This window comes from Chryseobacterium sp. NG-CE01 (assembly GCF_055695505.1).
In genome coordinates, this window is record NZ_CM146369.1 from 3,279,519 (window position 1) to 3,337,189 (window position 57,671).

General features: G+C 37.5%; 49 protein-coding genes (1 of these 49 only partly in view). 21 read left to right on the forward strand and 28 right to left on the reverse strand.

Translation table 11 applies throughout. The features are described 5' to 3' along the window. Positions 1-5: 5 nt before the first annotated feature. The 3 genes from ACYT6F_RS15300 to ACYT6F_RS15310 form a co-directional block, all read right to left on the reverse strand. Complete coding sequence (locus tag ACYT6F_RS15300; RefSeq protein WP_472598495.1) at positions 6-905, reverse strand: leucine-rich repeat domain-containing protein; 900 nt, start codon at positions 903-905, stop codon at positions 6-8. 60 nt (positions 906-965) lie between these two features. Beyond that, the gene (locus tag ACYT6F_RS15305) at positions 966-3,110 is read right to left on the reverse strand and encodes an alkaline phosphatase PhoX (RefSeq protein ID WP_472598496.1); all 2,145 of its coding nucleotides are present in this window, start codon (positions 3,108-3,110) and stop codon (positions 966-968) included. A gap of 1,228 nt (positions 3,111-4,338) precedes the next feature. Next, entirely contained in the window at positions 4,339-6,174 is a 1,836-nt protein-coding gene (locus ACYT6F_RS15310; RefSeq protein ID WP_472598497.1) for a cytochrome-c peroxidase, read from the reverse strand. Between the two features lie 227 nt (positions 6,175-6,401). Here ACYT6F_RS15310 and ACYT6F_RS15315 point away from each other — a divergent pair, with 227 nt between their 5' ends. Further along, positions 6,402-7,256 carry a nucleoside phosphorylase gene (locus ACYT6F_RS15315; RefSeq protein WP_472598498.1) on the forward strand — a complete coding sequence of 285 codons (855 nt, stop codon included), beginning with the start codon at positions 6,402-6,404 and terminating at the stop codon, positions 7,254-7,256. Positions 7,257-7,344: 88 nt separating this feature from the next. On the opposite strand, the gene ACYT6F_RS15320 is transcribed toward ACYT6F_RS15315, so the two are convergent. Beyond that, the gene (locus tag ACYT6F_RS15320) at positions 7,345-8,499 is read right to left on the reverse strand and encodes a hypothetical protein (protein WP_472598499.1); all 1,155 of its coding nucleotides are present in this window, start codon (positions 8,497-8,499) and stop codon (positions 7,345-7,347) included. Between the two features lie 169 nt (positions 8,500-8,668). Here ACYT6F_RS15320 and ACYT6F_RS15325 point away from each other — a divergent pair, with 169 nt between their 5' ends. Together ACYT6F_RS15325 and ACYT6F_RS15330 are read left to right on the forward strand one after the other, a co-directional pair. Beyond that, positions 8,669-8,968 carry a hypothetical protein gene (locus ACYT6F_RS15325; RefSeq protein ID WP_472598500.1) on the forward strand — a complete coding sequence of 100 codons (300 nt, stop codon included), beginning with the start codon at positions 8,669-8,671 and terminating at the stop codon, positions 8,966-8,968. Between the two features lie 116 nt (positions 8,969-9,084). Then, positions 9,085-9,900 carry an enoyl-ACP reductase FabI gene (locus ACYT6F_RS15330; protein WP_472598501.1) on the forward strand — a complete coding sequence of 272 codons (816 nt, stop codon included), beginning with the start codon at positions 9,085-9,087 and terminating at the stop codon, positions 9,898-9,900. A gap of 124 nt (positions 9,901-10,024) precedes the next feature. Here the strand turns inward: ACYT6F_RS15330 and ACYT6F_RS15335 are convergent, their stop codons facing one another. The 7 genes from ACYT6F_RS15335 to ACYT6F_RS15365 form a co-directional block, all read right to left on the reverse strand. Then, a complete protein-coding gene (locus tag ACYT6F_RS15335) occupies positions 10,025-11,464 on the reverse strand; it encodes a glycoside hydrolase family 30 protein (protein ID WP_472598502.1) in 1,440 nt (479 codons plus the stop codon). A gap of 47 nt (positions 11,465-11,511) precedes the next feature. Then, entirely contained in the window at positions 11,512-12,318 is an 807-nt protein-coding gene (locus tag ACYT6F_RS15340) for a glycoside hydrolase family 16 protein (protein WP_472598503.1), read from the reverse strand. An 82-nt stretch (positions 12,319-12,400) separates the two neighbouring features. Further along, entirely contained in the window at positions 12,401-14,623 is a 2,223-nt protein-coding gene (gene bglX / locus ACYT6F_RS15345) for a beta-glucosidase BglX (RefSeq protein ID WP_472598504.1), read from the reverse strand. Between the two features lie 148 nt (positions 14,624-14,771). Further along, entirely contained in the window at positions 14,772-16,244 is a 1,473-nt protein-coding gene (locus ACYT6F_RS15350; protein ID WP_472598505.1) for a glycoside hydrolase family 30 protein, read from the reverse strand. Between the two features lie 18 nt (positions 16,245-16,262). Beyond that, positions 16,263-17,123, reverse strand: a complete 861-nt coding sequence (locus tag ACYT6F_RS15355) for a hypothetical protein (protein WP_472598506.1) — start codon at positions 17,121-17,123, stop codon at positions 16,263-16,265. A 10-nt stretch (positions 17,124-17,133) separates the two neighbouring features. Next, a complete protein-coding gene (locus ACYT6F_RS15360) occupies positions 17,134-18,675 on the reverse strand; it encodes a RagB/SusD family nutrient uptake outer membrane protein (protein ID WP_472598507.1) in 1,542 nt (513 codons plus the stop codon). A gap of 10 nt (positions 18,676-18,685) precedes the next feature. Next, the gene (locus ACYT6F_RS15365) at positions 18,686-21,595 is read right to left on the reverse strand and encodes a SusC/RagA family TonB-linked outer membrane protein (protein ID WP_472598508.1); all 2,910 of its coding nucleotides are present in this window, start codon (positions 21,593-21,595) and stop codon (positions 18,686-18,688) included. Between the two features lie 177 nt (positions 21,596-21,772). Between ACYT6F_RS15365 and ACYT6F_RS15370 the strand changes: the two genes are divergently transcribed. The 3 genes from ACYT6F_RS15370 (at position 21,773) to ACYT6F_RS15380 (ending at position 25,073) form a co-directional block, all read left to right on the forward strand. After that, positions 21,773-22,960 (forward strand): MFS transporter, encoded by a 1,188-nt coding sequence (locus ACYT6F_RS15370; RefSeq protein ID WP_472598509.1) that lies wholly within the window; start codon positions 21,773-21,775, stop codon positions 22,958-22,960. Between the two features lie 23 nt (positions 22,961-22,983). Next, positions 22,984-23,775 carry an NUDIX hydrolase gene (locus ACYT6F_RS15375; protein WP_472598510.1) on the forward strand — a complete coding sequence of 264 codons (792 nt, stop codon included), beginning with the start codon at positions 22,984-22,986 and terminating at the stop codon, positions 23,773-23,775. A gap of 119 nt (positions 23,776-23,894) precedes the next feature. After that, positions 23,895-25,073, forward strand: coding sequence for an acyl-CoA dehydrogenase family protein (locus ACYT6F_RS15380; protein ID WP_472598511.1), 1,179 nt, complete (start codon positions 23,895-23,897; stop codon positions 25,071-25,073). Positions 25,074-25,226: 153 nt separating this feature from the next. On the opposite strand, the gene ACYT6F_RS15385 is transcribed toward ACYT6F_RS15380, so the two are convergent. The 5 genes from ACYT6F_RS15385 to ACYT6F_RS15405 form a co-directional block, all read right to left on the reverse strand. Beyond that, complete coding sequence (locus ACYT6F_RS15385; RefSeq protein WP_472598512.1) at positions 25,227-27,920, reverse strand: PD-(D/E)XK nuclease family protein; 2,694 nt, start codon at positions 27,918-27,920, stop codon at positions 25,227-25,229. Further along, positions 27,917-28,453 carry a DUF922 domain-containing protein gene (locus tag ACYT6F_RS15390; RefSeq protein WP_472598513.1) on the reverse strand — a complete coding sequence of 179 codons (537 nt, stop codon included), beginning with the start codon at positions 28,451-28,453 and terminating at the stop codon, positions 27,917-27,919. The genes ACYT6F_RS15385 and ACYT6F_RS15390 overlap by 4 nt, the downstream gene beginning before the upstream one ends. 4 nt (positions 28,454-28,457) lie before the next feature. Continuing rightward, positions 28,458-28,856, reverse strand: coding sequence for a hypothetical protein (locus ACYT6F_RS15395; protein WP_472598514.1), 399 nt, complete (start codon positions 28,854-28,856; stop codon positions 28,458-28,460). A gap of 63 nt (positions 28,857-28,919) precedes the next feature. Further along, on the reverse strand, positions 28,920-29,555 hold the full coding sequence (gene rsmG, locus ACYT6F_RS15400; protein ID WP_472598515.1) for a 16S rRNA (guanine(527)-N(7))-methyltransferase RsmG: 636 nt from the start codon (positions 29,553-29,555) through the stop codon (positions 28,920-28,922). Between the two features lie 91 nt (positions 29,556-29,646). Further along, the gene (locus tag ACYT6F_RS15405; RefSeq protein ID WP_472598516.1) at positions 29,647-30,468 is read right to left on the reverse strand and encodes a GLPGLI family protein; all 822 of its coding nucleotides are present in this window, start codon (positions 30,466-30,468) and stop codon (positions 29,647-29,649) included. Positions 30,469-30,607: 139 nt separating this feature from the next. Between ACYT6F_RS15405 and ACYT6F_RS15410 the strand changes: the two genes are divergently transcribed. From ACYT6F_RS15410 to ACYT6F_RS15435, 6 genes are all read left to right on the forward strand, one after another. Beyond that, entirely contained in the window at positions 30,608-31,795 is a 1,188-nt protein-coding gene (locus ACYT6F_RS15410; protein ID WP_472598517.1) for a pyridoxal phosphate-dependent aminotransferase, read from the forward strand. A 58-nt stretch (positions 31,796-31,853) separates the two neighbouring features. Continuing rightward, positions 31,854-32,054, forward strand: coding sequence for a hypothetical protein (locus tag ACYT6F_RS15415; RefSeq protein WP_472598518.1), 201 nt, complete (start codon positions 31,854-31,856; stop codon positions 32,052-32,054). A 174-nt stretch (positions 32,055-32,228) separates the two neighbouring features. Beyond that, positions 32,229-34,682: a M16 family metallopeptidase gene (locus ACYT6F_RS15420; RefSeq protein WP_472598519.1), complete on the forward strand. Its 2,454-nt coding sequence runs from the start codon at positions 32,229-32,231 to the stop codon at positions 34,680-34,682. Between the two features lie 159 nt (positions 34,683-34,841). Beyond that, positions 34,842-35,474 carry a peroxiredoxin gene (locus tag ACYT6F_RS15425; protein WP_072883073.1) on the forward strand — a complete coding sequence of 211 codons (633 nt, stop codon included), beginning with the start codon at positions 34,842-34,844 and terminating at the stop codon, positions 35,472-35,474. A 122-nt stretch (positions 35,475-35,596) separates the two neighbouring features. Then, the gene (locus ACYT6F_RS15430) at positions 35,597-35,902 is read left to right on the forward strand and encodes a thioredoxin family protein (RefSeq protein WP_472598520.1); all 306 of its coding nucleotides are present in this window, start codon (positions 35,597-35,599) and stop codon (positions 35,900-35,902) included. Next, the gene (locus ACYT6F_RS15435) at positions 35,902-36,150 is read left to right on the forward strand and encodes a DUF6952 family protein (RefSeq protein ID WP_169230416.1); all 249 of its coding nucleotides are present in this window, start codon (positions 35,902-35,904) and stop codon (positions 36,148-36,150) included. The genes ACYT6F_RS15430 and ACYT6F_RS15435 overlap by 1 nt, the downstream gene beginning before the upstream one ends. 214 nt (positions 36,151-36,364) lie before the next feature. Here the strand turns inward: ACYT6F_RS15435 and ACYT6F_RS15440 are convergent, their stop codons facing one another. Genes ACYT6F_RS15440 through ACYT6F_RS15450 form a run of 3 tightly spaced genes read right to left on the reverse strand, consistent with a single transcriptional unit; the run spans position 36,365 to position 38,611 of the window. Further along, entirely contained in the window at positions 36,365-37,051 is a 687-nt protein-coding gene (locus ACYT6F_RS15440) for a Bax inhibitor-1/YccA family protein (protein WP_472598521.1), read from the reverse strand. A gap of 41 nt (positions 37,052-37,092) precedes the next feature. Further along, complete coding sequence (locus ACYT6F_RS15445) at positions 37,093-37,539, reverse strand: peptidylprolyl isomerase (protein ID WP_472598522.1); 447 nt, start codon at positions 37,537-37,539, stop codon at positions 37,093-37,095. A gap of 37 nt (positions 37,540-37,576) precedes the next feature. Then, positions 37,577-38,611 carry an aldehyde dehydrogenase family protein gene (locus ACYT6F_RS15450; RefSeq protein ID WP_472598523.1) on the reverse strand — a complete coding sequence of 345 codons (1,035 nt, stop codon included), beginning with the start codon at positions 38,609-38,611 and terminating at the stop codon, positions 37,577-37,579. Between the two features lie 59 nt (positions 38,612-38,670). Here ACYT6F_RS15450 and ACYT6F_RS15455 point away from each other — a divergent pair, with 59 nt between their 5' ends. The 8 genes from ACYT6F_RS15455 (at position 38,671) to ACYT6F_RS15490 (ending at position 46,569) form a co-directional block, all read left to right on the forward strand. Continuing rightward, entirely contained in the window at positions 38,671-39,021 is a 351-nt protein-coding gene (locus ACYT6F_RS15455) for a 4Fe-4S binding protein (RefSeq protein ID WP_169230412.1), read from the forward strand. Between the two features lie 112 nt (positions 39,022-39,133). Next, positions 39,134-40,198 carry a 3-phosphoserine/phosphohydroxythreonine transaminase gene (gene serC, locus ACYT6F_RS15460; protein WP_472598524.1) on the forward strand — a complete coding sequence of 355 codons (1,065 nt, stop codon included), beginning with the start codon at positions 39,134-39,136 and terminating at the stop codon, positions 40,196-40,198. A 122-nt stretch (positions 40,199-40,320) separates the two neighbouring features. Beyond that, on the forward strand, positions 40,321-41,283 hold the full coding sequence (locus tag ACYT6F_RS15465; RefSeq protein WP_472598525.1) for a D-2-hydroxyacid dehydrogenase: 963 nt from the start codon (positions 40,321-40,323) through the stop codon (positions 41,281-41,283). Positions 41,284-41,286: 3 nt separating this feature from the next. After that, positions 41,287-42,531, forward strand: a complete 1,245-nt coding sequence (locus tag ACYT6F_RS15470; protein ID WP_169230409.1) for a DUF1015 domain-containing protein — start codon at positions 41,287-41,289, stop codon at positions 42,529-42,531. A 53-nt stretch (positions 42,532-42,584) separates the two neighbouring features. Next, the gene (locus ACYT6F_RS15475; protein ID WP_472598526.1) at positions 42,585-43,991 is read left to right on the forward strand and encodes a M28 family peptidase; all 1,407 of its coding nucleotides are present in this window, start codon (positions 42,585-42,587) and stop codon (positions 43,989-43,991) included. A 130-nt stretch (positions 43,992-44,121) separates the two neighbouring features. Next, on the forward strand, positions 44,122-44,586 hold the full coding sequence (locus tag ACYT6F_RS15480; protein ID WP_472598527.1) for a hypothetical protein: 465 nt from the start codon (positions 44,122-44,124) through the stop codon (positions 44,584-44,586). A 336-nt stretch (positions 44,587-44,922) separates the two neighbouring features. Then, positions 44,923-46,278 carry a M20/M25/M40 family metallo-hydrolase gene (locus tag ACYT6F_RS15485; protein ID WP_472598528.1) on the forward strand — a complete coding sequence of 452 codons (1,356 nt, stop codon included), beginning with the start codon at positions 44,923-44,925 and terminating at the stop codon, positions 46,276-46,278. Positions 46,279-46,314: 36 nt separating this feature from the next. Further along, entirely contained in the window at positions 46,315-46,569 is a 255-nt protein-coding gene (locus ACYT6F_RS15490) for a hypothetical protein (RefSeq protein WP_472598529.1), read from the forward strand. 835 nt (positions 46,570-47,404) lie between these two features. Here ACYT6F_RS15490 and ACYT6F_RS15495 read toward each other — a convergent pair. The 6 genes from ACYT6F_RS15495 to ACYT6F_RS15520 all read right to left on the reverse strand — a co-directional run bounded on the left by ACYT6F_RS15495 (position 47,405) and on the right by ACYT6F_RS15520 (position 54,837). Then, on the reverse strand, positions 47,405-48,568 hold the full coding sequence (locus ACYT6F_RS15495; RefSeq protein WP_472598530.1) for an aspartyl protease family protein: 1,164 nt from the start codon (positions 48,566-48,568) through the stop codon (positions 47,405-47,407). A 72-nt stretch (positions 48,569-48,640) separates the two neighbouring features. After that, positions 48,641-50,647: an AAA family ATPase gene (locus ACYT6F_RS15500; RefSeq protein ID WP_472598531.1), complete on the reverse strand. Its 2,007-nt coding sequence runs from the start codon at positions 50,645-50,647 to the stop codon at positions 48,641-48,643. Positions 50,648-50,774: 127 nt separating this feature from the next. Next, complete coding sequence (locus ACYT6F_RS15505) at positions 50,775-51,350, reverse strand: hypothetical protein (protein ID WP_472598532.1); 576 nt, start codon at positions 51,348-51,350, stop codon at positions 50,775-50,777. Positions 51,351-51,707: 357 nt separating this feature from the next. Further along, on the reverse strand, positions 51,708-52,745 hold the full coding sequence (locus ACYT6F_RS15510; protein WP_472598533.1) for a peptidylprolyl isomerase: 1,038 nt from the start codon (positions 52,743-52,745) through the stop codon (positions 51,708-51,710). 81 nt (positions 52,746-52,826) lie between these two features. Continuing rightward, complete coding sequence (locus ACYT6F_RS15515) at positions 52,827-53,336, reverse strand: FKBP-type peptidyl-prolyl cis-trans isomerase (protein WP_472598534.1); 510 nt, start codon at positions 53,334-53,336, stop codon at positions 52,827-52,829. Positions 53,337-53,766: 430 nt separating this feature from the next. Further along, entirely contained in the window at positions 53,767-54,837 is a 1,071-nt protein-coding gene (locus tag ACYT6F_RS15520; protein ID WP_472598535.1) for a branched-chain amino acid aminotransferase, read from the reverse strand. Positions 54,838-54,921: 84 nt separating this feature from the next. On the opposite strand from ACYT6F_RS15520, the gene mnmC2 reads away from it, so the two are divergent. Continuing rightward, positions 54,922-55,596: a tRNA (5-methylaminomethyl-2-thiouridine)(34)-methyltransferase MnmC2 gene (mnmC2, locus tag ACYT6F_RS15525; RefSeq protein WP_472598536.1), complete on the forward strand. Its 675-nt coding sequence runs from the start codon at positions 54,922-54,924 to the stop codon at positions 55,594-55,596. 100 nt (positions 55,597-55,696) lie between these two features. On the opposite strand, the gene ACYT6F_RS15530 is transcribed toward mnmC2, so the two are convergent. The 3 genes in view from ACYT6F_RS15530 to egtD are tightly spaced (at most 11 nt apart) and all read right to left on the reverse strand, a layout consistent with a single transcriptional unit that may run on beyond the window. Next, positions 55,697-56,182, reverse strand: coding sequence for a DUF4385 domain-containing protein (locus ACYT6F_RS15530; RefSeq protein ID WP_472598537.1), 486 nt, complete (start codon positions 56,180-56,182; stop codon positions 55,697-55,699). Positions 56,183-56,186: 4 nt separating this feature from the next. Continuing rightward, the gene (gene egtB / locus ACYT6F_RS15535) at positions 56,187-57,359 is read right to left on the reverse strand and encodes an ergothioneine biosynthesis protein EgtB (RefSeq protein WP_472598538.1); all 1,173 of its coding nucleotides are present in this window, start codon (positions 57,357-57,359) and stop codon (positions 56,187-56,189) included. Positions 57,360-57,370: 11 nt separating this feature from the next. Beyond that, positions 57,371-57,671, reverse strand: the end of a protein-coding gene (egtD, locus tag ACYT6F_RS15540) for an L-histidine N(alpha)-methyltransferase (RefSeq protein ID WP_472598539.1). 692 nt of this gene lie beyond the right edge of the window; only the last 301 of its 993 coding nucleotides appear in the window; its start codon lies beyond the right edge, outside the window — the gene reads right to left on this strand; the stop codon is at positions 57,371-57,373.

Here is a 57,671-nt window from a genome sequence, read left to right on the forward strand (position 1 = left end):
ACATGTTAAAAATAGATCTGCGTTTCCGGCATTATTTTCTTCAGATTTTCAATAGTTGATTTATCCATGGGGTTTCCGGTTAATATTAATGTTTTTAGGTTTTTTAGCTTTGAAAATTCAGCGGGGAGATCTTTCAGATTATTATTGGCCAGATTCATGCTAACTACATTCTTCAGTCCTTTTACTTTGGGTGAAATTTCCTGGATATTGTTCTGACTTACATTCAAAAACTCGAGATTTTTTGATCTGAATAAACCGTTAGGAAGTTTCCTGATGGAATTTTGCTGTAACTCAAGGTATTTAATTTGCTTCGGAAATTTCAGTTTGCCCAAATCGTTGAGCTGATTGGCAGCAAGATTTAATGATCTTAAATTTTTAATTTTATCTAAATCTTTAGCGATAAAGCTGATCTGGTTTCCCTGCAGGTTAATTTCTTCCAGTCCCGGAATTTCCAGTAATGCTTCCGGAAAGACGTTCAGATTATTGGCATCGAGATGAATACTTTTTAATTTTTTAAGCTTTCCTAAATTTGGATTAATACTGGTCAGATTATTTAAATTGATGGAAAAACTTTCCAGTTTCTGAAGCTCTGCAATTTCATCGGGAATATATTTGATGCTGTTTTCATTGAGATTCAGAATTGTGAGTTCTTTCAGTTTAAAAATAGATTCATCCATTTTCTCAAACTTATTTTCCATCAGATTCAGAAAGAATATGGAATTCAGCTTTTGAATTTCAGCCGGAAGATTAAACATGGTTTTTCCCCGGAAACTCATGCTGTACACTGTTTTTCCACTTTTCAGCGCATCATCAACATTGGTATAAGTAGGATATTTCACAGGGTCGATCTGTGCCTGTGCCTGTAAACAAACCAAGAATAAAACAGAAAAAAATATTTTTTTCATAAACTAAAAAAACTACCGGCAACCCATGGATTACCGGCAGTTATGTAAAATATTAATAATTTATTTTTTCAGCAATTTTACGGTCTGCTGGAATCCTCCTTCTGCTTCGATGTTCAGGATTAAAACTCTTGAAATATTAAGCTGGTTGGTGAAGTCCAAATCTAAGACCTTATTCAATCCTGAATATTTCTGGGTAAATACGATTTTACCATCAATGCTGTAAGCGGTTACTGTGATATTCTTCAATCCTTTTGCAGAATTGATTTTTACGATACCTGAAGTAGGATTCGGAGCAACGGTTACTGTATTTTCAGGCTGCGTTTCTATTGTTCCTAAAGATCCCGCTGTTCCCAGGTTGTTTTTAAGAGCAACCACTACTGTTGCCGATTTTCCTCTGTAATCGATGGTGTTTCCTGTAGCATCAATATCGGTAGAGATCGTAGAATCCGGATGCTGAACCGAGAAGAACCCGAATTTATGATCCGGCGTAAAGGTAAGTCCGGTAGGCTCTGAACCGGCAGGCATAGAGGCAAACAGTTTTACTTTAGGATTCGCCTGAGTATGATCCGGAGCTACTACCCAAATGTAGTTTTTACCGCCATCCTGCAGCACCCAAAGGTTTCCAAGCTCATCAAAAGTAAGGTTGTCATTTCCGTCTCCCCAGGCTTCAGTTTTTGTTCCCTGTGCCGTGTCGAAAGAATAGTTAGTCGTAAGACCTCCCACGAAAGTTTCCACCTGAGAAGCCGTTGTTCCGTCGTCTTTTAATCGGTATACTTTGTTCAATCCTTTTGCAGTAAAATAAATTTTGCCATCCAGCGGACTGATATCCACATCTTCAATTCCGTTGAAAGAAGTTCCTCCCAAAGACTGAGCCAAAGAAGCCGTATTATTCTGATCTGCTTTTGTCTTGTTAGGCACCTGAACCCATGTTGCTGTTGTTGCAACAGGATCTCCGCCGCTCAATCCCTGGTCTAATTTTAATACATAAAGATTTCCTGAGGAAAGGTTATTTGGAGTATCCATTACATATTTGTACACCATATGTGTTCCTCCATCTTCACCATAATAAGCAACAGTTCCCGCATTGTTGATCACTACGTTTTCGTGATTCATAATTCCCATCTGCCAAAGCTTTCCTTTGGAACCATCTGCATTTTGAGAAATTACCTGAGCCGTTACCGGATCAATTTCTACCAGCCATCCGTAATCTTTCATTCCGTCTGCATTGACGTCATTGGAAGTAGTCTGTTCTTCCGCTGTGACGATGGTACCCCAAGGTGTTACTCCTCCCGAACAGTTTCTGATCGTCTGAACCAGGCTTGGTGCCGAGAAGCTTACGGCTCTTGATCTTGTAAGCTGCCACAGCTTGGTGGTCGGGTTATAGTTGATTTCCGCCATTGTAACACCTCCCGGATTTGTTTCGTGGTTTACGGAAAGATAACCGTTCGTGCTGCTTGAGTTTTTAGCTACATAACCAGTGAAGTCATTTTGGCCTCCTACTAAACCTCCTCCTTCTGTATAGCTGTCTCCTTCTTTCAGGATCAGTTGATATTTATGTTCAGCCGGAATAATTAATTTATTAGTCTGAGCTGTCGGAACGATGGATGTAAAGCAGCTGATATGATTGGCATTACAAGGTACGGGAGTTACTGTCGTTATTGTTTTCAGGTAAGCATCAATTCTTAAATCTGAACTGGATGCTCCCCTGTTATGCAATTCGATGGAAATTCTGTTGTTTCCGTTGACAAATTTAGTTTTCGGAATAGAAAATACATTATATACGCTTTCTGCAGCTCCATCTATGGTTGTTGATGACAAAGTAGTGAAATCGATTGTTCCTGAAGGCATATTGTCTCTTACGACTTCTTCTCCGTTAAGATATACTACAATTCCGTCGTCCCTCATTACCCCCAGCTCCATCGTTGTGGAAAGGTCATTTAAATTAACCGTGAAATCTTTTGCAAAATAGGCTGTGATTAATCCTGTGTTGGTTTGCGTGGTTACAGGATCTCCGTACCCTAACGGACCATTTCCCTGCGGCCATGCCGTAACATCATAGTTTGCACTTTTCCACTGGTCTGCCAACGCGGTGTTGGTGTCATTATACTTCCATGAAGAATTTTTGTTGAAGATAAAAGTCTGGGCATTCAACAAGGTACCCGAGACCATTGCAAGAGCTGCAACTGTCAGTAGTTTTCTTTTCATTTTAAATTTCGATTTATTAGACAATGCAAATCTATTTTATTGCGGTGAAGGGCCTATTAATAGGAGTTTAAATAATCATTTAGTAATATTAACTTATGGAAAATTTAATGTTAATGAGATTAAGAATATGTTACATTAAATTAATAACATCGTGTATTTTTTAACCGCAAAAGAAACAAAAGATTTATTTTAAAGCTAAGCACAGAGACAAAAGCCAGCAAAAGTTTCTAATAATAGATTTTAGATGATTCGAAATAATCAGAAGAATTTACTATTCCAAATAAATATCTGCGAAATCAGTGAAATCAGCGGGAGAAATTTCAACCGCAAAAGAAGTAAAAGATTTATTTTTAAAGCTAAGCGTGGAGAAAAAAGCCAGCAAAAGTTTCTAATAATAGATTTTAGATGCTTCGAAATAATCAGAAGAATTTTACTATTCCAAATAAATATCTGCGAAATCAGTGAAATCAACGGGAGAAATTTTAACCGTAAAAGAAGCAAAAAAGATTTATTTTTAAAGCTAAGCGTGGAGACAAAAGCCAGCAAAAGTTATCAAATAATAGATTTTATTGACAACTTTTGTAGAGCTTCTTTGACTACGTCGATCCTAAAGGTTTCAGAATGACAAATTTGCTCCATAAGACGGTCAGGACAATCACTATTTTAGTGATAGATCTGCGAAATCCGTGAAATCTGTGGGAGAAATTTTAACCGCAAAAGAAACAAAAGATTTATTTTAAAGCTAAGCACAGAGACAAAAGCCAGCAAAAGTTATCAAATAATAGATTTTATTTGACACCTTTTGTAGAGCTTCTTTGACTATGTCGAAACTAAGGTTTCAGAATGACAATAGGATGTTTTGAAATGATCAGAAGAATTTTAATATTCCAAAATAAAAATCTGCGAAATCAGTGAAATCTGCGGGAGAAATTTTAACCGTAAAAGAAGCAAAAAAGATTTATTTTAAAGCTAAGCATAGAGACAAAAGCCAGCAAAAGTTTCTAATAATAGATTTTAGATGCTTCGAAATAATCAGAAGAATTTACTATTCCAAATAAATATCTGCGAAATCCGTGAAATCTGCGGGAGAAGTTTTTAACCGCAAAAGAAGCAAAGATTTATTTTTAAAGCTAAGCGTGGAGACAAAAGCCAGCAAAAGTTATGAAATAATAGATTTTATTTGAATTAAATTATGTTGAGATTCTTACAGAATAACAATATGAATGCTTTATTTAAGCTTTGTTTTGCTGATGTCTGTTAAAGAATTAAGAAATGCAATAATCTGTTTGATTTCGGTTTGCGTGAGATTTAATTTATCCGGAGCAAGCGTCTGGTTTTTCATTTTTAATCCCAAACCTTCGCCGCCTCCTTCATTATAGAATTCCAGGACTTCTTCCAGAGTGTTGAAAGCGCCGTTATGAAAGTACGGTTTTGTAAGGGCAATATTTCTCACCGTTACGGTTTTAAAAGAGTTTTCGTAAATCCATGAATTTTCTTTTTTCACCGGACTGTTGATCCTTCCTTTGTCGGCATCAAGCTCAACAGGTTTTTGATCGATAGGTTTTGCGGTTACTCCCAATACTTCGGATTCATTTTCATTAAAGAACGGCGGAACCAGTCCTGAAAAGTTCGGGGCAAAATGACAGGTGGCACAATTTGCTTTTCCGATAAACAAATTAAACCCTTTTTTTGCATCGGAAGAAATTTCCTTTTCATTTCTCATAAATTTATCGAAGTCACTTTCGTAAGAATACAGGGAAGCAACATAAGAACTCAATGCTTTGGAAAAATTTTCACGGTCGATATTTCCTTTTTTGAAAGCTATTTTAAAAGCTTTTCTGTATTCCGGATTTGAATTTAATTTTTTAATGATATTGTCATAGCTCGTATTGAATTCATCTTTGTTATAAATAACGTGTTCTGCCTGCTGCTCAAGATAGAAAGCCCTGAGATCATAGAAAAATCTTTTGGCAAAAACGGCATTATAGAGCGTCGGAGAATTTCTCAACACTGTTTTTCCGTCAACGTTACTTTGAGATTTAGCCTTCAGATCGGTGAATGCATTTTCAGGAAGATGACATGTAGCACAGCTCATTTTGCCGTTACCGCTTACATTCTGGTCGTAGAAAATCTGTTTTCCCAACTTTCTTAGTGCTTCGTTATCTTCCTCTTTTTTTAATAAAGTATAGAAATAAGGATCAAGAAAATCGCTGCTGAAAAAATTCCTGCTTGCCGGGTTCCAGCCTGAGAACTCTTTCAGGTCATCTGTTGTTCCGTCCCAGGTTCCCAGTTCTTCGTATAAAGGTTGAATATACTTTTTATAAAATTCGATCCTGTCAAACGTTTCAAAGTCTTTATTTTCTGAAAGATAAGAAATGCCGGCAGAAAATAACCGGTCTGCTTTTTCCGTATTGTAATTCTTAAAATAAGGATCGTCCTGAATGTATTTCTTCATTCCGGTAAAAGCATGCAGCGTTTCTTCTGAAATATTTAAAGAGCCTGGTGTATCAAAGCCGGTTACGCCCAGGCTGTATATTCTGATCAGTTCAATCCGTAAAGGCAATGTTTTATTGTTTCCTGTGCTTAAGCCGTTTTTTATGGAACTTAAATAGAAACTTGCATAGCTATTAAACAGAAAATCGGTGATTGTTTTGATTTCTTCCTTCTTCTCTTGGACTTCATCAGAAAATACCATCTCATCCAGAACCTGGAGTCCTTCGGGAGGAAGTGTGTAAGATGAAGTTCCGGCCGCTTCAATATGAAATAACGGAGCAGCATTAAGATGGGTTTTGGTAAATTCGGGGTAATGATATGCCACGTAAAATTCTATTTCTTTAAAAGAATTTCTTGTTTCCTTTAATGTCTTACGTAAATCTTCAACCGTTATTTTGTCTTCGGAAAAAGCATAAGCATCGGATTTCAATTGACTGAGTCTGGTTTTAAAATCCGTCAGTCCTTCAAAAACTGCAGAATTTTCATTTTTAAAACCTTTATGGGACGGATTGAAGGACATTACAGCAAAGCCTAAGAATACAAAAATAACAGCCAAAGGATAAAACTTCATTAATTCTTTTTTCCGCAAAACTACCGATAGGTAAAGCTTTGCAGGTTACCGCAACTTTAAATTTGAATTAAATAATGTTTACATAATATATAATAGAATTTTTATTAATTTTAAATCCCGAAATCACATTCAGAACTAAACCGTCGGTTTCTATACTGATATTTAACAATGAAGAGGATATTTGGGAAGATTGATACAGAACTTTAATTCAAATAAAAAAACATAGTATGCTCAATAAACTTGCTGCTTCAGAACTTGTTCTGAACGAAGACGGAAGCGTCTACCACCTTAATCTTTTACCTGAAGATATTGCTGAAAAAATTATTCTTGTGGGTGATCCCGACCGCGTTGCCAAGGTTTCAAAATATTTTGACACGGTTGAAATCCGTAAAAATAAGAGAGAGTTTTACACCCATACCGGAACGCTGCGCGGTGAAAGAATAACGGTACTGTCAACAGGAATAGGAACGGAAAACATTGATATCGTGATGAATGAGCTTGATGCTTTGGTTAATATCGATCTTAAACAGAAAGAGTTTAAAACCGAACATACTTCGCTGAAGCTTTTCAGAATGGGGACCTGCGGAAGTGTAAACCCGGATGTTCAGGTAGATAATATGCTGGTAACACAAAATGTGGTGGGATTAGATGGATTAATGCATTTCTACCAGGATTACCATTTTGAAAATGAATTTTCCAGAAATTTTTATGAAAAATTCCCATACGAAAAGGTAAAACCCATGCTTTACTTTTCCGAATGGTCGGAAGAACTGGGCGAATTGTATAAAGATGCCAAATATCACGGAAATACGGCCACTTTTCCGGGATTTTATGCTCCGCAGGGAAGACAGCTTCGTCTAAAAGCTCTGGACGATCTATTCCTTGAAACTTTGAATGATCTGGGCATCACCAATTTTGAAATGGAAACTTCCGCAATCTATGCGTTCTCAAAATTATTAGGACACAAAGCCATCACAGTAAATAATGTTATTGCCAACAGAAGACGCGGTGAATTTTCAGCAGATCATAATACTTCTGAGAAAAACCTTATTGAATGGGTTCTGGAAAGGATTATTAAATAAAACGACCGCTAAATATATATTAATAGAAAGGATTTCAGCATTTGAAATCTTTTTCTATTAATAAAACATGCATTGTGAGACAGGTTTTCTAAAATTCATTAATTGTAACATAAAAGTGTGCTGAATTTAAACTTTCAGCATTACCTGCTATGTTGGTAAGATTTATTGTAATATTTGAAGTTGAGGTCAATCTGGGATTTGATATCGAGAAAGTAGAGTTTCCTGCAAAATCATTTGCCGGAGTAACAACAATAGTTGCTCTTGTGGAAGACAGCACCAAAAGAGGAGGAATGGTGATATCCATCGTCGCTGATTTCCCTGGAGGAAGATTATTGATTGAAACAGGAGGCCATACTTCAAAACTGACCTGATTTTTTTGTACTGTTCCTTTATTTCCGAGCTTATATTGGCCATTAACATCAAGTTTTGCCGCAGTATTGGGGGTGCCTGTTCCAATTCCCACGTTCGCGTTACTGTCACCCAAAACAATTGCATTATATTGAGACGTTGAAGCATTGTACCCTATTGCAGTGGAGTTTTGTCCTGTTGCAGATGCTCCGGAACCTAAAGCCATAGAATTTTGTCCTGCCGTAAATGAATTATAGCCTACTGCCGTTTCATTATTACTACTGGTTTGTGCTGCGAAGCCTAAAGACAGAGATCTGTAGCCTCCGGAAAAAGTATTTTTACCGAGTGCAGCAGATTCGTTACCATCAGCAACCGCATTATATCCGATAGCTGTTGCCTGATATTTTGAACTGGCGGAATTTCCCAGGCTTATTGACCCATCTACCCCTAATTTACCTGCATTTGAAGAATTTACTTTAAAAACGAGATCATCATAAGTTGATGTTCCAAACGAAAGATTGGTAGCAACACCACCATAATTTCCTGCATTGTTACCTGCTGTACTCCAATTTCCGGAACTGGGCAGAACTGTAGAAACGGTAGCGATCTGGTTCCACTTTGAATTGCTCCAGAAATAAAATCCCACAGGAGAAACACCGCCAAGACCATTGTTCCATATTAATAAACCTTCTGCGGGGGAAGCTATTGTCGTAACGTCTGCTGTAGACAATAATGTAATTCTGGGTATAAGAAGCCCTTTGTTAGTTGAGGTAATATCGAGTACAGAACAGCTGGCAGGAGTTGTCGTTCCTATTCCAACTTGTGCATAATTAGAATTGAATTTAACTAAAAATATACAAAAAGATACTACTCTGAAATATTTGTTTTTTCTCATCTTTTGTGTTTTGTATGTACACAAATATAAATATTCTTCATAAATTATGAATCACTAACTGAAAATATTTCAGACAATTTCGATATTTTTTTTAGGAAAACTTTAACAGTGTACCACGATTTTAGGAATGGTTATTGTTTAATCTTTAGTATCACTAAAATATTTTATTATGAACAATTCAGAATACAACAAAGCCGAAAATGCAGTCGATAACACTGAAAATTCTTTAAAAAATGCAGCCGACAACACAAAATGGAAAGTGGAAGAGCTTGCTGACAGAGCAAAAGATTATATCAATGAAAAAAGAGCAAATGATGAAGAGGCAAGACATGAAGACTGGCTGGACAGAGCGAAAAATAATGTTTCCGATGCGTGGGAAAATGTAAAAGATAAAGCTGATGATGCCTGGGAGAAAACCAAAGATGCTGCAGAAGATGTAAAAGCAGAATGGAATAAAAAAACAAATTAATTTCAGTCATATAAATATTTTCAAGAAAAACGGAGTCTTTTTACAGGAGGCTCCGTTTTTTATTATGTAATAAACACAAATATTGCTACATTTGTAAACTAATAAACATTAAAAATATGTCATACGGTTTACTTAAAGGCAAAAAGGGGATTATTTTCGGAGCCCTTAATGAACAATCGATCGCTTGGAAAGTTGCAGAAAGGTGTCATGAAGAAGGTGCTGAATTTATCCTGTCTAATGCTCCTATCGCCATGAGAATGGGAGAACTTAATGCTTTGGCTGAAAAAACAGGATCTGAGGTAATAGGTGCGGATGCTACTTCCATTGAAGATTTGGAGAAACTTTTTGATGCCGCTGTTGCAAAATTTGGTAAAATCGATTTTATCCTTCACTCCATCGGCATGTCCGTAAACGTGAGAAAAGGAAAACATTATACGGAAATGAATTATGACTGGTTGGAAAAAGGCTGGGATGTATCCGCAGTTTCTTTCCATAAAGTAATGCGCGTGGCTTGGGAAAAAGACTGTATGAACGAATGGGGAAGCATTCTTGCGCTTTCTTATATTGCGGCTCAGCGTACCTTCCCGGATTACAACGATATGTCTGACAACAAAGCGTATCTTGAAAGTATCGCCAGAACTTTCGGAAATTATTGGGGCGAAAGAAAAGTTCGTGTAAATACTGTTTCCCAGTCTCCTACTCCAACTACGGCAGGAAGCGGCGTGAAAGGTTTCGGAGGATTCCTTGGATATGCAGAAGACATGTCTCCTCTTGGAAATGCAACGGCTCTTGATTGTGCCAACTACTGTGTTACTTTATTCTCTGATCTTACGAAAAAAGTAACCATGCAGAATCTCTTCCATGACGGTGGTTTCAGCAGTTCAGGGGTAACGCAGAAAGTTATTAATAAATATGATGACGAAAACAAGTAATTGTTGTTTACAATAATTTTAAAAATCCGGAACAATGTTCCGGATTTTTGTTGTTTCAAAAAACAGTTTCGGCGGCACCAAAGGTGCCGCCGAAACTTTAAAAATAATGTTAATATGAAGAGTTTTACAAAATTACGGTCTGTATAGAGTGTGCCGGAGCAGAAAGCTTCGCCGCCATTCCTTCGATCCAGAGATTAGTGTCAATATCAGTATCGGAGTCGTTCATGATTACCGTTACCAGCTGTCCGTTTTCATTCATAAATGTTGTGGAAGTAAGTGCCGCACGGTTCGATGAAGTTCCGATGCGCTGCGCATTTGGCTTTATGAATTTAGAAACATGGCCAATATAATAATATTCGTAGGTATAATGAACTTCTCCGGTTTTGGTATCTGCAATGATGGGGGCAAAGCAGAAATTACCGACGTGATTCGGACCGCCTGTTTCATCCAGGAGAACATTCCAGTCTGTCCATAAAGCGGTTCCTTTGTTGAAGTCGTTCAGCATATTTCTTCCGTAGAGCTCGCCCAGCTTTACATCATTGATTTTGGACATGTCAAACTGTTCCTTACATCCTTCCGTAAAGGCCAGAAACTTATCCGGGAAAGCCCTTTGCGTTTCAGAAAGATTATCAAAAAGCTGCGTTTTATTATTCCAGGTTTCATACCAGTGGTATCCGATTCCTGAAGCGTATTTTGAAGTTTCAGGATCGCTCAGCGTTGTAGTTGCTCTTTGGTAGATCAGGTCACGGTTATGATCCCAGATCATTACTTTTTTATCTTTATAGCCGTTTTTCCAGAGTGTTGGTCCCAGATTATTTTTAAGGAATTCTCCTTCCTCTTCAGCAGTATAAATGCAGGATTCCCAGGTCTGCGTGGCCATCGGCTCATTCTGCACCGTTAATCCCCAAACATTGATGCCTCTCTTTTCGTATTCTTTGATGAATTTAATATAATAATCTGCCCAGCTCTGGTAAAAAGCATTTTCAAGCCTTCCTCCTTTCAGCATACTTTTGTTGGATTTCATCCACGCCGGCGGACTCCAGGGTGAAAAGTAAAAAGTAAAATCATTACCGATCATTTTCTGAGCTTCCTTAATCATCGGAATTTTAAATTTCTCATCATGTGCCACGGTAAAAGTTTTCAACGTATTGTCGTTATTCTGCACATACGTGTAAGAATCGCTTGAGAAGTCGCATGAATTCATATTGGTGCGAACTACGGTATAGCCAAGTCCGTTTTTTCCATAATACGCTTCCAGAATTTCTTTCTGCTTATTCTTTGGAAGCTTGTACAGCGTCTCAGCGGATGCATCCGTGATGGCTCCTCCGATTCCTATTAATTTCTGATATCTGAAATCCGGATCAACGAAAATACAGGCATCCGTTTCTTTAGGCTGAGGCATTTTTTCAAACTTTACGGTTCCCTTATCCACCATTTTTTCATTGGTTTTAGAGTTGGTAAAAACAACTTTTGCTGATTTCCCCGCATTCTTTTTCCAGTAATTTTGTGCATTTGCATTACAAGCAACTCCTATCACAAAACAACTTACAATTAGCTTTTTCATTTATTCTTCTTCTTTTTTCTATTTTAAAACTTTACAGTTTTGAAAACTTATTTATCCTGATACACCCTTACGTAATCAATCTCAAATTTCTGCGGAAAAACAGTATCATCAATTCCTTTTAATCCGCCCCAAAATCCTCCTACCGCAACATTCAGAATCAGAAAATAAGGCTGGTCGAAAGGCCATGCGCCGTATGTTTTTTCTTTGTTTTCGTAGGTGAAAAACTTTTTGTCATCTACATACACTTCAATTTTTTCCGGGGTCCAGTTTGCTTTATAAACATGAAATTTTTCACTGGCGTCTTTTACGAATATCGTATCAGTTTTCTGAGTATTGATCTTATGATTGTAATTTTTGGTGTGTGCCGATGCATGGATAAATCCCTGATTATATCCTACATGCTCCATAATATCCAGCTCACCGTCGTCAGGCCAGGTTTTCATTTTTTCGCTCATCATCCAGATCGCAGGCCAAGTGCCGCGGCCTTTCGGAAGCTTTGCCCTTACTTCAACGGTTCCGTATTCAAATGAGAACTTTCCTTTTGTAAGAAGTCTTGCAGAGGTATATTTGCTTTCTTCCCAATTTTCTTTTTTAGCTTCAATGATGAGATTTCCTTTTTCTACCCTTGCATTTTCCAGCCTGTTTTTGGTATAAAACTGGGATTCTTCGTTTCCGAAACCGTGTCCTCCAACATCATAATTCCATTTGGTGGAATCCGGCAAACCTTTATAATTAAATTCATCCGACCAAACCAACTTTTTACCGGGATATTTGTTGGCCGTACAATTAATCACAGAAACAGCAAGCGTTCCCCCGATAATGAAATTAAATATATATTGAAATGTGATTTTCATAGTATAAGGTTTTGCTAAAATATTGTAGCCTTTTACCACTAAAAGCGGGTTTCATCCCGCTCTTAGTAAAAGTAAACTATTATTATTTTAACCAACTAATTGTTTTTGTCTGAACATCCCGTGAATTTGTTCCCACCATGATGTCAAATTCACCGCCTTCCCAGTCAAAATTTAATTCATCATCATAGAATTTAAGATCTTCCGGAGTCAAAGTAAAGCTGACGGTTTTGGTCTCTCCTTTTTTAATAAAGACTTTTTGGAAGCCTTTCAGTTCTTTCACCGGCCGTACCACTTTTCCGAATAAATCTCTGATGTAAAGCTGTACAACCTCTTCCCCATCATAATTTCCGCTGTTGGTAATGTTGATACTGATTTTTAAAGTCTGATTTCCTTTAAGGTTTGCAGAACTTAAATTCATATCAGCATATTTAAACTGAGTATAACTCAAACCATAACCAAATGGAAATTTCGGATCATTATCAAGATCAATGTACGCCGAAACATAATTTCTGTCGGTATTGTTTTTTGCAGGTCTTCCGGTGTTATAATGATTATAATACACAGGAATCTGTCCTTCTGTTCTTGGGAAAGTCATCGGAAGTTTTCCTCCGGGATTTACCGTTCCGAAAAGCACGTCTGCAATAGAATTGCCGGCTTCCGTTCCCAACCACCAGGTGTACATGATTGCCGGAATATTGTCTGCTGCCCAGTCGAAGACCAAAGGCCTTCCTGCGTTGATCATCAAAACAATCGGTTTTCCCGTTTTTGCAACTTCTTTTAAAAGTTCCTCCTGCACGCCTGAAAAATGAAGGTTACTGCGGCTTTTAGCTTCACCGCTCATCGCATGCCCTTCACCCAATGTCATAATCACAACATCTGCTTTCTTTGCCGTTTCCACTGCTTCTGCAAACATCGATCTGTCCTGACCATCAGCATTGGCTCCTTTTGCATATAATAAGGTTGAATTTTTATCCAGCTGGTTTTTAATCCCATCAAACTGTGTTATAATTCTTTGGCTGTCATCCTTAAACGCAACCGACCAGAATCCGTGGTTGGCGGAAGTTTCTTTTCCGAAAGGTCCGATTAAAGCAATGGTTTTTGTTGATCTCGATAATGGAAGAATATTTTTATCATTTTTCAGTAAGACAATACTTTTCGAACCAAATTCTCTTCCGAACTTTCTGTTTTCCTGATTATTCGTCTGCTCCTTTTGTCTTTTTTCGTTGCTGAAACGATAAGGATCATCAAATAATCCCATCTCGAATTTTTTAACCAAAATCCTTCTCGCGGCATCATCAATAAACTTCGGATCTACCTTCCCTTCCTGAACTAGTTTTGGAAGTTCCGCCATGTAAGCACGGCTTTCCATATCCATATCGCTTCCTGCAAGAATAGCTTTTTCCGCAGCTTCTTTATTGTCTTTGGCATAACCATGAGGAACCATCTCGCCGATGCTTCCCCAATCCGAAACGACAAAGCCTTTGAAGTTCCATTTTCCTTTCAGCAAATCTCTCAGAATATATTTGTTAGCCGTAGCCGGAATTCCGTTAATATCATTGAAAGAGTTCATAAATGTGGCAACCCCGGCTTCTGCTGCAGCCTTGAAAGGAGGTAAATACGTTTCGTTCAGCTGTCTCAAGCTCATATCTACCGAATTATAATCTCTTCCGCCCACTGCCGCTCCGTACGCCGCAAAATGTTTTGCACAGGCCATGATCGCATTCAGATTCCCAAGTCCTTTTCCCTGAAAACCACGGATTCTTGCAAGTCCGATCTGAGTTCCCAGATAAGTATCTTCACCGGAGCCTTCCATTACCCTTCCCCATCTCGGATCTCTGGCAACGTCTACCATCGGTGCGAACGTCCAGTGGATTCCGTAAGCGGAGGCTTCGGTAGCTGCAATTCTTTCTGATTTTTCGATTAATCCCAGATCCCAGCTTGCTGCCTGACCTAAATTCACCGGAAATGTTGTTCTATATCCGTGGATCACATCCTGTCCGAATAATAAAGGAATTCTTAATCTTGACTGTAAAGCCAATTCCTGGAATTTCCTGGTTTCTCCGGCTCCCGCTACATTGAGCATAGAACCAACCTTTCCTTGTTTTATTTCGTTTAAAACACTTGCAGAATTGGAACTCTGAGGGCCTGTTGCATATTCAAAACCACTGTATTGAACCAGCTGCCCTACTTTTTCTTCCAACGTCATTTTAGACAACAGTTCAGAAACTTTCTGATCAATGGTCTTTTGCCCGAATGCATTGATTCCAAAGGCTGTAATTGCCAATAAGAAATAAACTCTTTTCATTTATAATTTATTTTTGATTATCTATTGTTTGCTGTTTTTGTTTAAACTAAGAATTTTTCAATCAATTTTTTAAAGTTCGTAAAAGCATCCAACTTAACAAAGAATATGTTTTTTTATCCTTCACCAATTTCAGATAATCATATAAAACTTAAAAAATATACGTTGCCGTTGAACTTCCCGAAATGGTAACGGGAGCCGTTTTTTGATTATATTTAATATTAAACGCTTTATCCGTTGAATTGCCATTCTGAACGATGAGAACAGTTTTTCCTGCCGGAGTTTTGAAAGCTACGGTTGAAAGGTTATCAGCTTGTGTTGATTCAATTCTCTGAGAGTTTACCGGAACGAATTTCGATGCATGCGCAATAATATAATACGCAACATTTTTATCATATCCTGCAGATCCGGTAATGGTAACCGCACCTTTACATTGGGTACAACCACCCGGTGTATGAGGACCAAATGACGCATCATTGGCTACATTCCATTCTAAGGCTGTTTTACTCCAGTTTCTCATAGAACCGATAATAATATTTTTCGTGTGCCAATCCAGATCTCCGCCAAAATTCCCTGTAGAGCTTGTCCACTGCTCGGTAAAATAGACGTTTTTGTTAGGGAATAAGTTATGCACGGTTCCAAGAGCAGAAATATCTCCTGCATAGAGGTGGAATGCGGATCCGTCAACATAAGGATTTGCGGCAGTATCATTCAATATTGCCAAAGGATACGCCGGATTGTCACAGTTGTGATCGTACGCGATGATCTTTGTTGTAATATTTGCAGCCTGAAAAGCCGGTCCCAAATTATTTTTAATGAATGTTGCCTGATTTCCGGCTGTCATATACATGCTCGGGTTATTACCGGGGTGTAACGGTTCGTTCTGAGGCGTTATGGAATCGATCCTGATTCCCTGAGCCTGCATTGCCTGAATGTATTTTACGAAATATTGTGCATAAACACCATAGAATTCAGGTTTTAGGCTTCCTCCGATACTGCTTCCGTTGTCCTTCATCCAAACCGGTGGCGACCACGGGGTAGCCAATATTTTAATATTCGGATTAATGTTCAGAATATCTTTTAACATTTGAATTAATGCCTGATCTTTCGTAAGGCTAAATTGTGCCAATGTAGGATCTGTCTGTCCTGCCGGCATATCATCGTAGGAGAAAACTTCACTGTTAAGGTCGGAAGCTCCAATGCTGATTCTTAAATAGCTTACTCCGATCCCTGAACTGCTGAATAAATCGTTCAGGAGCTCCTGTTTTTTAGCAGCATTCAACTGATTGATGACCTGCACACTACCGCCTGTCAAGGTATATCCGAAGCCGTCAACCGTCTGAAATACCTGTGAAGCATCAACGGCAATGGTGGTTCCTGACGCCTGATTCCCTGAGAAATACGCGGTATTCTGCTGTTGTAATTTTACTGACTGGTCTCCTTTTGTAAGCCAAACCTGTACAGGGTCACCTGAGGCTCCGCCTCCATTATTTCCTGAATTGTCATTATTGTTTGCCAGATCTGACGAGGTGCTGCTGCAGTTTAAAAAAGAAAGAAGCGCTACACCGCAAAGTGCAGCACTTCTAAAGAAACTATATGAATATTGTGAGTATTGTAATTTCATTAATTTGATTTAAGCTGATTAAGTAGTTTTTCTTATTTCAACTTTATCAACACTCAGACTGTTGACTGTTTTCCCGCCACATTTAATTACTAAATAGACGGTTCCGGTAGCTGTTGCCGTATAAATGCCACTGTTTTTACCAGCATTACAACCTATTGCGGAAACTTTCCCTCCAAATGCTGTTTTACCACAACCGTCCCATGTATTAATATTTCTGTAAACAGTACCACTTAGATCATTTCCCGGTGCCGGTAAGCTATTTAACATATAAACTTCAAACCAGGTATCCGCTAGGCCTGTTGCAGATGATGCCACCATATCTATAGCATACTTTTGTCCGGCTACAACATTTACAGCCTGATAAAAAGCCTGCTGATTACCATTGGACGCAACAATTGTAGCTTTACCGTTTGCAAAGACCCATTGTGCACCCGTGGAACTTATCGGAAAAATAGTCCATTTGGCGACTTCATCAGGAGTATCAAACCTTCCTCCCTGAATGATATTTCCTGCAACAGGATCTGAAGTAGGAACAACAATAGTTTGACTTGTCATACCGCCTGACTGCCCTCCAATACCGACAGCACTATGCTGAATTACATAAGTTCCGGCATCAGGAAGGAAAATATCCATTTCGTTTTTACCGTTTGTGAATCCATCACCATCAATATTCCATTGAGAATTGATAAAACCAACATTATTGTCATTCACTCTTTTTAAATGATAGTGATTTTCACTGGTTTTAGTAATTGTAAACTGAGCGTCGACTGGAGGCTGTACCAATCCATTTCCTTCGTCCACCGAATCAGGAGTACAATTCACCATGAGAAGAGCAGCAGAAGCTACGAGAAAGCTTTTATTGATATATTTAGTTATCATATTTAGATTTTTAGTATCCAGGGTTTTGTTTTAGCTGTGTATTTGTAAGTTCGTTGAAAGGAATCGGCAAAATTTCGTTCTTACCTGCTGTAAATCCTCGTGATCCTAATACTGCAGGAGCGTCACCCCATCGCACCAAGTCAAACCATCTGTGACCTTCGCCTGCTAATTCTCTTCTTCTTTCATTTTTAATGGCCTGCATAGATACAGGAACAGAAGTAAGCCCTACTCTTGCTCTTACTGCGTCTAATAAAGCCTGTGCTCTTGCTCCTGTTCCTCCTAATGCTTCGGCTTCCATTAAATAAGTATCTGCCAAACGTATTGCTATATAATTTTGACGGAAATTCAATTCTGAAGCTCCCGGAAGGGTGGAAACATCTGTAGTGCGTGGTAAAAATTTATTTAAAAAGTAACCCGTATCTTTATAAGCAGCAGAGTAAGTAATTTTACCCTCTTGCACCAATTGCTTAGCATTAAATATAGTAGCGTTCATGCGAGGGTCATTTTGCATAAAAGCAAATAAACTTTCTGTAATAGGATTGAACGACCAGCCGGAGTAAATTTTTGGGGCGTCATTTACAGCAGGAGGATCAAGCGGCTTCAAACTGTATGACCTGATTGCGGTCATTACACATATAGAGTTTCCTTCATCTTTTCCTGTTCCCCAAAAACCCCAGTCTGAATTTCCTTTGTTCGTACTCATTACTTCCAGGATTGACTCTGAAGTAAATTTATTATCAATTTCCCAAAGCTTACTATACAGTGAAACCAATGAATAACCATATTGACTTGCTGCGCCGCCGGGAGTTTCACCATTAACGAACCTAAATTGCGCCGCCGCATCGCTATATTTTTTATCATATAAGTAAATTTTACCTAATATCGCACGGGCTGTACCTTGTGAAATCCGGCCTTTTTGAGATTGTACAGCAGGAAGGTCATTAATTGCGGCCAATAAGTCTGTCTCAATCTGAGTGTATACTTCCGTTTTTGTAGCTTGCGGAATGTTATAATAGTCATCATTATATTTTACGGGTTTTAAAATCAACGGAACATTTCCGAACATTCTTACCAACTCAAAATAATATAGTGCTCTTAAAGTTTTAGCTTCTGCAATGAACATTTTTCTTGTATTATCATTCATGCTTGCGTTAGGGATTCTTTCCAATAAAAGATTAGCCCGAGCAATTCCCTGATAATAATCTCTCCAATAACTTGCAGGCATAGTGATCGGGTTTATACTATAATTAGCAAATCCTTGGATACCGGTGCCGTCAGTAGAACTTCCTCCACCTGAATAACAATCGTCGGAAGCAGCATTGAAGAATGTTACCATATTTTCAAATCCTCCGGAATATTTTCTTAAAAGGTCATATGTAGCAACTAATCCTGCATACGATTGTTCTTCATTTTTAAAGAAATTTTCAGTATCGAAAGTTCCTGTGTTTTGCACATCCTCTAAGTTGCTATTATTACAAGAAACAGATCCAAAGCTGATTCCTGCTAATAATAAAACAGCAACATTTTTATATATAAATCTTTTATTTTTCATTTTTTTTTAATTAAAATTGAACATTAGCACCAAAAAGGAAAGTTCTCGCCTGCGGATAATATGCTCGGTCAATACCAAATGTATCGCCTCCTGCAATTTCAGGATCAAAACCAGTATATTTTGTAAATGTTACCAAGTTTTCTCCTGTTATATAAAACCTTACTTTATTTGCTCCAAATGCTTTAGTAATATCTTTAGGCAATGTATATCCTAATGAAACAAGTTTTAAACGCAGATAACTTCCGTCCTGTAAATAATAATCGGACATTCTTGTAAAGTTTTGGTTAGGATCTGCCACAGTAACTCGTGGTGTAGAGTCAGATGTTCCCTCACCTACCCATCGGTCAAGTATAGCCGTCTGATAATTTGCATTCGCAATATCAAGCCTTCTAAGCCCCTGGAAAATTTTGTTTCCTGCCTGACCTTGAGCAAATACCATTACATCAAAATTCTTATAATTTAAGTTTAAGGTAAATCCGAAGGTATATTTTGGAACAGAGTTGCCCAAATATACGTAGTCGTTTTCGTCAATTTTTCCATCTCCGTTTGCATCAAGTCTTTTAAAATCACCTGGTTTAGCATTGGGTTGTATCAACGCTCCGTTTGAATTTCTGTAAGCGTCAATTTCTGTTTGATTTTGGAAAATTCCTAAATTTTGAAATCCAAAAAAAGATCCGTAAGGGCTGCCGACCTGAAGTCTTGATACATTACCCATTGACTGAAATGATGCAAAGTTTTCATAGACTTTGTTATCTTCAAGTCTAGTAATTTCATTTTTTAAATATCCGAAGTTTCCATTAGCAGAAATTCCAAAATCACCAAAGTTTTTCTTGTATCCTAAGCTAACTTCAATTCCATCATTATTCATATCTCCGATATTTCTCCATGGATTATTTATTAATCCAAGATATCCAGGAATATTGATTCTTCTTAAAATATCAGATGTTTTCTTTCTATAAACATCTACGGTCAAATCAAAGTTTTTGAATAGTTTAAGGTCTGCTGCAATATTTAGCTGAGATGTTCTTTCCCATTTCAGGTCAGGGTTTTCCAGAGTACTTGGAGCATATCCGATTCTAATGATATTATCACCAAATGAATAATTACTTCCCGGAACTAAGAAGTTAGCAAATTGAAAATCATCAATTGCATCATTTCCTAAAACTCCATAACCTCCTCTCAGTTTTAAACTGTTTACAATATTGTTTTGTGGCCAAAAGTTTTCATTAGAGATATTCCAACCTAAAGAGAAAGCCGGGAAATTACCCCAATGGTGAGCTTTAGCAAATTTTGAAGATCCGTCTCTACGCATTGTTCCGGTGAAAAGATATTTGTTTTCATAATCGTAAACTACTCTTGCAAAGTAAGAAGTCTTGTGTGTTTCTTTACCATCCCAAGCGGCTGTACTTCTGTCACTCTGCGGAATGTCAAAGTTAAATGAGGCATCTTGCCAATTATTTACAGGCAGATTGGTATATGTAACATTTTGTCCGGAAGAAATATTGTACTCATAATATCCTTGTCCCAATAATACACTCAGATTGTGGCCTCCGAATTTATTTTGATAAGTCAACGTATTTTCCGTACTCCATTCAAATTTCTTTTCATTCTGTCTGAATAAGCTGTTGAAAGTATCGTTTTTATAAGAAGGGCTTAAATAAAATAGTGGTGTAAAACCTTGTTGTCCCCAATAAGATAGTTTTCCATTGGCCGTTGTTTTAAAGTTAAAATGATCTAAAAACTTCAAATCAGCAAAAACATTACCAACAAAATCATCTCCCCAGTTATACCTGCCCAGTTGCGTTTGTTGAAAAGCCAATGGGTTTGACATTTCCTGATTTACATAGTGCGAAATTCCGAAAGGCAGTCCTGTATTAGGATCTCTAACGATATACTGGTTTGTATAATCTCCGGGGAAAGGCTGCTGCGATATGCTATTTACAAGAATGGGAGTTACAGGATCCAGATTAATTGCAGAACTCAAAGGCCCACCAAATTCACCGTTTTCATTGATTCCTGATGATTTTTTATGTGTATACGCAAATGTTTGACCGATTGTAAGGAAATCAAAAACTTTATGAGTTGAATTAAATCTTGCATTAATTCTTTTATAATTTGAGATATCTCTTAATACAATACCTTCCTGATCATAATACCCAAATGATGTGAAGAATGTAGATTTATCACTGCCTCCGCTAATACTGAATTCGTGAGATTGTCTTTGAGCACTATTAAAAATCGACTTTTGCCAATCTGTTCCTGTACCTAAACCCGAAACATTTGAGAAAAGCGGTGAACCTCCATCGTTTACATATGCCTCGTTAATAATAGTTGCATATTGCGTTGCATTCAGAAGATCTAGTTTCCTAGCAGCAGACGCAGCACCAAAAAAACCATTATAGTTAAGATTTAATTTTCCTTTAGAACCCTTTTTTGTTGTAATCAAAATTACACCTTTGGCGGCGGATACACCATAAATAGCAGCAGAAGCGCCATCTTTTAGAATTTCCATATTTTCGATGTCAGCCTGGTTCAGCCATTCGATATTGTCCACAACAATTCCGTCTACCACCCAAAGAGGATCATTACTACCGGCTCCAAAACTCGTAATACCACGAACCCTCACTGTTGCTTTTGATCCAGGCTGTCCGGAATTCGAGATTACTGAAACTCCTGCTGCTCTACCTTGCAGAACCTGCTCAGGTCTTCCCGCAGGAATATCTTCCAAATCGGAAGCTTTAATACTTGAAATAGCACCGGTGACATTACTCTTCTTCTGAGTACCATAACCAATCATTACCACCTCCTCGATTTTTTGCTCTTTCGGGAGGGTGTCATTCTGTGTGTTCTGGGCATTGAAGTTGGCAGTGAAATAGAGCACTGCAACCATTCCCAAACTTCTAGATATTCTTACATTCATATACAGTTAGTTTTTTAATTCTCAAATTGAGACAATAAAAATATATTTTTTTTCTTTTATTTAACATTTTATTAATAATTATTTTAATTTTTCGTTTATTTTTGGGGGTTTAAAGGCATAATTTTTATCTTTAAAACCGCTAATTTCTCTTAAATTTTAATGATAAGATTCCCCAAAATGACGACCAAACTTTCAAAAATTTCACTTCCGCTGCGACTTACATTTCTTATTTTTTCAATGGTGCTGAATTGTATGGGGATCGTTATCCTTCAGCTTTCCGAGGCAAAAGTCACTTACGAGAAGCTGGGTTTTCTGGAGTCGTTCAAAGATCTTCCGATTGCATTTATTTCACTTTTTGCAGTGAATTTTATCAGCAGATTCGGAACAAAAAAATCATTGGTTCTGGCTTTAACAATTGTTGGGATCTGCTCACTTATATTACCCTTTGTAGAAGTATTCTGGTTTTACCGTTTATGGTTTGCCATTATCGGGACGTGTTTTGCGATAGGCAAAATATGTGTATTTGGGATTATCCGGAACAATATATCTGACGAAAAAGGCCTTGCAAAGACCATGAACAGTGTAGAAGCATCTTTTATGATAGGAATTTTCGTGGTGAATACCGGATTCGGATGGCTGATCTCCAGCCAGTATTCACAGTTCTGGAAATTCGGGTTTATATCGGTTTCCGTATTGTGTGCCATTACCATCTTTTTATTTCTAAAACTTCCTGTCTCAGAACCGAAAAAAACAGAGAAGGAAAATATCATAAAAGATCTTTCAACGCTATTTAATCCCCTATTAATCCTTTTTTTAGCAGTTATCTTCTCTATTGTATTTCTTGAACAGAGTTTTAATTCGTGGCTCCCTTCTTTTTACAAGAAACATTTGAAAGTTAACTCATTTTTTGCCCTTCAGGCATCTTCGTTTCTGGCATTGTTTTCATACATTGGCAGAACGATTACAGCGAATATCATCCACCGGTTTTCATTATCAAAATATTATATTCTGTGTGTCTCGCTGATTGTTATGGTGCTGATAATCATCATCGGAATACAGTTTTTTGATACCGAAGATTCCAGGACTTTACTGTTTTTATTTCCCGTGATAGGTTTATTTCTCTCGCCGCTCTACCCTGTTATCAATTCAAAGATGATCGCCCGGATAGATACGGCAAAAGCAAACCTTTTCACCTCGCTTATTGTTATTTTTTCGTCATTAGGAAGTTCCGTAAGTTCCATCATCATGGCTGTTTTATTTGGAAATGAGATGCTTACTTACTATCCGTTGTATATCTTATCTGCTGTAATTGTGATATTTACAATTAGTTTTATTTATTTTAGATTTGCAGATGAAAAAATTTAGAAAATAATTTTATTTTTACTGCCATGAAAATTAATACCGAAAAAAATAAGGAGACACTCCAGGAACTTATTGATACAAAAGATTTTGTAGCACACGTATCTGTTGACTGCACCATATTCGGTTTTCATAATAACATCCTGAAAGTTTTACTTTTAAAGTATCATGATCTGGATTTGTGGTCACTTCCGGGAGGTTTCGTATTCAATGATGAAGATCTTCGCGAAGCTGCAGAACGCGTTTTATACGAGAGAACCCACCTCAAGGACATTTTCCTCAAACAATTTCATACATTTGGAAGAATCGACAGGACGGAGAATAATGTTCATCAGATCCTACTGCAAAACAAGGGTATCGAAGTGCCGAAAGACCACTGGATCTTCCAGAGATTTATCACCGTAGGCTATTGCAGTCTCATTGATTTTTCCATTGCCAATACTTTTCCCGATGCTTTCAATGAAACCTGTGAGTGGTTTGAAGTCAGCAAGTTACCTAAAATGGCCTTTGATCATGACAGAATCATTGAAACCGGACTGGAATATCTGAGAATGAATATCAATACTGAAGTCGCAGCAAGTAATCTTCTTCCCGAAAAATTTACCATGAAAGATCTTCAGTGTCTTTACGAGACTATTTTAGGACAGAAATTCAGAAGAAATAATTTCCAGCGCAAAATATTAAGCTTAAATATTTTAGACAGGCTTGAAAAACTGTATGACGGATCTGCCAATAAAGCGCCGTATTTATACAAATTTAAAAACAGAATTTACAATCCTACCAATCACTACCCTATTTCCAACGAAGAAGAGGAAAACTGATTTATTGCTTTCGGTCTGTAATAACACCATAAGCGGTTAAAAATCAACACATAAAAAGACATTCAAAAAAATTTCTCTGAAATAGTTAAAAGTCTTATTTTTAGGAAAATTAAAATATAATGTCATATTATTCCCTTACAAGCATTCCCGATTATTACGGGATTGATTCCTTACTTACCGAAGAACACAAACTTATCCGCCAGTCTGTAAGAGATTGGGTAGAAAGTTTTGTCATGCCACAGATTGATCATGCTGCTCAAAACCACACCGATATCCCAAACCTGATGAAAGAATTGGGACAGATCGGAGCTTTAGGACCTTATATTCCTGTTGAATATGGCGGTTCCGGGCTGGATCAGATTTCTTACGGCCTGATTATGCAGGAGCTAGAAAGAGGTGATTCTGCCGTGCGTTCTGCAGCTTCCGTACAAAGTTCTCTGGTAATGTTCCCTATCAATGAATTCGGTTCTGAAGAGCAAAAGAAAAAATATTTACCTAAGCTGGCTGCCGGAGAAATGATCGGCTCCTTCGGTCTTACCGAGCCTAACCACGGCTCTGATCCAGGTTCTATGGAAACCAACTTCAAAGATATGGGTGACCACTATCTTTTGAACGGTGCCAAAATGTGGATCACCAATTCGCCGCTTTGCGATATTGCTGTAGTTTGGGCTAAAAATGAAGAAGACAAAGTACAGGGATTAATTGTTGAAAGAGGAATGGAAGGCTTTACAACACCGGAAACCCACAACAAATGGAGCTTAAGAGCTTCAAAAACCGGAGAGCTGGTTTTCAATAATGTGAAGGTTCCTAAAGAAAATCTGCTTCCGGGAGTTACCGGTTTAAAAGGACCTTTATCATGTTTAAATTCCGCCAGATATGGTATTTCGTGGGGTGTTATCGGAGCAGCAATCGACTGCTACTGTACTGCAGTTCAATATTCTAAAGAAAGAAAGCAGTTCGGAAAACCGATCGGTTCTTATCAGCTTCAACAGAAAAAATTAGCCGAATTTTTAACGGAAATCACTAAAGCTCAGTTGCTTTGCCTTCAGTTGGGAAATCTTAAAAATGAACATAAGGCTACACCTGCACAGATTTCAATGGCTAAAAGAAACAATGTGAAAATGGCTATTGATATTGCGAGAGAATCCCGTCAGATTCTGGGCGGAATGGGAATCATGGGAGAATTCCCAATGATGAGACACGCTGCTAACCTGGAATCTGTAATAACCTATGAAGGAACTCATGATGTACACCTTCTCATTACAGGTCTTGATATTACCGGAATCAACGCATTTTAATTAATAATGGTGGCTTCGAGTCCCTCAGCCACCAATCATAATACATTGTGTAAACAAGAAAAGGTGGCTAAGTATTATTTCTTAAGCCACCTTTATATTTAAATTAAATGATAAATCTGCGTAATCTGTAAGATCTGCGGGATATAAAAAAATTTAGTTTGAGTATGTCTTAATTTCTTCAATAAAATTAATATCCGGATTCAGGATTTCTTCAATCAGGCTTTTTACGGATTTCATAGCATCCTCAATATTTCCTTTCTCAAACTGAAGAGAAACGACTCCTTTTTTAGCTTCGGCAAAACTCCAGATTCCTGTTTCTACAGGCATTCCCCAAAACTCAGGGAGATTTTCAACCACATACTGATAAATGCAAAGCTGCAAAGCCTGCTTCCGGTCACTATTATGGAAATATTCATCAATTTTATCTTCATCAATTTTTACAACTAGATTTTTGATTTTAGCTGTTTTATAATCTATAATTCTAAGCGTTCCATTGAGCCTGTCGATTCGGTCTATAAAACCGAAAAAAGATATTTTATCGTTTTCATTTAAATAAAAATCTACTCCTTCAAAACGTTTTTCAATGTCAATAATTTCTAAGGTATTTCCGCTTTTTACCAGTTCAAGATCGTACGTCAGAATTGTTTCAATAACTTTTTTAGCGATAGCGCGATGAATGAAATTCATTCCTTTTTCATAAAATTCAGGCTGATGTTTTAGCTTGTCAATTGCGATTTCTATATAGTGATCTATAGCTTTAATTGAATTCTTTAAGTCGTTTTCTTTTAATATTTTACCTTTTAAAGCTTCATATACTTCTTGAAGTGAATAGTGAACAAGATTTCCATAATTTTTCACAGAAAGCTCTTCTTCAATTTCATCTGTTTCCGAAGTGTTCAGAATTTTTGAAAGATAAAAATCAATAGGATTATACAGATAACTGGTAAGGTGGGATGCAGAAACTTTTGCCTTCCATTTTTCCAGTCTTTCCAGAACGATGTCCGTTTTCTTAATTTCAATAGGCTGTGTAATGATAGGCTCCGAAGAATTCTCAATAATCAGATGTTCAATTTCATGAGAGCTTTCCATTTCAATCTGTGTAATGAACCTGCTTTTTTCTCCGGTATTTACACCCGAACTTAAAGCGTTAAACAAAAGATGAACATTCTTTGAATCCTGAATGAGGCGGTAAAAATGATAGGCGTAGATACTGTCGTTTTCCAGGAAAGTATGAAGATCGAAAAACTTTCTTACATCAAAAGGAATGTAGGTATTCTGCGAATTTCCCAACGGAAGCTTACCCTCGTTCACCGAAAGTAAAATAACATTTTCAAAGTTGAGAAGACGCGTTTCCAGAAGTCCCATGATCTGAAGTCCTCGTAAAGGCTCACCCTGAAAATCAATACTTTCTGAATTAATATGCTGGTTGATCAAAATTTCCAGCGTCTCCATTTTGATTTCAAACTGGTACGGCGAAAGCTGGTTTTTAATAATCCTGAAGGCATTTTCAAAATGAGACACGTTTTCGTACTGAATATCATCAATATCAAGCCATTTGATTTCCCTACAGAATGCGATTAACGAATCCAGGTAATTGCTTGCGGAATCTGCTTTCTGAAGCAAGTTAAAGTAAGAAAGATCATTTAAAAGCTCATTCAAAAGTTTTTTAGAAATATAGACGATATTTCTTTCTTCGATTTTAGCTTTAAAATTATTGATAACCAATTCATCTTCAGCAGATTTCGGCAATTCTTCAAGAATAGGGAAAATATCCCGGTAATAGTAAGAAGATTTATTTTTTTCAAGTTGCTTCTGAAGATAAAAGAGCTGTTTGACCGCATTTGAAAAAGAAAGATTTTTCAACGGAAAACCCATCGTAATGTTCAGATTCTGAATCCCGTACATTACATCAAGGCTTGCAGGCAGGAGATTTTCATCCAGCAAGACTACAGCTGTATTCGAATAGGTTTTATTGTCAATTTCTTTAAAAATTTCCGGTAAAATTTTGGTTTGGGTAATATTTCCGGAAACTTCGTAAACCTTTATATTTTTTGGTTGGTTAAAATCGTCCTCAATCCATTTAAAAACACGGCTGTCATTGAATTCTTTCCATGTTTTATGATCTCTGAGAAACTTTCCGGCTTCCTGTCTTTCATCATCGAAATAGTACCGGTCTGCCTGAAAGAAGCATTGTCCTTTGTTCCATTGTAGAAGGCTTCTGACCAGCTTTTCCTCTACCGGAGTAAATGCATTAAAGCCGCAAAACACAAATTCTTCTTTTGTGTTTTTTGAGTATTCCTCGATGTGCTTTTTTGCCATCTCATGAATCATTCCTGAGGTTGCCCAGTTTTTTTCCTGTAATCTTTTCTTTAGCACCGGAAGAAAAACATTCATATTTCTCCAGAAATTCAGGAATTTTTTTCTCGGAACATCTTCATCATCACCAAGATTTTGCGCCCAGTCTTTTATTCTTTCTTCATCAAACATGTAGTGCAGCACCGCCTGGTCGCTGTCTGAAAATTTCATCATGTCGTCCCAGTCCTTCTGCAAAGTAGGGAACCATTTCAGAAATTCTGAAAAATCATCATTGGGAATAAGATTAAGGCTTTTATAGACATCAAAAGCAAAAAGCCAGAGTGAAATTCCTTGGATTTCCTGTGTATCAGCGATGCGGTGAATCAGTTCTTCAATTGTAAAAAAATTGGGCAAAAACCCGGAGTAATTTCTCTCTTTTAAAATCTCTCTTATAAACACAATCGGCCGTTTTCCGGGCAGGATTACATTAAACCCGGAAAGATCCGTGTTTTGTTCAAGAAGTTCATCGATGATTTTGTTCAGAAATTTCAAGACGATTTATAGCTTTTATAATTTTCCAATCCTTCAGCAATAATACGATTATATTCCGATTGTTTATCTTCAAGAATACCGTTTTTTGTTTCCCCGTCATATTGTCTCTGGAAATCCTGATACTCTTTTAGAATTGTGTTGTAAATGGTTTTAAATTTTTTGTCGAAATCTGCAGAAGTTTTTATATTTTCCGCAATTTCCTTGCGAAGCTTCCTTGCATAAACTTCGGCTACGTCAAAGTGCTTTTGTTCATGAAGAAGCACATAATCGTTGATTCGTTTGACATCTTTCCAGGATTTATCTTCATTGAAAACGGTACTCACCTCTATTTTTACGGGAGCTTTGGGATTGGAAGATTTTACATAAGAATAAATCCATCCGCAATTCGTGTAGGCTACCACATTGGCTCCTCTCTGGTTATTGGATTTGCTTTTAAAGTTCCCCCAGTTTAGTTTTACATTTTCTGCCCAATAGATCTTCTGACCGAATAATACATTGGAAATCAGAAAACATGCTAAAAAAGTACATTTCATTTATTTACTCAACTACAATTGTTTTGGTGATCCAGGTATTGCCGCCGTTCCAGAATTTAAAAGTATATCTCCCTGTTTTTCGCGGACTGAAATTAATCTGGTTGGCAGAAGTATACGTGGCTTGGGTGCAGGGTCCGCTGGTGATGTATTTGTAAGCGGTAACCGTTCTGATGAGATTATCGTTATGAACGTAATCGTATCCGTAAAATCCTTCGCAATGAGACGGATAGGTAGAATACGTTTTGATGCTCTGAATACTGAACACATCCATCGTGTCATTCACTATTTTTACGCTGTCTATTTTAATTTTATCGATTGATTCGATGGTCTGATAGTCATCGTCATCATCACATGAAGTAATGGACAATCCTATAATCAGCATAGAAAACAGAAGCTTTTTCATAACAACAAAATTTTGATTATCAGTATATTTTTAGCAAAAATTATTCCTAAAATATGTTAAAATTTAAGAATTAAAATTGCCTTTCGACACGTACACTACTTTTTTCGTGTCAAAAAATTCTTCATCAAAATAGTTTTTAAGATTGAAAATTTCACATTTGAGTCCGGCAAGCTCTTCCGCGAGATCACCGCCTTTTAAATATAAAATTCCGTTATGTCTGGTATTAAACTGTTCTTTTTCAAATTTGCCTTTCAGCCATTTCAGAAATTCCGGCATCTGGGTCACTGCCCGGCTTACTACAAAGTGAAATTTCTCCTTCAGCTTTTCTGCCCTTCCATGAATGGCATTCACATTCTGCAGCCCTACTCCTTCTGCAACCGCCTTTACCACAGTTATTTTCTTTCCGATAGAATCAATTAAAGTAAATTCTGTCTCCGGAAACAAAATCGCCAGAGGAATTCCCGGAAAGCCGCCGCCTGTTCCGATATCAAGAACCTTAGTTCCGGGAGCAAACTCCATTACTTTCGCAATTCCCAGAGAATGGAGAATGTGTTTCTCGTAGAGAGATTCCATATCTTTCCTGGAGATTACATTAATTTTTTCGTTCCATTCATGATAAAGATCTTCCAGTTTACCGAACTGTTCAAGCTGCTTTTCTGTAAGATCGGGAAAGTATTTTAGTAGTAACGTTATAGACATGTAAAATATTATAAAAAGCAAAAATAAGTTTTTTATAAGCTTTATTCAAATATCAGGAAGTAAAGATTGCTCTCTTCTTCATTTTTTACGGTTATTCTTTTTCAATATAATTATTGGTTCTTCTTAATCGTTTGGTCATTTCTTCATCCATCTTCCGCATTTTTTTCATGTCTTCTGTTCCGATCTTTGCAATATATCCGTCTTTAAGCTGAAGATCAATCCTGTTTTCTTGTTTGTTAACGCTCATGCTTTCAATATCTTCGTTGGTAAAGGTAAAGCTGCTCATCGTTTTTTTATACTCAGCAAAACTCATTTGCCTGGCAGACTTTGGCAACAGTGAAAAAATTTCGTTGATTTTCTTAATTTGAATTAAATTAAAAACATGATCGTTTTCAGAATCTTTAATGCTGACAACAATTCCGGGTAGGCCCGAAAACTTGTACGGACCGTCATTAATGGGATATTCTTTACTGAACCATGCCTCCCAAATTCTTCCCTTATACTTTGCGTTCGCTTTCTGACAGCTGATTCCGTTGATCTTCGTAAATTCCTGTTCGATATTCCATTTCGGAATTTCAGTCTCGGAAATCACAAGATGTACGGTTTTAAAGGTATCATGAAAGTTCATTGTTTTTTTTGAATAATCTTTTTCAATAATATAGCTTAAATTCTGATCGTAAGACTTGGCCTGAAGAAGATCTTTATAACTTTTTGTAACAGCGTACGCCGAATCTCTCTCAAACTTTGCAGCATTATAAAAATAAGATTTCCGGCCATCCGTATCAAGATTCATATAATCGGTAATTGCAGAATCTTTCTTACCGGCATCAGGTTTCATGCTGTAGGAATAGGTAAACCGATAATTTTGGGCAGAAACAAGAGAAACGAGAAGAAGAAAGAATAATTTATACATTATGAATATATTAATATTTTAAAAATTTGGTTGAATAACTACAAACCTAGTGATAAACTTTAACCTGAACAAACCTGATATATTTTAATTTTCAGTAAAATACTTTTTATATATATTTGTTAAAATAGAAATAACTTAAATGGAGAAACTTTCAGACAGAGTACAACGACTTGGTTACTCACAGACATTTGTTATGTCCAACAAGGCCAGAGAAATGAAAGCCAGCGGAATAGATGTTATCAGCCTTACTTTGGGCGAGCCGGATTTCGACGTTCCGGATAATATCAAACAGGCCGCTTTCGATGCTATCAACGAAAACTACAGTCACTACTCTCCTGTTCCCGGATTTTTAGAGCTACGGGAAGCAATTGCCTACAAACTGAAAAGAGACAATGAATTAGAATACAAACCATCACAAATTTGCGTGTCAAACGGCGCTAAACAGGCCATTTTGAATGTTTTAGCCGCTTTGCTGAATGACGGTGATGAAGTAATCCTTCCGAATCCTTACTGGGTAAGCTATGACGAAATGGTAAAAATGATGGGTGGAACTTCCGTAATGCTTCCTACTTCTTATGTAACGGATTTTAAGATCACGGCTGAACAGCTTGAAGAAGCGATCACAGAGAAAACCAAAGCGGTGCTTTTCAGTTCACCCTGTAATCCTTCCGGCGGATATTATACGTATGATGAGTTAAAATCCATCGCAAAGGTTATTGCAAAATATCCTCATGTTACTGTAATCTCAGATGAGATCTACGAATATATTAACTACGAAACAAAAACCACTTCCATCGCGCAGTTTCCGGAAGTATACGAGCAGACTGCCGTTATCAACGGGATGTCCAAAGCTTTCGCAATGACAGGATGGCGAATCGGATATTCTGCGTGTCCGGAATGGCTGGCAAAAGCATGTGAAAAAATTCAGGGACAGATGACCAGCGGAGCTAACACCGTGGCCCAAAGAGCCTCGATCACAGCATTAAAAACCGATCCTTCGGAATATAAATACATGATTGATGCCTTCAGAAAAAGAAGAGATCTGGTATACGATTTAATCAAGGAAATTCCAGGATTCAAAGTAGTCCTTCCGAAGGCTGCTTTTTATTTCTTTCCTGATATATCATTTTACATCGGAAAAACGTTAAATGGAACAGAAATTAAAAATTCTGATGATTTTGCCATGTTCCTACTCGAAAATGCACATGTCGGCTGTGTGGGCGGCGTTTCATTCGGGAGCCCGGAATGCATCAGATTCTCTTATGCAGCTTCTGAAGAAGACCTCATTGAAGCAATGAAGAGAATCAAGAATACATTAGAAAAATAAATTAGTTATTGTTTAGATAAAAATAAATCACTACATTTAGAACCTAAAAACATTTAAAATGAAAAATTTGAAAAATTTACAAGCAAAAAAATTAAGTAGAAAAGAGCTAGAAACAATTAAAGGAGCAGAAACTTATTACATTAGTTGTTCAAATGGCAGATCTGGTCAAGCACACAACGTTAATTCTTATGATCAACTTGTTGCAGCAGGAAATCAAATATGTGGAAGTACAAGAGGAACAACTTTTACTGTTTCTTAAATATTTGACTTTTTAATGGAAAAAGATCGTCTTATTGCAAAATAAGACGATTTTTCTTTATCTAAAGAATTAAAAAGCCACACAGACGAAGCCAAAAGAAAGGAAATCTACAAAGAGATTGATAAAGTTTCCGGAGAGGCTGCAAAATATGCCATCGCCAATGAGTATGACAAAATGATGGCGGGAATGGGTGCAGACGGAACCAATGCCTTCACCTCTTACGAACAGACAGTGTATACCGAAGACATCCCTGCGAATGTTACGGATAAATTTCTGGCCGTTCAGGCTGAACGTTTCAGACAGCCGATTTTAAGGCTTTTCCATACAGAACTAGAAGCAGTTTATGAAGAAAAAAACCGCGGTCTGGATAACGACGGAAGAAAAGTTCTGGAATCGATGTTTGCGGCAATGTTCCCCAACAACAATTACGGAAAGCAGACGACCATCGGAACGATTGAGCATTTAAAAAACCCTTCTTTAAAGGCGATCAGAGAATATTATAACAACTATTATGTTCCGAACAATATGGGAATTATCATGTCAGGAGATTTTAATCCTGATGAAATGATTGCCAAGATCGACAAGGCGTTTTCATACATGAAAAACAAACCTGTTCCTGTATATAATCCCGGACAGGAAAGTCCGATCAATTCACCGATAACCAGAGAAGTTTACGGGCCGAATCCTGAAAATATCATGATCGGATTCCGTTTTCCTGGAGCTACCACGAAAGATGCAAGAATGCTGAATTTCATCGGAAGCATGCTTACCAACGGACAGGCCGGATTAATAGATCTTGATCTTGTTAAAAAACAGAAGTTACTGAGCGCATACGCTTTCCCATATGTGCTGAAAGATTATTCGGCATTATTGTTACAGGGAAATCCTACGGAAGGTCAGTCTTTGGATGATGTGAAAAGTTTATTGCTTCAGGAGATTGACAAATTGAGAAAAGGAGAATTTTCGGATGATCTTTTACAGTCAATTGTTAATAATGAAAAGAAGAACATTATCCAGAAGTATGAAAAATATTCTTCAAGAGCCGAGTCTCTGATGGATGAATTTACTTCTGAAGTAGACCATAAAACGCAGCTGGAATATATTGAAGAAATTTCTAAGATAACAAAGAAAGACATCATGGATTTTGCCTCCAGATATCTTAAAGACAACAACTATGTAGCGGTCTACAAAAGAAAAGGAGAAGACAAAAATATTCTGAAAGTGGATAAACCTGCCATCACCGCAGTATCCGTAAACAGAGAAGACCAGTCGCCGTTCCTGAAAAAAATTGATGAAATGCCGGAATCGCCGATCGCTCCTATGTGGCTGGATTTCAATAAAGATATTGCTAAAAGTAAGCTGAAGTCGGTAGATATCCTTTCTGTAAAAAATACGGATAACCAGCTTTTCAGATTGTACTATTACTTTGATTCAGGAAGATGGAATAATAAATTACTTCCTTTCGCTGCGGAATACCTGCAATATTTAGGAACCAAAAACAAATCATCGGAACAGATCAGTAAAGAGTTTTACAAACTGGCATCAAGCTTTAATGTAAGTGCAGGAAATGAAGAAACTTATGTTTCTCTGGAAGGGTTAAATGAAAATTTCGAAAAAACGGCTGCGTTATTCGAAGATCTTATCAAAAATTGCCAACCGGATCAGAAAGCCCTGGATTCCTATAAAGCAAGACTTAAAAAGTCAAGAGCCAATGCAAAACAGAATAAAGGAGCAATTATGAGCGGGCTAAGAAGCTATGCTCAGTATGGACCGCAAAATCCTTTCAATAATGTTTTAACGGATGCTGAGCTTGACGCATTAAAAGCAGAAGATCTTGTGAATATGCTTCATGATTTATTTAATTATAAGCATAAAATCCTTCACTACGGACCAAAATCTGCGGACCAGGTTTCATCTTCACTGGGTTCAATCCATAATATTCCGGCTTCGCTTAAAGATATGCCGAAATCTAAAACGTTCACACAGGTTTCTACAGATAAAAACAAAGTATTGTTCGCACATTATGATATGGTGCAGGCAGAGATTTTCTGGGTACGAAACAGCAATCCTTACAACGTGAGCATTACCCCTACCGTAAGCTTATTCAACAATTATTTCGGTGGCGGAATGGGTTCCGTAGTATTCCAGACGATCAGGGAGTCAAAAGCTTTGGCATATTCTACGTATTCTTATTTTTCTCTTCCGGGCAAAAAAGAAGACAAAGACATGATCATGGCCTATGTAGGAACTCAGGCAGATAAATTCAATGAATCTACAACCGCGATGAATGAACTCCTGACTACCCTTCCAAAATCTGACCAGCTGTTTGAAACGGCAAAAAGCGGACTGAAAAAGACCATTGCATCAGAAAGAATTACGCAGGACGGTATCATCTTTACTTATCTGAGAGCACAAAAGCTTGGAAACAATTCAGACATCAGGAAGAATGTGTATGAGCAGGCTCCGAAACTTACTTTTGCAGATATCAACAGTTTCCACGATCAGGAGATGAAAGGCAAAAATTACACCTACTGTGTAGTTGCTTCTCAGGATAAAGTGAACGAAGCAGATATGCAGAAACTCGGTGAAGTGAAAAAGCTGAATCTTACTGAAATATTTGGTTATTAAAAACCATTTATAAATTTATTGAAAGCCCTGAATTCAGGGCTTTTTTATTTCTATCAGATCAAAAATAATTATAGATTTTATTTATCGAAATCAACTTGTTCGATAGACAAATAGTTCTATATTTGCACTAGAAAAATTTAAATATAAAAACAAGAAATTATGTCTTTAGTAGGAAAAAAATTCCCGAATGTAACAATTGACGCAATGTCTGAAATGGGTGATGATTTAAGAATCAACATCTTCGAAGAAGCAACTGCCAATCAGCAAAAAGTTCTTTTATTCTGGTATCCGAAAGATTTTACTTTTGTATGCCCGACTGAGCTTCACGCTTTCCAGGAAGCTTTAGGAGAATTTGAAAAAAGAAATACAAAAGTAATCGGTGCTTCTTGCGATACAAACGAAGTGCACTTTGCATGGTTAAATGTATCAAAAGATAACGGAGGTATCGAAGGTGTTACGTACCCGATTCTTGCCGATACGCACAGACAGCTGGCGAATCTTTTAGGAATTGTTGATCAGGATTTTGAATACAATGATGAAGGTGAAGAAGTTTTCACGGGTTCAAACGTTACGTACAGAGCAACTTATCTTATCGACGAAACAGGAAAGATCTTCCATGAGTCTGTAAACGATATGCCTTTGGGAAGAAATGTAAAAGAATATTTAAGATTAATCGACGCTTATACTCACGTTCAGAAGCATGGTGAAGTTTGCCCTGCCAACTGGGAAGAAGGAAAAGATGCGATGAAGGCTGACAGAACTTCTACGGCTGAGTATTTAGCTAAAAATTAATAATTTTTAATATAACAATGTAACAATCTAACAGTATAACAATTTTTAAAAGCAGTTTTTTGAATTGTTACATTGGTAAATTTTTAGATTGTTACATTGTTTATTTTTATAAAAATAAACTTATGTATACAGAATTAACAGAAGATACGCTGCAGAATATTGTAAGCGAAAATGAAAAAGTAGTCGTACAGTACGGCGCAACATGGTGCGGGAACTGCAGAATTATGAAGCCGAAATTTAAAAAATTAGCTTCTGAAAATGACAGTATTCCTTTCCTATATGTAGATGCCGAAAAATTGCCGGAAAGCCGGAAATTGGCCAAAGTAGATAACCTGCCGACTTTTGCCATTTTCAGAAACGGTGAGCTGATAAATCAGGTTCAGACCAATAAAGCAGAGAGTTTAACCGAATTATTTAACGAATTATAATGAAGTTACCGATCATAAGACAGTTTTATCAGACGCAGACGCCTGAAAACCTGGAAAAAACCCTTGAAGTGCTGGAAAGTTTTACAGAGTTCAGAGGTACAACGGAAGAGGATATGAATGTTGCCGGAGAATTGATCACCAACATCTGCGGAGCACTGGAAGTTCACGCCAGTGTACAATCCGGAATGAGTGAAAAAGACGCTTTAAACTCTTTTGCACAAAAGGTTTTAGGATCTATTGATAAATAAAATCTAATCATAAACCGAAAGATTTTAAGCTTAAATTCCGCGAAGTTTATAGGTAAGACTTCCAAATAAAAATCCCGATGAAAAACATCAGGATTTTTTGGGTTTATAGAATTTCTCTTTACTAAATAATTCCAAAATAGAAATCAGATCTCTGTCCGTAGGTCTGTTATCTTTTCTCTATTATCTATTATCTATTTTCTTAATTCACATTTTATCAGCTTCTTCTGCTCATCAGGATGCTTAAAATATACCAGAATAAAAGCATGATCGAAGCAAAAAGCTGCAGAGAAGCTCCTACATACTGGTTTGTGCTGTAAGAGTCCTTCAATTTGCTTGTCTGGTAAAGAATGGTTGCAGAAGCTAAAATTACCATCCCTACAGAGAACCAAAGTCCGAGGTTAAAGCTAAAAAGCATTCCTCCTACAATAAGACCAAGAGCGATAAATCCTCCGATCACAATAATATTTCTAAGAAAAGAAAAATCTCTTTTTGAAGTAAATGCAACGAATGAAATTCCCGCAAACATGGCAATCGTAAGCATTGCAGCCTGATAAATGACCTGCGGCCCAGCATATAATGTCGCAATCTTGATTAGTGGAAGAAAAATAACCGCTTCCAGCAGGATGTAAAATCCTAACCCAAAATACTGTGTTGATTTGCTGAGCGAAAGTGACCACTTTGCAGCCAAAACAGAAGCAAGCCAGAATACGCCGATAATTAAAAGCCAGATGTACCGCTGGCCAAACATAGCGAAGATCACCTGGTCCGGAACGATATGTAATAAAACAGCTTCAACACCAATAAACGCAAGAATTGCCAAGGCAACATGAAGGTAAGTTTTTTTGTAAAAGTCGGCTTTCTCAATATCTGAGGAATGCGCAACCAAAACGTCTGTCATCATAGTTAATTTATTATTTTTTATATTGTTTTATTTCTTATAATTTATTTGCTGTATTCAGGTTTTACCCCAAGAATCTTTCCGTCATTCTCAAAAACTACGTTAATAATATCACGCGGCGGATTTTGTTGATCATCGGCATATTTGTATTGAATGATCGGATAGGTTTCATTTTCATACAGTTTCTGGTACCCAGATTTATATACGTCCATTTTTCGGTCAAAACTGATACCTCCTGATAATTTTGTAACAATATCGTCAGACATATAATATTTGATTTTATCGGAAACCAAGGTTTTAACTTTTTCTTTATCCGAAGCTTTCAGAGCAGCAACAAAGTTTATAAAATTCTTATTGTACAAATGAACTTTATCGCTGCTTAATTCCGATGTAAGCTCTATCTTCTTGCTTTCAACAACTTTAATTTTACTTTCCTGGGAAATTGCTAACTGAAAAGCAAAAAACGCACCTATTAAAAGTATTTTTTTCATGTGAATCTATGATTGGTTGACAGCAAGATACGAAGAATTATATTACTGATAAAAATTTCATCGTATCAACATTGTCGGCATACGTACTAAGACCCGGATTTTGAGCTTCACCCAAAGCTACGGAGTCTAAACCTAATTCTTTTTTCGCCACAACACACTGAATATTTTCTTCATTCTCAGCAATAAAATCCTTTACTTCATCCAAAGAAGAATACCTGCTGAAATTAATAACCGAAAGCGGACTGAACAGCTTATCGTCTTCTTTCAGCATCACAAAATTATTATCCCAGAATTTTTCCTGGTTTAAAAGATAAACTGCTCTGTTGTAATCGTAGTTATTCGCATATTTATTATGATTGATAATATCCTGGAAACCAATGAAGCTTTCAAAAATCCTGTCAATAACATAATCCTGCGGAATAAAAAGCCGGGTTACGTTTCTGCAGCCCAAGCCAAAATACCTGAAAATATCTTCAGCTAAAAGTTTCAGTTCATCCTCCGTTTCATCACCTTTGATCACAGCAACAGACGTTCTGTTCTTCCTGATGATATGAAGATGATTCTTAAAGTAATACTCGAGGTATCTTGCCGTATTGTTGCTTCCCGTAGCAATTACCGCTTCAAAATTCTCCAGCCTTTCCACAAATTCAAAGGTTACATTTCCATCGGAAAACTCACTCCATTTTTTAAGTAAAAAAGGAATCATGTAGCGGTCTTTGGAAGACAGCTTAATTACAGGAATATGATTGCTCAACACAACGGAAATTACATCATGAAACCCTACCAAAGGAATATTACCGGCAAGGATAAGCCCTACTCTTTTGGATATTTTGGAAATGGAATATTCTTGAAGCCAGCTGTTTATATTTTCCTCCGTCAGCAGATCGGCCCACTGCTGAAGAGCAAATTTCTGGTTTTCAACCGTAAACCACGGGTTCTCAATTTCAGACTTCTTTATCAAAAGTTCAAAATCAACATCATTTTCATTATAATTTTCAGAATTTTTTGATAAAAATGCTTTTATATAATCACTAAGCCTTGTAAGTCCTAAAACTTGATTTTCAATATTCATAAGTACTGTAAAATTGGGGAATATTTTGTAATTTTGTGCAAATTTAAAAAAAATTAGCGATGGCTATTAAAATAACTGATGAATGCATTAATTGCGGGGCATGCGAACCAGAATGTCCAAATAATGCAATTTATGAAGGAGCAGTAGATTGGAAAGCTTCAGAAGGTACCGAACTGAAAGGTACTGTAACATTAACCTCAGGCCTAACGGTAGATGCAGATGCACCGCAGGAGCCGGTAAGCGACGATGTATATTTCATTGTAACAGACAAATGTACCGAGTGCAAAGGCTTCCACGAGGAGCCACAGTGCGCCGCCGTATGTCCGGTAGACTGCTGTGTTCCGGATGAAGATCACGTAGAGTCTGAAGAAGAACTGCTTAACAAAAAAGCATTTTTACACGGAGAATAAAAACTGCCGTCTCATTCATCATGAGACGGTTTTTTATATAAATAAACCCTATCAATAAACTATAAATGAAGCCGTAAGAAAAGTCTTTTGCGGCAGCCAAAAAATAAACAATATGAGCAAAAAACACAACTTTAGCGCAGGACCATGCATTCTACCACAGGAAGTTTTCGAAAAATCTGCACAGGCCATTCTAGACTTTAACGGAATCGGTTTGTCTCTTCTGGAAATATCCCACAGAAGCAAAGATTTTGTAGCGGTAATGGATGAAGCCCGCGCCATCGTAAAAAGACTGATGAATCTTGGCGATGATTATGAAGTATTGTATTTAGGGGGCGGAGCAAGCCTTCAGTTTGCTATGGTTCCGTACAACCTGATGAAAGTGGGCGGAAAGGCAGCCTATCTTGATACCGGAACCTGGGCTGCGGGAGCCATTAAAGAAGCCAAAAAAGTAGGAACTGTAGACGTAGTAGGATCTTCAAAAGAAGAAAACTACTCCTTCATTCCGAAAGACTATAAAGTAGGATCGGAATACGATTATTTCCACTGCACGTCCAATAATACCATCTACGGAACCCAGATGAAATCTTTCCCGGAAGTAGACACACTGATGGTTTGTGACATGAGCTCAGATATTTTCTCAAGACAGTTGGATTTCTCAAAATTTGATCTAATCTACGCCGGAGCGCAGAAAAACATGGGACCTGCAGGAGTAACACTTGTTGTCATTAAAAAAGAAATTTTAGGTAAAACAGGAAGAGAAAACATGTTCTCAATTCTGGATTATTCCCAGCATATCGCAAAAGAATCAATGTACAATACGCCACCGGTTTTCCCGGTATACGCTTCTTTACTGACATTACAATATCTTGAACAAAACGGAGGAATTGCAGGAGCAGAATCACGAAACGAAGCAAAAGCCAAACTATTATACGATGAAATAGACAACAATCCGTTGTTTGAATCATTCTGTGCAAAAGAAGACCGTTCCCTGATGAATGTGTCTTTCAGAATTACTGATGAAAACAAAAAAGAAGAATTCGACAGTGCATGGAAAGCTGCAGGAATCAGCGGACTGAACGGCCACAGAAGCCTTGGAGGTTACAGAGCGAGCCTTTATAATGCTTTGCCTATAGAAAGCGTTCAGGTATTGATAGATGTAATGAAATCGTTCAGGTAACTGACAGAGTAAAAATTCAGAGATTAAAAGATGAGTATCATTATTTTAAATTTTCTTAATTTGCGAGCCGATTTAGAATTTTTAAATACTTTAATTTTTTAAATCTTAAATCAATAAAAATCATGAAAGTTTTAGCTAACGACGGTATTTCCAAAGCGGGTGAACAGGCATTGAAAGATGCGGGAATTGAAATTCTGGACAACAGGGTTGCCCAGGATCATGTCATCAATTTCATCAACGAAAACAAGGTAGATGTTCTGCTCGTAAGAAGCGCAACCAAAGTAAGACAGGATCTTATAGACGCCTGTCCTGGACTTAAAATTATCGGTCGCGGCGGTATCGGGATGGATAATATCGACGTGGAATATGCCATCGACAAAGGGATTCATGTCATCAATACACCCACTGCTTCATCAAAATCTGTTGCAGAGCTGGTGTTTGCCCATTTTTTCTCGCTGGCAAGGTTTCTTCACGAATCCAACAGGCTGATGCCCCTGGAAGGAGAAACCCACTTCAATGCGATGAAAAAATCCTTCAGCAAAGCTTATGAACTTTCAGGAAAAACATTAGGAGTAATAGGCTTCGGAAGCATCGGTCAGGAAGTTGTTAAAATGGGAATTTCTTTGGGAATGAAAGTTGTCGTTCTCACAAGAAAATCTAAAACGAAAGTTCTTACGCTTGAATTTTTTGACGGTCAGACTTTAAATTTTGAAATTACTTCTACCAACGATATGGATGCTTTCCTTAAAGAAGCAGACTTTATCAGCATCAATACTCCGAAAACCAATGAATATATCATAGACACGCCCCAGTTTGAAAAAATGAAAGACGGAGTTTATATAGTAAACACTGCAAGAGGCGGTGTCATCAATGAAGTATCCCTGATCGATTTTATTGAATCGGGTAAAGTAGCCGGCGCGGCATTGGATGTTTTTGAAAAAGAACCCACTCCGGAAGTGCTTCTGCTGATGAACCCTGCCCTGTCGCTTTCGCCTCATGTTGGCGGAAACACCGTAGATGCCCAGGAAAAAATTGGGGTAGAGCTTGCAGAACAAATTATCAAGATAAAAGAAACTATACAATAAAATATGCCTGTTTTTAAACCATTTCGCGGAATAAGACCTCATAAAGACTATGAGAGTACTTTCCCTACTCATCCTCTCGATAACTTCACCCAGGAAGAGATAGCGGAAAAAGCTCAAGTTGAAGATACTTACATCAATATGATAAAACCTTATGTTGTAAGCAAATCTAAAGATATTGATAGGAATTTAAGAAAAATCCGTTCTACTTTTGAAGAGCTGATGGATGAGAATAAACTCGTTCAGGACAACTCGGCCTACTATCTTTATGAGCAGATCTATCCCAATAAACAGGTTTTCAGGGGACTTTTAGGCCTTGCAAGTATCGAAGACTTCTGGAACGGGAAAATCAAAAGGCACGAAAGTACCATTCCGCAGAAAAAAGAAAAGCTTGCTCATTATCTTGAAAAAGTAAATCTGCAGGCAGAACCGGTTTTACTAACCTACCCTGCCAATTCCAAGATAGAACTTCTCATGAATCATGAGGAAAAAAACGTTCCGATCTTTAATCATGTTGATACAAAAGGAATCAGGCACAAAATCTGGAGAATCGACAACCGTCTCAAATTGCAGCAGTTTAAAGAGGTGATTGATCAGATTGATGCTTTTTACATTGCAGACGGACATCACAGAATAGGTTCTACGGCACTCAATGCCAAACATCAGAAAGACAAAAACAAAAGACATAACGGAACAGAACTTTACAACTTTGTATACAGCTTTATCGTCTCTAACCAGTCGATTAAAATTCACGACTATAACAGGATCTTAACGGATCTCAACGGATTATCAACCGAAGAATTCCTAAAAGAGCTGGAAACCTATTTTCTCATCCACGAAAAAGGAGAAGCCCCTTATTTCCCTTCGCAAAAGTTTCACATTTCGATGTACATGGACGGTAAATTCTACTCGCTTCACGTAAAGCACGATCTTCGTTCCCAGGAAATGTCGCTTGACAATCTGGACCATCATCTTCTGGATAAATATGTTTTCAAGAATATTTTAAAAATAGAAGATCCGGACAGTTCTGAAAAAATAGACTACATCAAAGGAACTTCCAATATCGAGGGTATCAATCATCTTAAAGAAAAAATAGACAGCGGTGACGGCCAGGTCGGATTCGGGATTTATCCTGTAAGTTTTAACGACATGATTAAAATTTCGGACCTGAAGCTGAGCATGCCTCCGAAATGTACATTCATTGAGCCTAAATTGGTTACGGCACTTCTGATGTACGATATGAAACAGTAAATAGTAACTAATTTTTCCTTACTTTTAGCATGGAAAAAGAAAGGTAAAAATAAATGAAAAAAATCTTCATTATCCTTCCACTCTTTTTGGGTGGATTTTTATTTTCTCAGAAAAAGCCGGTAAAAAAGCCGGCACGGAAAACCGCCGTCACCCAGAAGCTCAACTATCATGATGAGTTTAAAAAGATTTCCGATGAAATCATGACGAACGGAACCGCGTATAACAATCTGGGTGAACTTACCAAAGGAATTGGCCCTCGTTTCAGTGCTTCCCTCGGATATATGAAAGCTGTGGAATGGGCAGAAAAAAAGCTGAAGGAAATAGGTGTGGAAATGATATGGAGACAGGAAGCCAAAGCTCCGGTATGGATAAGAGGAAGAGAATCCCTGCAGATAAAAGCCGGAAACGGAGAATGGAAAAACATCAGGATGCTGTCCTTCGGAAACTCGGAAGGCACAGGCGGAAAAGATCTTACCGGTGAAATCGTATTGATCGGCAGTACTTCCGAGCTTAATGCCATGTCGGTAGGCCAGCTGAAAGATAAAATTGTTTTTGTTAATCTTCCTATGGATCCGAAGATCATCAATACCAGCGATTCTTATCTGATTACCGCAAAGTCTAAGCTCATCTCCCCTTCCGTTATTGCCAAAACAGGAGCAAAAGCTTTAATTATACGATCATTAACCACGGCCAATGATGATACACCGCATGCCAAGATGATCTATTATGAACCGGATGATAAGGTAAAGATTCCGGCCATGACCATCGGGGCAAGATCGGCAGATGAACTTGAAAAAATGCTGAAAAAGCAGAAGGTTACCGCTAAGATCAATATGACCGCAGAATCGAAAGGTGAAACTACCAATCCCAATATCATCGCTGAAATTCCCGGAAAAAAAGATGCGAAGGTAATCGTTCTGGGTGCCCAGTTAGACTCCTGGGATTTTGGCGAAGGCGCTACCGATGACGGAACCGGCGTTGTACAGTGTATAGAAGTCCTGAGAACCATTAAAGCTCTTGGTATTGAAAATAACCATACCATCAGGGTCGTATTGTACGCCAACAGTGAAAACGGCGGACAGGGCCGGGAAATGTATGCAGCCTATGTGAAAAAGAAAGACGAAAAACATATTTTCGCTCTCGGAACGGATGCAGGAGGTTATTCCCCGAGAGGATTCTCCCTGGATATGGCACCCCAGAGAAGGCGGCAGATCTTCGAGTGGAAAAACTATTTCCTTCCTTACGGCGTATATGATTTTGACCAGACGGAAGCCATCCAGGATATTTCTCCGTTGAAAAAGCTTGATATTCCGCTGGCTGAGCTGGTGGTGGATACGCAGAGATATTTTGATTACCATCATTCCGTGGAAGATACTTTTGATAAAGTCAACAAAAGAGAACTTCTTCTTGGCGCAGTTGCCATGACGCAAATGATCTTTATGATCGATAACAACTGGTAACAGTGAAATAAAATTGTATTTCAGTGCTAAGTTAACGCCTTTGTTTACCTTAAGAAATATATCATTTTAATTTAAAAAAAACATTGTATAGCTTTGCGTTTTACAAAAATAACCACCATAAAAATAGTATATGGAAATCATCAAACCCGATTTGAAACCCGAACTTCTTACCGATACTAAAACCAAAGCACTCTATGATCAGCTTCAACAGCTGGTGAATGAGCTGGGCAAAAAGAAAATTTCAGCCCAAACTATTGAGAAGATTAACCGTGAAACGGCATTAATCAATTCTACCACTTTACGTGACAAAGATTTATACAAAATGCTGAAACAAAAACAAAACGACCTCATAAAACTCCTTGAAAAAGAACATAAGATCGTCCCTAAAAACTATTACCGCAATTTGTGGATGGCTGTTGGAATGGGCGCATTCGGACTGCCGATTGGTGTTGCATTCGGGCTGCTTATGCATAATATCGCATTGTTAAGCATCGGATTACCTATCGGGTTGGGCGTTGGTGTTTTGGTTGGTAGTTCTCTGGATAAAAAAGCGGAAGCGGAAGGAAGAAAGCTGGATGTTGAAATTAAAGCTTAACATGAAAGGCAGCATCAATTAACATTAAGAAGCATCAAATTTTACTACGTAATTTTTAGTTTTATTCTTTAAATTTCTCAATTAAATAAACTTTGTTTATTCTTCAATTTAACATTAAGAATTCAGTCATTAAGTTGAAATGAATTAAGAACCAATTAATTCTTTTTCTATTAAGTTTTTTAAGACAACCCACTTAACTTTCTTAATGTTAAATATAAATTATAATGTAAGCATGCTAAAGCAATTAATGAGTTTAATAAATTAATTTTAATTATTATATCCTTCTTTCACTGAGAAGTTACCCATCAAACCAGTTATAATTAGTATTGAAAATACATGAAAAATATTTTAAGCACCCTGCTTTTAGCGGGAAGCATCGCTGTTTCTGCACAGGCAAAAGAAGACTCCATACAGTTTGCAAAAATTTCCAAAGAAATTTTAAATAAAGGAAAAGCATACAACGACCTCCGTGAGCTTACGAAAAATATCGGTCACCGTTTAAGCGGTTCAGAATCCTACGAAAAGGCAGTACAATGGTCTGCACAGAAACTTCGGGAAGCGGGAGCCGATAAAGTCTGGCTGCAGGAGGTGACGATCCCGGTCTGGGTGAGAGGTAAGGAATCTTTACAAATCAAAACAGCAAAAGGAAACTGGAAAAGCTTAAAAATGCTTTCCCTGGGGAATTCTGAAGGAACCGGCGGAAAAGATGTCAGCGGCGAGATTATCATGGTACGTTCCATGGAAGAATATGACAAGCTTTCTCCGGACCAGGTGAAGAATAAGATCGTTTTCTTCAACTATCCCTTCAGCCAGTCGTATATTGAAACATTCAGAGGATACAGTGACGCTGCAAAATACAGAACGACGGCAGCTTCGCTAACTGCAAAAAAAGGCGGAAAGTTTGCCATTATCCGTTCGCTTTCATCCGCATTTGACGATGTTCCGCATACAGGGGCGATGCGTTATGCAGATGACAAAAAGATTCCTGCCGTTGCTATCGGAAGCACCACTGCAGATGAACTTTCCGAACTGCTGCAATCCCAAAAAGTTGTGGCAAAGCTTAATTCCAACTGCGGGATGAAAGGCGAAAAGCTTTCCCACTCCGTGATCGGGGAAATTACAGGCAAGAAAGATAAAAGCGTCATCGTCGTAGGCGGACACCTTGATTCCTGGGATGTAGGTGAAGGCGCACATGACGACGGCGCCGGAATCGTTCAGAGCATTGAGGTGCTGAGAACTTTTAAAAACTTAGGGATTAAAAATAATCATACCATCAGGGTTGTATGTTTTGCCAACGAAGAAAACGGCGTAAAAGGAGGTGTTCAATACGGAAAAACAGCCAAAGAAAACAATGAGAAGCATCTTTTTGCCATAGAATCTGATGCGGGCGGATTTACGCCAAGAGGGATTTCCCTGGATATGGACCAGGAAAAAAGAAAGCAGATCCAAAGCTGGTCGGATCTCTTTTTACCCTACGGAATTTATGACTTTAAAAACACCTATTCCGGGACGGATTTGTATCCGCTTCACGATATGGGCATTCCTGCCGCAGAGCTGGTTCCGGATTCGCAGCGGTATTTTGATATCCATCACACCGAAGAGGATACTTTTGAAAAAGTGAACCGAAGAGAGCTCCTGCTGGGAGCCATGGCCATGACCCAGCTTATTTATATGATCGATAAAAACTGGTAGATATAACTAGCCGTTCTTTTTAAGAGCGGTTTTTTTATGAGTGATTTCTTACCATACTTTCCCGAAAACCCGTCGCACCCTAGTAATGAACTTTCGGGTGTTCCCGAAAGGCTGCTGCACCCTGCAGGAAGCTTTCGGGAACACCCGAAAGGTTGTCGCACCCCTGCAGGAAGCTTTCCGGTAACCGGGAAAGTTCCACGCACCCCTGCAAAGACTTTTCCGGGAGCCGGGAAAGGCTGTCGCACCCCTGCAACAAACTTTCCGGCACAACTTGCTTTTTACTCCCTATAAACAACAATATATTGTTAAACAATGAAATATTGTATTAATGTTTTTGTGTTGATTTGATGAAGCGCACGATCTATCTGTGTAATCTGTGTAATCTGCGGGAGAATTAAAAAAGCTGATTACTATTATTTACATTAACGCTACGTTCGCAAGGCAATGTTTATTGTTTGTTAATTTACGTTCGCAAGGGCACTCCGTTCAGCAAGTGATAGCAACGTCTAATTTAAATTTATAATTTTCTTAAAGCACATTTATCATTTGCTGAGTGAAACGCCTTTGCGAGCGGAAATATGCGCAATATTTTATTAAATAGCCAAGCGTTCTTTGCGCTAAAAATAAAAGCTTTTTTAATTTTTAACGCTACGTTCGCAAGGGCACTCTGTTCAGCAAATATAACAACGTCTAATTTAATTGTAAATATCTTGGAACACATCTATCATTTGCTGAGTGAAACGCCTTTGCGAGCGGAGATATGCGTAATATTTTATTAAATAACCAAGCGTTCTTTGCGTTAAAAATAAAAGCTTTTTTAATTTTTAACGCTACGTACGCAAGGAAATGTTTTATTGTTTGTGTATTATCGAGCGCAAGGGCACTCTGTTCAGCAAGTGACAGCAACGTCTAATTTCAATTTATAATTTTCTTAAAGCACATTTATCATTTACTGAATGGAACGTCTTTGCGAACGGAATAATCGAAATATTTAATTAAATAGCCAAGCGTTCTTTGCGCTAAAAATTAAAAAAATCAATTTGTTTCTCCCGCTGATTAAGCAGATTTATGGTAGGATAAAACTGTTCCGATTATTGTAAGCATGGTTAGAAATACAACAACACAATTACTTCAGATATACCTTCTTATTCAGCTGTACATCAATTGTTTCCCCACCTCGCTTAATCTTTAACTTGAGACTAGTAAGATCTTTCTCCACACGGTTGACAAAGTAATGACAGGTAGTATCTTTGTCAAGATTCTGAAAAGATATCCCGTTCATACTGATGATCGCATCCCCTATTTTCAACGGAAAATTTTCTTCTTCGAAAATGAAAGTAACCATGGCACTGCCGTTGACAAACCGATAACTGAAACCGAATGATTCGAGAATAGAGGGACTTTTGGCGATTCTTTTCATGTAAACTTTACTGTTTTTCCAGTCGAGGACGAAGGTAAAGTCGTTGAAAAATTCATTGCCGATGAGATCGGTTTTTCCTGTACCGATCTTTTGATCCTGAAACAGGGTATTTCCCATCTTCAGGGAATTGGCACGGAAAATATATCCCGCTGCCGGAGTAGCGGTCCCGAAAGCACCCGTCGTACGCGTTCCGAAAGTTTTTATGATATGCTGAACCGTTTTTGGATCAATGGTATCATCAGAGACCTCCAATCTGCCGGAAAACCCGGTGTCGAAAGTTATTTTTATGTCTTTGTTAAAAAGTGATGCCGTGACAACAGGTGTTTTTTGCGGCTGACTTTCAAAAGGAATCACAACATCGAAATTTTTTATGTCAAAATTTGAAAGGTCTTCGGAAGCTTCTAATATATTTTGGGAATAGTTGACTTTCCAGAAGAGTTTAGCCATCTGATTGGCGCCGATAATGCCATCCACTTTCAGGCAGCCCAGCTCCGCCGAGTTAAGATCAAGAACAATAGCGCCTACGTTTTTGAAAACAAGGTTGTCCACTTTCATTTCCGGAAGTTCGGTAAAGATCTGCTGCTGCACCTTTTCATCCGAATCTTTAATGGATCTTTTGTATTTCCTGCGTAGATTAAGCTCTTTGTAAATCGCCTGGGAAATAACCGTCGGCGCCCCGGAATCGAAAATGAAGTTGTAAGTTTTCCCGCTGATGTTCACCTTTACAAACGGCAGGTTGTTTTCATATCTCAGGCTGACTTTTTCAACAGCCTGCTGCAGCTGCACCTCCCCTTTTTCAAAAAAGTTTTTCCCCTGCCCGAAAACCGTAACCGCTGAGAATAGAAAAAAAGTGTAAAGGATTTTTGTCATTGGCTTATTTTATGGCTAAAATAAGGTTTTTTGTGGGGATGGTGGTCAATCACGAAACAATAAATATAAATTTTAAAAACTTACTATCTTGTCGAAAACTTCAACAGTATCCATGTGAACAAAAGGAAAACATTTTGCAATAATTTTTGTAAGTTCTTCTTGCAAAGCTCCTTCCTTTTTGTATTTATTTAGAGCAGTAAAAACTAATTTTAATCTTTTTTCAAGATCATGTCCCTGAAATTCTAAATACCAAACTGGAAGCTCTAACTCAGTACCATTATAATATTTTACTTTTCTTAGTTCATGTTTTGTACTATCTGACATTGGAAATCTTTCATAAAACTTATTAAAAAACCATTCAATTGCCTTATAACATAATTTTTGATTAAATCCTAGATTATACTGATTATATGTATTTACAATCTCTAATTCATTATGTATGTTTTGTGCTTCGATTGTCATTAAAAGCATAACTATATATATAGGATCATAAACATAATTTTCTAAACTATACCGATGACCTTCACCATGAACTTTAATAAAATCAAAATCGTTATTTTCCTTATCCCAATCTATTATCCCATAAAAAGAGTTGTTCTCTGAGTTTCTTATTGCATTAACGGTTCTGATCACTTGAACACTATTTCCTTTTCCGTAATCATTAGAGACAAAATATAATTTAAAAGGATATGGCTTATTTTGAGATAATACGTCAAAAATACTATGATAATAATACTGATCTGTCGGACTTTCTACAAATACTTGTTTATGATTTTTGTAATCTATGCTTAATGTGGGAATAAAACTTGTTAACATTTTCAACGCTTCATCTTTGCTAATCTTTTTCAAGAAAGTATCATTAAAATTTGATATTTGAAAAATATTATCTTCATCTACAAGGGCAATAGTTGAAGGACTATGAGTTGTTACGATGACATTTATTCCAAATTTATTAACAAAAACATTTTTTAATATATTAATTAGCAAATATGACATTTCAGGATGAAGATGTGCATCAGGTTCATCTAAAAGAACTAAATCTGGAAATATTAAGTTATCTCCATGGTAACTTATACTAAAAAGTTTTAGAATTAAGGCTATAATAATTTTTTCACCCGAGGATAAGTCCATAAATGGAATTTCTTCATCATTTGATCGTTTTAAGAAACTAAAATTTAAATCTTGATCATTCCTAAATTCTTCTTTATTGATTTCTTTGAAATAAAAGTCTATACCGTTTTCAGCAAAAATTTTATTTATAACATACCAAGGAGGTGTAAAAGTTTTAGTAAATTCTGTGTCGGAAATTGAATTATTTTCAACACCGTCTTCATTTTTATAAAACCAATTCTTTCTATTAATATCTCTCCTTTTTGCATAATTATAAAAAATATTCTCAATATTCGAATTAAACAAGTCATTATCATCGATAAGTATATCGTCTAATGAAGCATTGAAAAAATCTTTTTCTGTCAAATTAGTAATATCCTTATTTAAATTTGATGATAGATTTTTTATAAAACCAAATAGTGCTTGCTCTTTTATATTGAATTCTATATTTTTAAGAGTATTTACTTCATCTTGTTTAGTAATCTTAAAATTTTTATCAATATTACCAAATCGATTGATTGTATAATTTTCTTTCAATAATTGTAAATATTCATTAGAATTAGACAATAGTTCTGTATCTTGTTTTATATCTAACGAATTTTTTAACAGAACGTTTACTTGATTTTGTAAATTATTATCGAATATAAATTTCTTTAATTTAAATTTATAAGGAAAATTTTTGGAGAATTCATAATAGTTAAACCTCATACGTACAATATTTTGCCAATTTTCATGAGAGAAACTATTCAAATTACCTTTGACAATTTTTTCATAAACGACTTTACCCATAGGAGGTGAAACATTTATGAAACTGCCAAATTTATACGGTTCTTGAAATTTACTATCTATAAGATCTAATAATTGTGACTTTCCACTGCCATTTTTTCCAACAATAACAGTGAACTTATTTAGCTCTTCACTTTCAAAAGGCTGTAAAGATTTATAAGTTTTATTTAAATTTATTTTCATATAATTTTAAAATAGTAATCTATTAAAAATAATATTAATATTCATTACGGCTTTCCGTATTTTCCCTGAATTTTTTCAACAAAAAAAGCCATCCCAACGGACAGCTTTATATAATATTTAAAAATTTCTATATTTTATCCAGCACCTTTTTCGGAAGCACTTTTACCAATTGCGGCTTGTATTCCTTTTCAACAATCACAAACTTCCAGGATTTCCGGTCTTTGGAAACGGCGCAGGCTCTCATCGCTGCATTGATGGTATACGTTCCTTCCTTCGACAGGTATTGTACATTGTTTTTGCCGTACCTTTTTTCCAGCATGGTATTGAGCTGCTTTTTCATGTCGTCATTCATAGAAGACATATTACATTTCATGGTAAAATAATAGTGGGCAATGGAGAAGTATTCGCCGTTGATGAGTTCCGGTTTTTCAATATTCCCGAATTTCAGGTTGCTGACTTCAATCTTCATGAAGGGATTGTTGTACGTCATGTTCAGGATCTGGGTCATCTGATCTTTCGGGACTACGGTAAAAAATTTGGGATAAATGCAGTTCACAGACTTATCGATCTGTTTTGCTTTAATGGTATTGACAAAATACGTCAGTGATTTTTTGATGGCTGCATCGTCGGGATTGGTTTTTGTCTTATCAAATGAAAGAAATGACAACAGGACGAACAGGAAAAGAAGTGATCTGGTTTTCATAATGTATTATTGCTTTTGTACGTCAGTTCGGGTGTTTTTCTATTGAATGAAGAAAATGATCAGGAACTTTATATTAATAAACTTCTCGATACGATTTTTCAAAATCTACTCAAAGTGACGGAATATTTTGCTTAATCTGTCGCGGGATTCTGGGAGATCGTTACAAAAGAATTGATTATACTTCTTACCTAAGAATATTTCGTGATGCAATGGAAAAAATGCATTGAGAACTTTTTATATGACTATGCTTCTCGATACGATTTTTTCAAAATCTACTCCAAGTGAGGGTGTATTTACATGAAGCGAAACAGAAAAGCCATCCTTTCGGACGGCTTTACATTATATTATCAGATCTGATTATTTTACTTTTACCAGCTCAACATCGAAGATCAGCCATGCATTTGGCGGGATTACCCCTCCTGCACCTCTTTCTCCGTAGCCCATTGCCGGCGGAATCAATAACGTAGCGGTTTCGCCTTCTTTTAACAAAAGAATTCCCTCATCCCATCCTTTGATTACTCTTCCCATCCCGATCGGAATTTCAATCGGTTCATTTCTTTTGAATGAAGAATCGAATTCGGAACCGTCAACCAATTTTCCGGCATAGTGTACGGAAACATTATCACCGGCTTTCGGAGCTTTCCCATCGGTAGTTTTGGTGATTTTATAATACAGCCCGGATTCGGTTTTCTGCATTCCGGCTTTCATATCTTCCACCATTTTCTCCTGGTTAGCTTTGAATTCTTCTTCTTTCTTCTTCTTATCAGCTTCTTCCTTCGCTAAAAATGCTTTGTTGTTTTCAGCGATTTTTGCTTTCCCTTCCGTGAAAGTTTTTGCAGCATCGTAGTTCTTATACTCGTCTCCTTTGCTGAAAACAGAAACTTTCTCTAATACGATGTCCGTTTTCGGTTTATCCTGAGGTCCTTTTTCTACATTGACAATCGCGTCGATTACATCTTCTCCTTTTACCACTTTTCCAAAGATGGTGTGTCTTCCGTCTAACCATGGTGTAGCCACTTCAGTGATGAAGAACTGTGAACCGTTGGTATTCGGTCCTGAATTGGCCATAGAAAGGATTCCTTTTCCGGTATGTTTAAGATCGTTTCTTTCGTCTTCAAATTTATATCCGGGATCTCCCATTCCTGTTCCCTGAGGATCTCCTCCCTGGATCATAAAATCTTTGATCACTCTGTGGAAAATCGTTCCGTCATAGTAAGGAACTCCTTTAGCTTTTGCCTTGTTGTCGATTTTCCCTTCTGCAAGACCAATAAAATTAGCTACAGTTACAGGTGCTTTCTTATCTTCAAGTTTCACGATCATATTTCCTTTCGTCGTCTGAAGATTTGCATAAAGTCCGTCATTAAGACCTTCGTAAGTTTCTTTGTCTACGTTCATTTTTTTATAAATTGGTGTACAACTCATGAGCGAAATGCTTGCCGCTGCCAGAATTATATTCTTGTTAAACAATTTCATTGATTATAATGCTTTTAATTTGATGATTAACGGGATATCATTATCGATTTTCTTCTCATCACCATACGTACCGTAGGCAAGAGCGGAAGGAACCAAAAGCGTAACTTCTTCCCCATCATGGATAAAACGCAGCGCATCTTCCACTGCTTTCAGCTCATCAAAGTGTCCGAATCTGGCATCTCTTCTCTGTACCGGCTGGTCGTAGATTTTAGTCTGATCAAAATCATAAAGATCGTACGAATAGGAAATAAAGGAATCATCCTGTCTTCTCTGTCTCTGATCGAATCCCTGAACATTTACCCAGTAATTCAGCTGGGTAGGATAATATTTTACAGGCTGTCCGTTGATCCATTCCTGGATGTGGTATCTTTCCTGGCTGTTAAGGTTTTTCATCCTTTGCTTGGACACGTCAAGATCATTCTTGCTGAGCACGCCGCCAACGGGTGGATGGGTCTGCGTATTCTTACTGCAGCTGAATAAACCGAGAACCGATATGAAGAGTATTTTTTTCATAAACTTTTGCGAAAATACACATTTCGGAAATGATTAACAAAACTTGTAAAGTAAAGTTTGAAGATTTCACAAATACTGACTAAGAATTCCTGAAGTTTTAATTGATGAATTGCTGTTGGATTTTTATCAGGAGCTTTTTCACGCTTTCCGCACTCGCTATTTTTGAGGGTTTCGGCGCGGCGGCTTCGCCGCGCCGAAACCCTCAAAAATGAGCTCAGACAATTGCTGCAATCGTGGCTAGAAAAGGTGAGTGGTCAATCGTTCATACACTTTGCCTGTCGTCCTGAAAGGATCTAAAGTAAAGGCATTTATAAACCACGTTGAGATGCTTACAGCATGACAAACTTGGTGGAAAAATTGTGGAAATATTAAAGCATATAAAAGCAAAAAAGCCGGGAAATCCCGGCTTTATTTATGTTCAGTTTAAAAATTAAACAGTTTCCAAAACATGGTCTACCTGCACTCTCCATCCGAAAGGATCTTCTGCAAGGTTGCTCTGAATATCAACAAGATCTTTTTTAAGAGCCACAGCATAGCTTTCTTCATCAGAAAGTCTCGGTAATTCAAGCTTTTCACCGTTGTATCCTAACGCTTCGAAAACCGTTGTTACCACTGCTGTTCCTACGCCCCAAACTTCTTTCAGGGTTCCGTTCTTCTGAGCTTCAATAACATCTGTTACTTTAATAGGCTCTATTTTCACCTTAATTCCCTTCTTTCTGGCCAGCTGAATAAAACTGTCTCTGGTAACTCCGTCCAGGATTTTTTCTGAAGTCGGCGGCGTGTAGATGGTATCGTTGATTCTTACGAAAACATTCATCGTTCCGCTTTCCTCGAAATATTCGTGAGTAGCGTCATCTGTCCAGATGATCTGCTCATATCCTTCTTCAATCGCAAGCTGTGTAGGATAAAAAGAAGCTGCATAGTTTCCAGCTGCTTTTGCAGAACCTACCCCGCCGCTTGCCGCTCTTGAATAATGGTCTGAAATTTTCACGGAAACCGGTGCTGTATAGTAGCTTTTTGCCGGTGTCGCTACGATAGCAAACATATACTTATTGGCTACTCTTGCTTTTAATGCTTCTTCAGTAGCGAAGATCAAAGGTCTGATGTATAAGGACATTCCTTCTCCTGAAGGAATCCAGTCTCTGTCAATATCAACCAACGCTTTCAGTCCGTCAAGAAACATTTCTTCCGTAACTTCCGGCATGGCAAGACGTTTTGCCGACTTATTGATACGTTCAAAATTCTTTTCAGGCCTGAAAAGGAAAACCTGTCCGTCTTTGTCTTTATAGGCTTTCATGCCTTCAAAACAAGCTTGTCCGTAGTTTACACCCATCATAGCAGGAGTAAACATCAAAGGACCATAAGGAACCAATTTTACATCACCCCACTTCCCATCTTCATACTCACAGATGATCATATGATCAATAAAAGTATTACCGAAAGAAAAATTGTTTGGGTCGAATGTAGAAATCCGGGAGTTTTCAGTTTTTTGAATTATCATTTCTAAAATTTTTTATGATGTTCTACAAATTTAACATAATTTTCTAAATATAAAAATTTTAGAGTAATTTTGTAAAAAAATAGTTTGAAAAGAGAAATTAAGACCACAAACGACGGTAGTAAAACATTATTTATCAATGATTTAAATGAAAACTACCATTCACACCACGGTGCGCTTCAGGAAGCAGAACATGTGTTTATCAAAAACGGATTAAATCTGGTAAATGATTATGAAATTAATATTTTAGAACTCGGTTTTGGAACAGGTTTGAATGTTTTGGTAACAATTAATGAATATTTAAAAACTGACAAAAATCATATCATCAATTATTTTACGCTCGAAAAATATCCCATAAATGAATCTGAAATTAACGATTTGGCCTATTTTGAGCTTTTTGATAACCCGGAATTCAAAAATATTTATCATAAAATTCATGAGGCCGAGTGGGAAAAACAGACTGAAATTATTAAAGGTTTTACGCTAAAAAAAATAGAATGTGATTTTTTCGACCTGAAAAACACAGACTTACCGAAAATCAACCTTGTATATTTCGATTGCTTCGGGGCAAGAGTACAGCCTGATCTCTGGGAAAAACCCCTGTTTGAAATGGTTTCTGACAAAATGGCGGTTAACGGTTTATTAACAACCTATTCATCCAAAGGAAGTGTAAGAAGAATTCTTCAGGAACTGGATTTTGACGTGGAAAAAAAACAGGGTCCTCCGGGAAAAAGGGAAATGATCAATGCGGTTAAAAAATAAAATAATGTAACAGTGTAGCAATTGACCAATGTATAAATATTCGTAAAACAATCAGTCATTGGTACGCTGTTATACTGTTACATTGGTACATTCTATTTTATTACCCAAAATTCTCTTTCCAGTCTTTTTTCATTTGTGCATACTGGCCATCTGCTTCAGCTTCTTTCCATTTATTGAAAAAAATAGCTGCTGATTTTTCTTTTTCGGGGTCTCCGGTTCCGCGCTCTAAATTTTTATAATTGTTGTCTGCATCATATTTCCGGCCGCTTTTATAGTTGAAATACCGCCGTGCCCTGGTGAATCCCATCTGGAGGTATTTCCGGGCCATGTCGGCTCCCACGAAATCATCTTTAGTGAGATATTCTTTAAATAGCTGAAAGATTTTTTCCGAACTTTCTTTCGCAATATCAGCATTTTTAAAGCGCCAGTATTTTCCTATTTCAGATTTATAAGGCTCACAGATCAGCACACCCTGTTCTCCTTTTCCTACACGGTATTTTTCAGGTTGTTTTCTGTAGTCAATATCCGGTTTCCAGAAGTAACTGTCAGAGTCAAAATTAAGATAAGATGGTTTCTGGTTTTTCATTATTTTATTTTGCAAGCCTTATTCCCGTAAACTGCCATTTCAGATCCGGCTGGAAAAAATTCCGGTAGGTATTTCTGCTGTGTCCGGGCGGTGTAGCTACAGATGCTCCGCGCAAAACCATCTGGTTGACCATGAATTTACCGTTATATTCTCCTACGGCTCCCGGTTCTTTTTTAAAACCCGGATACGGAAGATAGGCACTGTTGGTCCATTCCCAGCGCTTTCCCCATGAGAACGCTGAGGAGGCTGCTTCCCATTCCTGCTCCGTGGGAAGGCGCATTGCTTTCCAGGCAGCATATGCGGAAGCTTCATAAAAATTAACATGACAAAGCTCTTCATTAAGATCAACTTCCTGAAGTCCGCCTAAACTATAATACATCCACGTTCCGTCTATTTTGTGCCAATACAAAGGAGAAAGCGCATTGTTTTCCTTTACCCAGCTCCAGCCGTCCGCATGCCAGTATCTGAAATCCGAGTAACCTCCTGCTTCCATGAATTCCAGATATTCTCCGTTGGTTACGAGCTGACTGGAAATTGCAAAATCATTCAGGTACACTTTATGTTTTGTCATCTCATTATCAAAGCAAAAGCCGGGTCCGTCGAAACCTATTTCGTAGATCCCTTCAGAAAAGCGAAGCATTCTTTTCTCTTTAACCGTTTTTTCAGCCTGCATACCGTCTTTTTTATAAGCAGGAAACAGCGGATTGTGGCCCAATATGTATTTGATATCCGTAATTAAAAGCTCCTGATGCTGCTGTTCGTGATTTAAACCTAATTCCAGAAGCGGTGCAATTGCGTCTTTCATGTAATGGCTGTCCAGAAATTCAGTCATTTTTTCATCTACATATTTCCTGTAGCGATAGACATCCGCAACGGAAGGCCTGCTCAGGTTTCCTCGGTCGGTACGGATCACTCTTGCACCAATGGTCTCGTAATAACTGTTAAATACAAAATTATACTGGGGATCAAAAACTTCATACGATGGAAAATTCGGGACCAAAATAAAGGTTTCGAAAAACCATGTTGTGTGGCCCAGATGCCACTTTGGCGGACTCACATCTACGATGGGCTGCACTACATAATCTTCAATTTCCAGAGGCCTGCAAATTTCTTCGGAACGTGCTCTTACATCCCGAAACTTTTTTACGAGGGATTTTGAATGGGTATTGATTTCCATATTATTTGTTTTTATTTATTTACCTTCCAGATGCTGTCTACAAACCAATCTTTGGAATCACTGATCGCTCCTGCTATGGAAAAGCCTGATTTTTCGGCAAGATCTTCTATATCTGATGTTGAAAATTTTTGCGAGACTTCCATATCAATAACCTCATTTTCAGCGAAATCAATAATTTCACCCGCAATTTTCAACTGCTGATCTTTAAGGCTTATCAAAAAACTTCTGCAGGCCCCCGTAACCGGGTCATAGGATTCGTAATGCTGAAACTGCTCAATATTAAAATTACCTCCGAGCTCCCGATTGATTCTT

Bases quoted from the DNA above. Each gene is read 5' to 3' on its own strand.
- ACYT6F_RS15300 (WP_472598495.1), bottom strand. From the start codon at position 905: ATGAAAAAAATATTTTTTTCTGTTTTATTCTTGGTTTGTTTACAGGCA.
- ACYT6F_RS15305 (WP_472598496.1), bottom strand. From the start codon at position 3,110: ATGAAAAGAAAACTACTGACAGTTGCAGCTCTTGCAATGGTCTCGGGT.
- ACYT6F_RS15310 (WP_472598497.1), bottom strand. From the start codon at position 6,174: ATGAAGTTTTATCCTTTGGCTGTTATTTTTGTATTCTTAGGCTTTGCT.
- ACYT6F_RS15315 (WP_472598498.1), top strand. From the start codon at position 6,402: ATGCTCAATAAACTTGCTGCTTCAGAACTTGTTCTGAACGAAGACGGA.
- ACYT6F_RS15320 (WP_472598499.1), bottom strand. From the start codon at position 8,499: ATGAGAAAAAACAAATATTTCAGAGTAGTATCTTTTTGTATATTTTTA.
- ACYT6F_RS15325 (WP_472598500.1), top strand. From the start codon at position 8,669: ATGAACAATTCAGAATACAACAAAGCCGAAAATGCAGTCGATAACACT.
- ACYT6F_RS15330 (WP_472598501.1), top strand. From the start codon at position 9,085: ATGTCATACGGTTTACTTAAAGGCAAAAAGGGGATTATTTTCGGAGCC.
- ACYT6F_RS15335 (WP_472598502.1), bottom strand. From the start codon at position 11,464: ATGAAAAAGCTAATTGTAAGTTGTTTTGTGATAGGAGTTGCTTGTAAT.
- ACYT6F_RS15340 (WP_472598503.1), bottom strand. From the start codon at position 12,318: ATGAAAATCACATTTCAATATATATTTAATTTCATTATCGGGGGAACG.
- bglX (WP_472598504.1), bottom strand. From the start codon at position 14,623: ATGAAAAGAGTTTATTTCTTATTGGCAATTACAGCCTTTGGAATCAAT.
- ACYT6F_RS15350 (WP_472598505.1), bottom strand. From the start codon at position 16,244: ATGAAATTACAATACTCACAATATTCATATAGTTTCTTTAGAAGTGCT.
- ACYT6F_RS15355 (WP_472598506.1), bottom strand. From the start codon at position 17,123: ATGATAACTAAATATATCAATAAAAGCTTTCTCGTAGCTTCTGCTGCT.
- ACYT6F_RS15360 (WP_472598507.1), bottom strand. From the start codon at position 18,675: ATGAAAAATAAAAGATTTATATATAAAAATGTTGCTGTTTTATTATTA.
- ACYT6F_RS15365 (WP_472598508.1), bottom strand. From the start codon at position 21,595: ATGAATGTAAGAATATCTAGAAGTTTGGGAATGGTTGCAGTGCTCTAT.
- ACYT6F_RS15370 (WP_472598509.1), top strand. From the start codon at position 21,773: ATGACGACCAAACTTTCAAAAATTTCACTTCCGCTGCGACTTACATTT.
- ACYT6F_RS15375 (WP_472598510.1), top strand. From the start codon at position 22,984: ATGAAAATTAATACCGAAAAAAATAAGGAGACACTCCAGGAACTTATT.
- ACYT6F_RS15380 (WP_472598511.1), top strand. From the start codon at position 23,895: ATGTCATATTATTCCCTTACAAGCATTCCCGATTATTACGGGATTGAT.
- ACYT6F_RS15390 (WP_472598513.1), bottom strand. From the start codon at position 28,453: ATGAAATGTACTTTTTTAGCATGTTTTCTGATTTCCAATGTATTATTC.
- ACYT6F_RS15395 (WP_472598514.1), bottom strand. From the start codon at position 28,856: ATGAAAAAGCTTCTGTTTTCTATGCTGATTATAGGATTGTCCATTACT.
- rsmG (WP_472598515.1), bottom strand. From the start codon at position 29,555: ATGTCTATAACGTTACTACTAAAATACTTTCCCGATCTTACAGAAAAG.
- ACYT6F_RS15405 (WP_472598516.1), bottom strand. From the start codon at position 30,468: ATGTATAAATTATTCTTTCTTCTTCTCGTTTCTCTTGTTTCTGCCCAA.
- ACYT6F_RS15410 (WP_472598517.1), top strand. From the start codon at position 30,608: ATGGAGAAACTTTCAGACAGAGTACAACGACTTGGTTACTCACAGACA.
- ACYT6F_RS15415 (WP_472598518.1), top strand. From the start codon at position 31,854: ATGAAAAATTTGAAAAATTTACAAGCAAAAAAATTAAGTAGAAAAGAG.
- ACYT6F_RS15420 (WP_472598519.1), top strand. From the start codon at position 32,229: ATGATGGCGGGAATGGGTGCAGACGGAACCAATGCCTTCACCTCTTAC.
- ACYT6F_RS15425 (WP_072883073.1), top strand. From the start codon at position 34,842: ATGTCTTTAGTAGGAAAAAAATTCCCGAATGTAACAATTGACGCAATG.
- ACYT6F_RS15430 (WP_472598520.1), top strand. From the start codon at position 35,597: ATGTATACAGAATTAACAGAAGATACGCTGCAGAATATTGTAAGCGAA.
- ACYT6F_RS15435 (WP_169230416.1), top strand. From the start codon at position 35,902: ATGAAGTTACCGATCATAAGACAGTTTTATCAGACGCAGACGCCTGAA.
- ACYT6F_RS15440 (WP_472598521.1), bottom strand. From the start codon at position 37,051: ATGATGACAGACGTTTTGGTTGCGCATTCCTCAGATATTGAGAAAGCC.
- ACYT6F_RS15445 (WP_472598522.1), bottom strand. From the start codon at position 37,539: ATGAAAAAAATACTTTTAATAGGTGCGTTTTTTGCTTTTCAGTTAGCA.
- ACYT6F_RS15450 (WP_472598523.1), bottom strand. From the start codon at position 38,611: ATGAATATTGAAAATCAAGTTTTAGGACTTACAAGGCTTAGTGATTAT.
- ACYT6F_RS15455 (WP_169230412.1), top strand. From the start codon at position 38,671: ATGGCTATTAAAATAACTGATGAATGCATTAATTGCGGGGCATGCGAA.
- serC (WP_472598524.1), top strand. From the start codon at position 39,134: ATGAGCAAAAAACACAACTTTAGCGCAGGACCATGCATTCTACCACAG.
- ACYT6F_RS15465 (WP_472598525.1), top strand. From the start codon at position 40,321: ATGAAAGTTTTAGCTAACGACGGTATTTCCAAAGCGGGTGAACAGGCA.
- ACYT6F_RS15470 (WP_169230409.1), top strand. From the start codon at position 41,287: ATGCCTGTTTTTAAACCATTTCGCGGAATAAGACCTCATAAAGACTAT.
- ACYT6F_RS15475 (WP_472598526.1), top strand. From the start codon at position 42,585: ATGAAAAAAATCTTCATTATCCTTCCACTCTTTTTGGGTGGATTTTTA.
- ACYT6F_RS15480 (WP_472598527.1), top strand. From the start codon at position 44,122: ATGGAAATCATCAAACCCGATTTGAAACCCGAACTTCTTACCGATACT.
- ACYT6F_RS15485 (WP_472598528.1), top strand. From the start codon at position 44,923: ATGAAAAATATTTTAAGCACCCTGCTTTTAGCGGGAAGCATCGCTGTT.
- ACYT6F_RS15490 (WP_472598529.1), top strand. From the start codon at position 46,315: ATGAGTGATTTCTTACCATACTTTCCCGAAAACCCGTCGCACCCTAGT.
- ACYT6F_RS15495 (WP_472598530.1), bottom strand. From the start codon at position 48,568: ATGACAAAAATCCTTTACACTTTTTTTCTATTCTCAGCGGTTACGGTT.
- ACYT6F_RS15500 (WP_472598531.1), bottom strand. From the start codon at position 50,647: ATGAAAATAAATTTAAATAAAACTTATAAATCTTTACAGCCTTTTGAA.
- ACYT6F_RS15505 (WP_472598532.1), bottom strand. From the start codon at position 51,350: ATGAAAACCAGATCACTTCTTTTCCTGTTCGTCCTGTTGTCATTTCTT.
- ACYT6F_RS15510 (WP_472598533.1), bottom strand. From the start codon at position 52,745: ATGAACGTAGACAAAGAAACTTACGAAGGTCTTAATGACGGACTTTAT.
- ACYT6F_RS15515 (WP_472598534.1), bottom strand. From the start codon at position 53,336: ATGAAAAAAATACTCTTCATATCGGTTCTCGGTTTATTCAGCTGCAGT.
- ACYT6F_RS15520 (WP_472598535.1), bottom strand. From the start codon at position 54,837: ATGATAATTCAAAAAACTGAAAACTCCCGGATTTCTACATTCGACCCA.
- ACYT6F_RS15530 (WP_472598537.1), bottom strand. From the start codon at position 56,182: ATGAAAAACCAGAAACCATCTTATCTTAATTTTGACTCTGACAGTTAC.
- egtB (WP_472598538.1), bottom strand. From the start codon at position 57,359: ATGGAAATCAATACCCATTCAAAATCCCTCGTAAAAAAGTTTCGGGAT.